This window comes from Neobacillus sp. BP17 (assembly GCF_059579525.1).
The window spans coordinates 1,099,728-1,157,398 of sequence record NZ_CM184198.1 but is presented as its reverse complement, the minus strand read 5'-3'; the positions used below and the strand labels follow the sequence as shown (position 1 = coordinate 1,157,398).

Sequence of the window (57,671 nt, the reverse complement as noted above, 5' to 3'; positions counted from 1 at the left end):
TGCTATTGATTACCTCACCAATATCCTCATAGGGATTACCGACAGGCCACTCTGTTACGTCGTAATAATTTTTACTAGCCATAAATAAATTCTCCTATCAATTTAGTTTAAGATTTTGTCCAGAGCCACGGGGACGGTTCTAGAGGATCTAAAGCTTTGGTTAGAGTGACCATCAGAACCGTCCCATGGACACATTACTTTAACCAATAGACATCCAGAGAGAGTAGCTTTACATTTCCGCCATTCGAAAACAACTCAATACCCTTACTAAATGAGTCAGGGAAGATCAGACTGGTCATGGCTATTTCTCCAATATTAGAAAAAACCTCAATCGTAGAACGGTCCACAAAGACATGAAATTTTATACGATGGTTTGGGGCTTTTACCGCTGCAAGATCGATAGATGAAAAGAATCTATTAAAAGAGGTTTCACCCGAGTTTCTTCGATATATACATTTCTTCTTTTTCAACATTATAACCTATCATCGTTTCTTTTTTAGTTGATTTAAACACTTTTATTCCAAATTCTTCCGATAATTTCACTATATCTGAATTCAGTAGTCCTTTTTTCATCATTTCCTTGACATGATAACTAGTATGGATTCCACAATCAATTAACACCTGCTCTAGGAAATGTCCAAAGGAATCGTTTCCTACCTTTCCGATAAACGCAGGCTTTCGATTAAATTTTGCCAATGCCGCCAGTACATTCGCTGGGGCTACGCCAGGATTCTGAACAAAAGAAACCGTCTCATCCTCAGGATTTCTAGTTTGAGTAAAATCAATTAATAACTCACCAATAGCTGTTACATCGAACATAAGTTTACTTCACTCCGCAAATTGCTTTTATTATCAAATTGTTATTCTTTCACTGCACCTAAAGTCATGCCACTTACAATATAGCGTTGTACGAAAAAGGAGAATATCATAACAGGCAGACTAAATGAGATGGCAGCAGCTGTCATTGGTCCTAAATCAAGATTATAAGCGGTTAAAAATTCTGAAATCCCTACTGTTGCCGTTTTGGCATTCGTACTGGTCATGAGTAGCGAGAACAAGAAATCATTCCATGCTAACATAAAAGTAAAGATAGCTGTCGTTGCCAGTCCAGGGAGTGACACCGGAAGAATAATTCTGATAAAGGCTCCAATCCAGCTGCATCCATCCACCCTGGCCGCTTCATCAAATTCTTTTGGAACTGAGTCAAAAAAACCAATCATTAACCAAATAGCAAACGGAACATTTAAGCTGGTATACACCAATATTAAGGCAAAATGGGTATCAATTAAGCCCATACTTTTTACAATCATATACATAGGAATTGCAATACTAATCATAGGTACCATTCTGATCACTAAGGTGAATAACAAAAAGTAGCTTCCTGTTATGGAAGAAAATCTAGAAATTCCATATGCAGCCATGGCCCCAAAAAACACACTTAAAATGGTGCTGGCACCCGCTGTAATTAAGCTATTTAGAAAATATTTTCCTATAGGCAAGTAATCAAACATTTTTATATAATTTTCCAGTGAAAATTGCGAGGGCCATAAAGTCGGCGGCACCGAAACTGCCTCTGCGGATGGTTTCAATGATGTTAATAATAGATAGATATACGGACCTAAGAATAATAAAGCCAGCAAGCAAGTGGTAAACAAAACAATCAGCGTCCATATTTTATGTTTAACATGTAAAGTTGCAAACCAAACTGGTTTTTCTGCAATCGTTTCTTTTAATGGTATATGGGCCATTTCTATTTCACCTCTCCTATCATCATGAATGTCTTCTCCTAGGTGACCACATTTTTGTAATAAAGAAAGAACTTAGGAATAATAAAATGATGATAAAGATGACTGCCATTGCGCTTGACTGCCCAACCTCTCCATAACGGGTCAATGTCTTATACATATATGTACTTAGCAATTCGGAAGAAAAACCTGGTCCCCCTTGCGTAAGCACCCAGACAATATCGAATGTTCTGGCAGCATCAATAATGCGAATTAATAATGCTACTGTTGCTACTGGGATAAGAGAAGGGAAAGTAATGTAACGGAACTTATGCCATTTATTGGCCCCATCCATTTCAGCAGATTCATATAAACTAATCGGGATTCCTTTAATACCTGCTAATAGAACGAGCATAATGAAAGGCGTTGTTAACCAAATGTCTGCAATAATCGTAGAATAGAGTGCAAAACGGGAGTCTGATAACCAGAGTATTTGATGCGGGTCAGAAAGTATTCCAAGTTTATAAAGCCCCCAGTTGATAATGCCGAATTGGTCATTAAGCATAAATTTCCAAATGATTCCTGTAACTAACGGTGCCAGCATAAGCGGGCTTAACAATAGTGTCCGAATAAATTGGCTTCCTTTAAAAGCATTGCTTAGAAGCAAAGCAAGGATAAGCCCGATGATAAACTCGAAACCCACCGCTACTCCTATATAAACGACTGTATTCCAAAGCGCTTTTAAAAATCGTTCGGAAGTCAACGAGTTTGTATAGTTTGCAAAACCAACAAATTCTCGCAATGAAGGATTAATGATATCAATCTTATAAAAACTGTCTCTAATTAAAAGAAAGATTGGATAGACCAGAAATACCAACATAAAGATCCCTGCAGGAAAGAAAAAGATCGTCGATAATGCCCCATTTTTCAGTCTCAAGAAAACCGCTCCTTTCTATCAATATATTTTTTAGAACCCCTTCATTGATTAGATATCTGTATGAAGAGGTTCTATTAAGTACGTTTCAGTTTATTGTGGCGGCAATAAATCTTTGATTACATCTGCTGCCCAATCTAGTGCTTCTTGAGGTGTTTTTTCTCCAGAAAGTGCATATTGCACGGCTGGGATGAGTGCTTCACTTTCGATTTCTTGCCATTCCTTAATAGCAGGTCGATTTTGCGTTTGTGGTCCGCTTAATGTCGTCATAAGCGGTTTCAAATGTTCATAGCCCTGCTGTGTACTATAACTTTCAAAAACGGATTTTCTCGCTGCTACCCCCAATGATTTCATAAATAGTTCATTCTTTTCATAGATGAAGTTGAGATACTCTTTGGCAATCTCTTGTTTTTTGGAGGAACTAGGGATAACCTGGTACCAAGGACCTGGGACAGCACCAATTCCTGCTCCGCCGCCAATCATTGGGGCACTTCCAACTTTTCCTGCTACCTTTGATTGTTTAGGGTCATTTGAAGGGACATAGAAGTGACCCCAAGCAAGCATCATGGCAGATTTTCCATTCCAAAATAGCTCAGAAGTTTCTGCAGATGCCATTTCTAGTGCACCTGATGGAACCGATTGATCTTTTTTCAAAAGGTCAACTAAAAATTGCAAGGAATCAACATACGGTTTTGTATTAACAAGAACTTTGCCATTATCACCAACAACCAATGGTTTCGCACCTGCTTGGGCTGCATGATCCAGCCAGCTGGCTACCGCATCCCCATTGTTCGCACCAAATACCGTAGTTCCGTACAAATCTACTTTTCTATCATTATCTGTATCTCTAGTAAAAAACTTGGCTACATCCCGATATTCATCCCATGTTGTTGGCGGATGTAAATCATATCCATACTTTGCTTTAAAATCGGCTTTATTCTTTTCATCTTCGAAAAGGTCTTTACGGTAGATTAAATTTTTGGCGTTCGTCCATACCGGCATTCCATAAACCTTATTCTGATAACTTCCGCCTTCTACTAATCCTGGGAATAAATCATTTTTAAGGTCATCTGTCATGAGATCTTCTAATGGCAGAAGTCCGCCAGCTAGAGCAGGAAACCAAAGTATATCGATGGTTGCAACATCGAAAGCCCCTGCCCGTGAAGCTACCTCTGCCTTAAGTTTGTCATAGACTCCTGTATATGGAACGGATTCAATTTTAACTTCGTAGCCTGTTTTCTGTTTAAATTCTGCGGCTGTTTCTTTTGCAACCTTAAAGGCCGGGCTTCCCCCTTCAACGAGGACCGTAATGGTTTTATTATCACCTTTTGTTTCTGAACTTCCTGTTTTTTCTCCCGAACAACCCGATAAAAAGATAGATAATACTAAAAGTAATGAAACTACCGTTAGGATTCCCTTTTTCTTCACCTTAACCAGCCTCCTTTATTTTTGACTGCATTCTTAATAAATGGTAATCCCCCTAATGGGCTATTAGGCTACCATACATTCATTGATAATTTCCCTCTAATGTTTCTATTCTTTTTCAAAAACTTGATAGCGGTTTCATTTCTTGAAGTAAAAATGATTATCTTTTATTTCCTTTTGCCCCCTCTAACGTTTTTGTAAACTCTCTTTACACTTTTATTGTAATAATTAAGGGGTTTTAATAAAATTCTAACTTTTTTAGAAAAGGTTATATATATTTAGAACTTTTTCAATAACAAACTTCCCAGGATAATTAGTAGTAGATTGTTCCACTTTTTTATGAGGTGACAGGCACAGGGCATAAGAGATAAAGGAAACACGAAGAGCAAAAGCAACCGAATGGCTGCCTGAGAGAAATATTGAAAAAAGCCCGGATTCGTATTGGAACAAACCCGGGTTGGTATGGAGTCAGGAAAATGTTTATTTTAGTTCGGAAGAGTTAATTTTTGGGTTACCTTTTTAAAACCAGCAGTGAACAGCACTCCACATGTGTGGACTGTAATTGGCAATACAAATAGACGTTGGTGGGTTTACCAGCTCTTTCAAAACAGTTACTAATTTTGATTATCCATTAGTTTCTTAATTTCTTCCATACAAGGCATGCTTAATATTGCACCTTTCCTTGTTGTGACAATTGCTCCAACTGCATTTCCAAATATAATAATTTCTTCCATATCATCCATGTTTAAATTAGCAATAGGTTTATTTTTTTCTAAATATTTATATAAAACGCCACTATAAAAGCCATCTCCCGCACCTGTTGTATCAACTGGATTCACTTTGAAGGATTTAAATTTCCCTACGTTCTCCCCTTTTCGATAAAAACAGCCTTCTGCTCCTAAAGTGACAAATATAAGTTCTGTGTTATACTGTTCAACGAGTTGTCTTGTTCCTTTTTCTAAATCTGCCTTTCCAGTAATGAATTCCAACTCTTCCTCCGAAAGCTTTACGATGTTTGCATATTTCAATCCCTCTTTAATCATTTTCTTTGCATGCTCTAGATTCTTCCAAAGCAAAGCCCTTAAATTAGGATCATAGGAAACAACTTTCCCTAGTTCTTTTGCTAATTGGACTGTCTTTAGAGTGGTAGTGGCAGCTGGTTCATTAGTGAGGGAAAGAGATCCAAAATGAAAAATTTTGGTTTGAGCTACGATATTTTCATTAATGTCATCCTCTGTTAACTTGGTATCCGCACCGGGATTTCTATAAAAGCTGAATGAGCGGTCACCAAATTCATCTAAATGAACAAATGCCAGTGTAGTATTTGCTTTTTGGGTAAAGGATAATCCTTCACAGCATATGTTTGTATCCATTAAAACTTGCTTTAAATAATGTCCAAATTGATCATCTCCTACCTTACCAATGAAACAAGTCTTCTTGCCTAATTTGGTTAAGCCCGCTAATACATTGGCAGGGGCACCACCAGGATTTCTTTCAAAGACAACTTTGCCAGGCTGAGAAGAGTTATAAGGAGTTAAATCAATTAATAACTCTCCAAGAGCTGTTACATCATACATTTGAACCTCTCCTAAATTCTATTAAGCCAGAAGACTACTCTTCTGGCTTTTTATTTGAAATGGAACTATTTAAGTTCTGCTTCGTAATCTATCAAGAAGCACGGCAATAACAATAACGATCCCTTTTACAACTTGTTGCCAGTAATAATCCACGTTAAGCAAAGTCATTCCATTCGTTAACACAGCCACAATCAAAACCCCAATGATAGTTCCTTGTATACGGCCACGTCCCCCTACAAAACTAGTACCACCTAGTACGACAGCTGCTATCGCATCTAGCTCAAATGCTATTCCTACCATGGGCTGCCCTGAGAACAAACGTCCTGCCATCACAACGCCACTAACACCGGCTAATAAGCCACTGATCGAATATACGTTAATCAGGGTGCGATTAACTTTAATCCCTGTAAGATGTGCGGCTTCTTCATTACCGCCAATAGCATAAACATGGCGCCCGAACATCGTATACTTTAAAACGATTAACATGATGATATAAACAATTGCCATCACATAAATAGGAGTAGGAATCCCTAGCATTTCACCTGCCCCAATAAACTTGAACTGCTTTGATGCCAAAACTACAGGATATCCTCCGGTTATAACATAAGCCAGCCCCCTCAGGTAGGTCATACTTCCAAGTGTCACGATAAAGGCCGGCAACTTAGGTACAGCTGTTAAAAATCCATTAATAGCCCCAGCAACATATCCTACAGCAACTCCTACTAACATAGCGATAACTGGTGGAGTTCCGGCATTTGATAGTAATACAGATATAACACCGCTCAATGCAAGGGTTGAGCCTACCGATAAATCAATTCCTCCTGTTAATATAACTACAGTCATCCCAGCTGCCAGAATGGCAGTGATTGAACTTTGCTTTAGTACGTTTAAGATATTACTTGATTCTGTGAAATTCGGTGCAAAAATAATCATTACTATGATTAATAAGGCAAGAATTATTACCATGCCCAGCTGATTAAAAATCTGTTTTGAGCGTTCCTTAAACGAAACTACGGATGAACTTGACATTTGTAAGTTTGTATTCATTGTTTAACCTCTCCTGTAGCATAGTACATAATTTTTTCTTGTGTAGCTTCATCACGAGATAGTTCAGCCCTTAGTTTCCCCTCATGAATCACTAAAATCCGATCACTAACTCCTAAGACTTCTGGTAATTCAGAAGAAATCATCAACACAGCAAGCCCTTGCTCTGCTAATTTACTTATGATTTTATGAATCTCAGTCTTTGCACCTATGTCTACACCACGGGTCGGTTCGTCAAGCAGCAGTATTTTAGGACCAATAGATAACCATTTAGCAATAACAACCTTTTGTTGATTTCCTCCGCTAAGGCCCATAACATTTTGTTCTTTTGATGCCGTTCTTACTCCAAGTTCTTTAATGTATCGATCCGCATCACGATTCATTTGCTTATACTGCAATAGTTTAAATTTACGATAGGTTGGTAATTGTGCCATCAGTATATTTTCTTTTACAGATAGATTTGGTAATAACCCCTGTTCCTTCCTGCTTTCAGGAACATGGGCAATGCCAAGTTTTATTGCATCAATAGGACTTTTTATATGAACCTGCTGGCCATCCAAAATTATTTGACCCTCTGACAGTTCGGATAGTCCAAAGATTGTTCTTACCAGCTCAGTCCGTCCCGCACCGACAAGGCCTGCTAATCCCACAATTTCACCAGGGTAGATTTTTAGTGATATTCCCTTTACAAACTTCTTGTCAGAGACATTTATTAACTCAAGGACTGGTTTTTGTTCAGACCTAACAATACTTTTAATTCTTTCTCTTACAAATAGCTCATTTAACTCTCTTCCTACCATAAGTTTTACTAGATTATCGGGATTGGTATCCGAAATTGGTCCACTTGTAACCCATTGGCCGTCTCTAAGAACTGTAAAGCGATTTGAAATTTTAAAAATCTCATCCATTCGATGAGAGATATAAACAATAGCTACGCCTTTTCTTCTTAATTCTTCAATGATGCCAAAAAGCTTTTCTATTTCTTTATCTGTCAGAGATGCCGTCGGTTCATCCATAATTAAAATCTCAGAATTAAGTGATAAAGCTCGAGCAATTTCTACCATTTGTTGTTGGGCCACACTTAAGGTGGAAACATCCGCTCGAGGATCCAAGGAAGATCCTATGGATTTTAAAACTTGGGCAGCATTTTCATAAATATCATTCCAATTTATTAAGCCCAGCCTATTTTTCTTAAAAGTTGTCCCCATCATAATATTCTCACCAATGGACAAATTCGGTGAAAGGCTTATTTCTTGGTGAATAACACTGATCCCTTTATTTCTTGCCTCCATTGGATTATTCCAATGTACTTCTTGACTTTTATATTCAATCGTTCCTTCATCAGGCTGATACACTCCAGCCATGATCTTCATTAAAGTAGATTTTCCTGCACCATTCTCCCCCATCAAGGCATGAACTTCCCCTTTATAGAGTTCGATATTAACGTTTTGCAACACCTTGACACCGGAAAATTTCTTCGTAACCGCCTTCATCCTAAGGATGGGTAACTGACTTTCTGGTAGACGACGATTTATTTGTTCTTGAACCTGAAATACTGCCATTAGTGCCACTCCCTAAGTCTCTTTTTAAGCCCTATTTTACTAGGATATAAATATAGTGCTCCTGATAGAGCACCATATTTTACCTCCACTAGAGGGAAATCAATTACCAGCCACTATAGGAATCAACATTATCTTTAGTGATAAATTTAGTTGGAATAAGAACTTTTGAGTCAACTTTTTTTCCATCAATGACTTTTAATGCTAAGGCAACACCATCAAGAACCATTTGATTCGGGAATTGTGCTGAAGTACCAGCAAAGCTTCCGCCTTTTTTCAGCGCATCAACCGCAGAAGGCGCACCGTCAACACTTACGACAAAGAATTCATTTTGTCTACTAGCTTGTTCTTGTGCAATTTGTACTCCAACAGCCTCTTCATCATTTATGGTAAATACTGCATCGATTTTTTTGTTTGCTGTTAGTGCACCTTCCATTACGGTAAGAGCCTTTTCACGATTACCCTCACCATTTTGTTTAGCAACAACCTTGATATCTGGATATTTTTTAATTACTTCGTTAAAACCTTTAATTCGATCTGTCACTGCTGAAACAGGAGGTCCATCAATAATAACAATATTACCTTTTCCATTAAGTTGTTTTACAAGATACTCCGCAGCTAATTTACCTGCTTGAACGTTATCAGACATAACCACAGTGTCAATGCCACCTTCTGCAAATCCATCAAGAGCAACAACCGGAATACCTGCTGCTTTTGCCTCACTAACTGCACCAGCAATACCAGCAGAATCAAATGGGCTTAATAATATTAAATCAACTTTTTTTGTGATAAAGTCTTCAATTTGTGCAGTTTGTTTAGCAAGATCTTGATCCGCACTTACAGTCGTTACTTCAGCATTATACTTAGAAGCAACTTCTTTAGCCCCTTTAGACATCGCTACAAAGAATGGATTACTTAAATTTGGAACTGTTAAACCAATCTTTAGCTTTTTTTCAGTATTAGACTTGTCATCTGTTTTACCTGTATTAGAAGCGCTTTCATTATTGCTGCATGCACCTAAAAAGCATAATGTTAAAATTAATAATACTATGTTAAAAATTTTAAAGTTTTTCATGGTTTGTAATTCCTCCTAAATATAGTTTTGTAAAGTAATAGATACTTCTAGCAAAACACATCCTTGTAAAAAAATCTGTAATACCGTAATATAAAAATGAGTGCTAAAATTAATATTAATTTTAGATATACTCAAGCAGGGTTATGATTTTGGGCTTTTTTCCATTTGGTCGTGGTTGCCCTTAATCGTAACCTTTTTTGTGATTCTTTCATTTTCTCACCCAAAGAACAAGTTAATTAAAACGATTAAAATCTCTTTTATTATTTTCATAACTCTATAAGCATCACCCCCTAAAAATGGTGTGGATATTTCTTAAAACGTTTTCATTTAAACGCCTTCATTTTTTGCTTTTTATCTGATAGTAGATCCTTACCTATGGGGGAAAAGTCAGACTACACGAACAGAAATTCCTGATTCCTCAATGCGGTTAAGTAAGGTCTTTTCTGCAGCACTATCGGTTATTAAATAATTTATCTCATGAATCTCCGCAAACTTCGCAAAACTTACTTGACCTATTTTGGTATGATCAGTGATGAGAATAACCTTTTCCGCGCAATCAATCATCTTCTTTTTTGTTGATGCCTCAATTAAATTTGGAGTAGTTAAGCCATTTTCTACATCAACGCCATTCGTAGCAATAAACGATTTGTCTACACAAATTTGATTAAAGCTGTTTTCAGCCAATGGACCTACCAACGCTAGTGTTTCTGAACGCAGAGAACCACCACATAATAAGACTTCAATTCCAGATGCATCCTTTAATTCGTTTGCACATAATATCGAATTGGTAACCACCTGTAAACTCGAAAAGTTTCTTAGTTCTTGAGCAAGATAATAAGTTGTCGTACCCGAATCGAGCAAGATACTTTCACCGTTCTCTATAAGCTTAGCCGCTTCCTTTGCAATAGCCCTTTTCTCTTTTTGAAACTGCACTTCTTTCTCAATGTAAGTCGGTTCGAAGGTCACACTATTGAACAAGACAGCCCCACCATGCGTTCTTTTTAACAATTGTGCTTCCTCTAGTTCCTTTAAGTCCCTACGAATTGTTGATTCAGACAAGTCGAAGTGTTGACTTAATTCTTGTACATCTACTCTAGCATTCTTGTTTAGTAACTCTAATATTGCCGACTTTCTTTCTATACCATACACAGAATCGTTTCCCTCCCATTCATTTGAAATACGCCACTTGACTGTTTTAGCTCAATTTTGAATGAATTTGATGTTTTATGCTCACTTTTGATTATATGTTCTATTTTACCAATTTACAATATGAATTTATGAATAATTGTGAAAATTTTAATATTAATAAATTAAAATAAAAAAACTATTGTTTTTCGAAGATCAGAATACGTTAGACTATCTTATTAGGGGAACACTCTGACTAAGTAAACCTTAGAAGTAAACACAAGTAAGGGCTTCGAATGGCATTGATTTGAAAGAAATGAAAGTAGTTTTGAAAAAGAAAAATTGAAGTATAAATTCTAAAATAAAACTAAATAGGAAAAAGGAGTTTCTCCATTTAGGGAGTAACTCCTAGTTTTCGGTCCCAAATTGAATAGAAGCAGGAAATCCCTTACTTGGTTCCTGCTTCTTCTTTTAAAATCATAGCCGAGACGCATTTGACGTGGGCGGTTTGTTAGAACTAAAGAATTTTTTATCATTATACAGCATTTTTTATAACCTACAGAAACGCACAAAAACTTGTGCAAGGTGGACACCAAGTGGACATTGCCCACCAAAAAAGGCAGCGGATTTTTCCACTGCCTTTTTCTTTATGTCATATGTTCTATTGAATGTGTTGATACTTCATAGGCAACGATATATTTGAAAAGGCTGTGAATAGTGATGTTGTCCACCAATGAATTTTTGTGTCCACCAAAATCAACGTGATTCAAAAATGGTGGACAAATGGTGGACAAAACCACTTTTTTCTTTGTCAAAAAACCTTGCAAACCCTTATTTTACAAGGCTTAATAGACATACAGTTTCAATATGGCTCGTATGCGGGAACATGTCCACTGGCTGGATATATTTTACTTCATATTTAGCACTTAACGTTTGAATGTCCTTCGCCAATGTTGAAGGATTACATGAGATGTAAATGAGCTTTTTTGGTTCTGCCTGAAGGATGGTTTGGATTAACTGCCCCTCAAGACCTGTTCTAGGTGGATCGACGACAATGACATCGGGCTTCCATCCCTTTTTGACCCATTTAGGAAGGACTTCTTCTGCCTTTCCAGGTACATATTTTGTATTAGTCAATCCATGCCGCTTTGCGTTTTTCTTTGCGTCCTCAATCGATTCTTGGATGACATCCATTCCACGAACTTCTCCTGCCTGATCGGCGAGCCATAACCCGATGGTTCCCACTCCACAATAGGCATCTACTACTTTTTCTTGACCAGTCAGCGCAGCTGCTTTTTTCACTTCATTATAAAGCTTAACCGTCTGAACAGGGTTTAATTGGAAGAAAGTCCTTGCAGAAAGCTCAAATTGAAGGTCTCCTAGTGTTTCTTGGATAAACTCTTCACCCGCTAACGGAAGTGTTTCCTCACCAAAAATAAGGGAGGTTTTTTGTCCATTGATGTTCTGAACAATTGATTTCACATTCGGGAGACGCTTTTGGATTTCCTGAATGATGATGTCCACTTTTGGTAATTCTTTTTGAGTTGTGATTAGGACTATTTGTAGTTCGCCTGTTTGAATGCCAACCCGAGTAACAATGGTTCGAACAATTCCTTTTCTGGACTTTTCATTATAAATAGGAATTTTTAATTCCTCTAAAATCCGTTTAACCGCAGATGTTGCTTCATTTGTTTGTGAGTGCTGCACAGCACATTCCTCAATATTAATCAATTGATGGGAATTAAGGCCATAAAGCCCCGCAAGGACCTTGCCATCCATTGCCTTCACTTGAAAACTGCTCTTGTTTCGATATCTCCATGGGTCTTCCATTCCAATCGTTTCTCGGATATCCAGTTTGCTAATGTCTACTTTGGTATGGCGCTCTAGTGATTGAATGACGATATCACGTTTTTCCTTTAACTGTTGATCATATTTCAAGTGCTGCAATTGACATCCTCCACATTGATCATAAACCGGACACAGCGGCAGAACACGATGCGGGGATTTAATACGAATTTTTTTGATTTTTGCTTCAGCAAATTTCGGGCTAATCTTCGTCGCCTCTACGACCACTTCTTCACCGGGAAGTGCACCGGGCACAAAAACAACCTGTTTTTTATAATAACCGACACCTTCCCCATTAATACCGAGCCGTTTAATCGTAAGCGGAAAGGTTTGCTTCAGTTCAATTTTAATATTTTGATCAGTTTTCATCTATTTCACTCCATAATATTCCATAAATTCATATAGATCGTTTCATTTTAATTTCCCCGTATTATAGCATGATTCACACAGAAAAACCGAATTCCAAAAAGAAATTCGGTTTCTGTGGGTGATATATCTATTTTTTCTTCGGAAAATCATCAAGGCTTTTGAATTTGTAGCCTTTTTTCTTTAGATCCTGAATTGCCTTTTCAAGAGCATCGGCGTTATCTTTTGAAACAGTGTGTAATAGTAAGATACAGCCCGGATGGACCTGCCTCATGATATTGTCGTAGGAATATTGCCAGCCTCTTTGCGAATTCACATTCCAATCGACGAAAGCGAGTGACCAGAATACATGTGTATAGCCCTCTTCATTAGCAATCTGCATTGTTCTTTCACTAAATACCCCCCGCGGCGGACGAAGGTATTTCATTTCTTTTTGCCCTGTTAATTCTTTGGTTTTGACCCTGACCTTTTCGAGCTCTTCACGAATCCTTTGATCACTTACGGTTGTCAGGTCCGGGTGATGCCACGAATGGTTCCCGACAATATGCCCTTCTTTGACCATCCTTTTCACTATATCCCCTGCCGAAAGCAAATAATGCCCTGTCACAAAAAAAGTCGCAGGTACCTTTTCCTTCTTTAAAATATCAAGAATCTGAGGGGTATATCCTTGTTCATAACCGTTATCGAAAGTTAAGTATAACGTCTTTGAGTCTGGGTTACTTTTATAAAAAGCACCGTATTTTTCAATTAACTGATCAAGCTCAGCTCCTGCTTCTGCCGGCTGTTCATTTACCCCTTTTTTAAAGCCCCAATGGATCGGCTGATTGGATACAGCCGCATATGTACTCTGCGGTATAAATAAGAGCAGCATACTAAGGATGCACAATAATCTTTTCATCCATGTTCCCCCTATTTTATTTTTTTTAGTGTTTGTTATTAGGTGGAAAAACATGATTGGTTAAAATAGGAATTGTTGGTTGGTGGTAGATTCGTCCTCTTTTTATACCTGTATAGGAAAGAGTTCTTTTAGGTATATTGGATGCGGTCGTTCTAGAGGAAGGCATGTTAAGAAATTTCCGTAATTCATGATTGGTAAATGAGGGTTTGATCAGAAGAAAGTAATCGTTAATACCATTAATGAAGGCATCTTTTGAAAATAATAAACATTTAGGACATATCCATTTCGACCTTATATAATCCATAGGAATGTTTAAACACCTTGGGCATTGGACTCCCGAGATAAGTTCGTCCTCTGAAACCTGAAAATAATTAAGGATATCAATTTTTTGAGGTGTGTGTTGCGATAATAAAAGATTAATGATTTGATAAACGGTCTTTTTATTTAGCTTTTTTCCTGTGTGGGCCTCTTCTAATTCATCTACTTTCCTTAATAAATCATAGGCCCTTATGACTTTTTGCTCTGCTTCTTCGTATTCTTGATTGATAATTATTTCTGTAGAGGGTTTACAAATAGTAACAAGGTTTGCAATAGGAATCTGAGGTACTTTATCATACTCAAATGAATGTCTTAATAATATTTCATGGCGGTTTACTTGCGCTACTGGATTCTCATAGATGTCCCTGTTGTCTGCATATTCATGAATCATTTGTTTTTTTTCAAATCGTAGCATTCCTGAGTGGTTTTTTGCATCAATTATTATTATTAATTTTTGGGAAAGGAGTAGAGCATCAATCTGGAAATAGGTATTTCCTATAGGAAGACGAAGACCGTAAAAAATATGGTACTTGTGTACCGGAATTTGATCCAGATAGTATTTTAATGTTTTTTCTCCATTATATCCGGACCTTAAAGTTCGTATTTTAGATTTTATTTCTGGCATTTTTCTATGATTTTCTGCTAGCCTTCTTTCTAAAGCCTCCACTTGAAGCAAGAAATTAGGGGGTGCGAGTTCCATTTCAATCAAGATAAATTCCTCCTTTGTATTTTTAGTATAACTTCAACAAGATATTTGATAATCCTAGTCTTTTTTTATACTTGTTATGAAACTTTTGTGTCTGGTGATTAAGCCCATATAATTGTGTAAAAAGAAAATGAGTCAAATTAATTCCTCATGGTTACAATGTTAACGGCTAATTAAACAATGTGGAGGAAGTAATTATGACTCAAGTACAGTTTAACCTAAATATCGATGATTTAAAAGATTCTGTTATGAACTCTAATATAGACGCTGTCATCAAAGCGTCCATCGTTTTGGTATTAAATTCTTTTATGGAAAAAGAACGTGATGAGTTCTTGCAAGCAGAATCCTATGAACGTTCTAACTTACGACGTGACTACCGCAATGGATATTATGAACGTGATCTAATTATTGGCATTGGAAAAATTACTCTTCGAGTACCACGTACTCGCAGTGGAGAATTTTCGACTACCGTGTTTGAACAATATGCTCGTTGTGACCAAGCTCTCGTATTAGCCATGCTTGAAATGGTTGTGAATGGAGTCTCTACAAGAAAAGTTTCAAAGATCGTGGAACAACTCTGTGGGCAAAAGGTGTCTAAATCATTTGTATCTACACTCACAGAAAAACTAGATCCTTTAGTGAATCAATGGGCAAGTCGACCTCTGAATACGATGTACTATCCCTATATCTTTGCCGATGCCATGTATATCAAAGTAAGAGAACATAATCGTGTTGTATCTAAAGCTGTATATATCGCAACGGCCGTTGACCAGAACAATAGACGTGAAATTCTAGGTTTAAGAGTAGATCATGGGGAGAGCACTGAAGCCTGGCAACGATTTTTCCAATACCTAAAGTCAAGAGGACTACAATCACCTAAGCTAGTTATATCTGACGCACATCAGGGGTTAAAGTCTGCCATTGGTACAGAGTTTGTTGGATCCTCTTGGCAAAGATGCACAGTGCATTTCAAAAAGAATATCATTACGCATATGCCCAAAAAAGGCATGGACGAAGTGAAAATGGGTTTAAAAAGAATATTTGAGGTAACGACCGTTGAAGAGGCAAGAAAATATAAAAATGAGTTCATTGGGCAAATGGGAGATAATCCAAAACTAGAAAAAGCGATAGAGATATTAGAAGAAGGCTTCGAAGATGCCATTCAATATTTAAATGAAAAACCAAAATACCATACGCATATTCGAAGTACGAACTCGTTAGAAAGAATCAATGAGGAAGTCCGGAGAAGAGAGAAGGTAATTAGAATATTTCCTAATACACAATCCGCATTCCGATTAATTGGTGCGGTTTTAATGGACTATGCTGAGGAAGTAAGAAGAAGAATAATTCGGGACCAAGAAGAGAAGAAATAGCAACCGCGAAGCGCGAATTTTTGGTGTACTGGAAGGGGGGTACCCCCCTTCCAGTACACCAAAAATAAATCAGCTGCTTAACATTGTTTTTCATCAGGAATGAATTTACACATAATAATGGGCTTGACTTGTCTGGTCGTCGCTTATGACATATTATCGGACTATTTTTATCTATTTTTCGAAACTTATGACATTTGCTGGATATTATTTGGAAATCAATTCAATATCCAGGTACTTATGACGTATTTTTCAGCACTTATGACATCTTATCGGACTCTTATCGCCCATTTTTCGAAACTTACGACATTTGCTGGATATTATTTGGAAATCAATTCAATATCCAGGTACTTATGACGTATTTTTCAGCACTTATGACATCTTATCGGACTCTTATCGCCCATTTTTCGAAACTTACGACATATGCTGGATATTATTTGGAAATCAATTCAATATCCAGGTACTTATGACGTATTTTTCAGCACTTATGACATCTTATCGGACTCTTATTGCCCATTTTTCGAAACTTACGACATTTGCTGGATATTATTTGAAAATCATCTCGTTTTTTTAGTTCATAAAAAAAATAAGCGCCCGCAACCCGAGCGCCTATCCCACAACTCTCTATTTAAAAACCGGCTCCTTAAACGCCGCTAACTTTTCTAATGAAGATTTATCTACGTCGGCGTGCAGGCTGTTTCCGTGTGAGTCCATTGTCACTACTGCTGTGAAGCCCTCTACACGAAGGTGCCACATTGCTTCTGGAATACCAAATTGCATTAAATCGACACCTTCAACTGATTTGATGCAATCTGCATAATATTGTGCAGCTCCGCCAATTGCATTTAGGTATACCCCGCCATGTTCTTCTAATGCAGCTAACGTCTTCGGTCCCATACCGCCTTTACCGATAACAGCTCGGATGCCGAATTTTTTCATGATATCACCTTGATAAGGTTCCTCACGAATGCTTGTTGTTGGACCTGCTGCCTTTACATGCCAAGCACCGGCTTCATCCTTCAACATAACCGGACCGCAATGATAAATCACTTGTCCATTTAAATCCACTGGTGCGTCATGATCGCTTAAATACTTATGAATTGCATCACGGCCAGTGTACATCATCCCATTAATCTGAACGACATCGCCTACTTTTAAAGAACGGATTTGTTCTTCAGATATTGGCGCCTCCAAGGAGATAACCCCTTCAGATGTAGCGGCTGTTTCCTGCACAGCTGCTTCTTTTTCAGCAAAATCAATGAATTCCCCGTCTTGATACATCCATTCGTTGATTTCACCAGTCTCCGCGTTTACACTCACACCTAAACGACGGAATGCCCAGCAATTGTAGGCAACAGATACATAGAAACTTGCAGGAATGCGGTTCATGACGCCCACTTTACAGCCTAAAAGGGTGGCTTCACCACCGAAGCCCATTGTGCCGATTCCTAATTTATTTGCATTCTCCATTACATACTCTTCTAACTTACGAAGGTCTTCATTTGGGTTCACATCTTCCACAGAACGGAATAACTGTTCTTTCGCTAAATCGTATCCAGAAGAACGGTCGCCGCCAATACCAACACCGATAAAGCCAGCGCTGCAGCCTTGACCTTGAGCCTGGTAGACGGAATGCATAACGCACTTACGGATTCCATCAAGGTCACGCCCTGCACGGCCTAATCCGTCTAATTCACATGGAAGGCTGTATTGAATGTTTTTATTTTCACAACCGCCGCCTTTTAAAATCAGACGAACGTCGATATAATCTTTTTCCCATTGGTCAAATTTGATAACAGGCACGCCTGCACCAAGATTGTCCCCACTGTTTTCACCAGTTAGGGAATCGACTGAGTTCGGGCGAAGCTTCCCTTCTTTCGTTGCCAACACAATGGCATTACGAATTGCTTCTTTAATTTCTAATTGATTCACACCTACTGGCGTTTTAATTTTAAAGGTTGGTAAACCTGTGTCCTGACAGATGGGTGACACTTGATCGTCTGCCATCTTGATATTATTTGTGATTGTTGCTAGGCTCATTGCAGCACTTGTTCCCGCATTTTCATTTTCCTTAGCCCGTTTAACAGCTCTGCGGACATCCTTAGGAAGTTTTGTTGATGTTTCAACGACTAGCTTATACATGCTTTCTTGAAATTTAGAAATATTCAATTCGAGTACCCCTCTCCCCATGTTCCCCATTAATATTTTTCAATTTTTGCACGTTTATATTATACTCCTATAACCTATAGAATTAAAGGATTAGCTTGCAACCGCTGCCAGGTTATTCGTGGAAATCCCCCATGTAAATATTGGATTCACTATTTAACCCATTAAAAAGAGCCTGTTGATTAAACAGACTCACTCACTTCACGATTATTAAATTCTCTGCATTTTGATTCCATATCATCTAACATTGAAATTAAGCGGTCAATATCTTCAAGATCTGTATCTTCCGGATCGATCGCATCAAGGACATCAATGAACATGTTTAAGCGTTGTTTTAAAAAATTCACTTGTGTATTTTTATCTTCAATCGGGCTTCCCAAGTTGTTTCACTCCTTTCGCTAACGTTCTCATCCTATCGAAAAATGGCTGCTTTGACAATCGATTAATAATATTTTGCCCAATTTTTCAAAAAAGAAAAGACTCCTGCAACCAGGAGTCTGCTTTTATCGTGGTCGTTCTGACGCTGCAAATCCAAAGGATACATAATCTTGAACTGGAATCCATGCGCCGATTCCTTGAGAGGTTACGTTTTTAATCACGATAAACTTTTTGCTGCCTTTTAGCATTAAATAGACTTCACCGTAGGTTACCTTACCTTTTTCATTCACACCTGGTGCATAGGCATATAAGTAGCCCAACCGGTTTGGAGGAATGTTATAAATATGATCGTTCTTCGTGCCGGCGCCAATAATCGTATCGAATGCCAGTGGAAGATGCGTTTTTTCCATTGCCTTTAAAAGCATCATTTTTTTCACGGCCTCAGCACTCGCGATTTTAGCGGTGAGCCCGCCTCTAATAATCTTCTGGGACTCCTGAACATATTTGATTTGATAGGGCACCTTGCCGCCGCGATTATCAAAATAATTGGTGTTAATCTTTTGGAACTCCCAGTTTGGGGAAGTTTCCGATGATTCGTAATTTAAGGGCCACTGACCTAAATAGACGATAGCACGATAGCCAATCGCAAAAGGTGTACTATTAATACTCGATTCATTTAGCATTCGAATTAGATCAGGGTTTTCGATTTTCACCTTTGATGAATTAATCAACTTTTTAGTTAATTCACTTGGTTGTAATAATGGCAGATCCTGTGTCGAATTTGGATAAGTATTCTCCTTGGTAATATTTCGGACCGAAGGTGGAACTTGATATTTAACCGAAACTTTTTGCGCTGGACCCTTATGTGCGAAGGCTGAGGGAATAAAAGTTAACATTAATAGCAGTGTCATCAAGATAGTGACATTTTTCTTCACGAGTTAAACTCCTTTCACTAATAGCATAATCAGTCTGCTAGTAGTTTTTTCGGAGTTGATTATTTTTATCCATCCTGTAAGTAATTTCAATATTTCGTCTGTAGACGCAACATTACTTTTTCAAAGTATGGAAAGAACAATTGGATCGCAGGTCCAACTGTGAATGTAATGATAATGGTACCGTATGAAATAGGTCCATGTAGTAAAAAGGCAGGAATCAATGCTGTAATCTCTCCAATGGTTTTCGCAGCCATTATATTTACTCGAAAGCGTTCTTTAATGGCTAACATAAAATTATCAATGGGACTTTGAGGGAATTTTGCTTGAATGTAGATAGCTGCACCAAATCCGATAATTAAGACTCCTACTAATAGCATGGCTATTTTAGTGATGAGATGATTGACTTGAAATAAATCAAATACAGTTCCCAGCCAAAAATCGACTAATGAACCGATGATTATAATCGTTAGAAGTGAAAGAAGATCAGGTCTTTTCTTTAATAAAAGTGAGACCACTATAATTAAAACAGCCCCATCAATCATTACCCATTTACCTACAGATAAACCTACCTTTTCTGTTAGGGCTACATTAAGAGCATCCCATGCACCCACACCAATATCTGCTACTTCAATGGTCATACAAACACCAAAAGTCATAATAATAAGTCCAAAAATAAAAAATAAAAACCGAATGAATAATCTCATTAGTCGCTCCTTAAAAAGTAACATAAATGTAATATTCAGAACATTTACAAAATTAAAATTTAATAATATAATATACTTAACTTATCAACAAAGGAGGGCTGTAATCAATCTGCTTCCATTACTTATTATCCATAAGGAGGTTGGGATTCCCGTCTTATATGAGATTCAACACTTGTGTTCATGTATCTAAATAAACATGAAGGTTGGTGATTGATGTCCCAAAGAAAAGCGATTGATTTTTACCCTACTAAATGGTTATTTTATCATAATAGCCCAAGCTTGACGATTTACCCAGTACATTGAAGAATGGAAATGAAACTTAAATTTAATAATAAAGACTCTATGCCATCGGGCTTAGAGTCTTTATTTTTTACATTACTAGAGTAAATAAAAGCCAATTCCCATAATTAAATAGGCAGCGAGCAGTGTTAACCCCTCAAACCAATTGGATTCCCCATCGTTGGAGATTACAACCATAAGGAGCACCGATGACACCATCGCAATTAACTCTTGCCAGCTAAATAGCAATGGCATGGTGGTATCAAAGAAAAGTGAGGCAAGTACTAGAACAGGTAATACGAACATGGCCACCTGCAATGTAGATCCAATCGCAATTTCAACGGCAATGTCCATTTTGTTTTTAAATGCCATGACAACGGCAGATGCATGTTCTGCTGCATTCCCTACTATAGCTACGATAATGATACCGATAAACAATTCAGACCAACCAAGTGTTTCTCCTACATATTCAAACGTATGGACTAGGTGCTCGGAGATGTATGCGACTGCAATTGTAGCAATGAAAAGAACAGCTATGGCTCTCCCTTTCCCCCATTCTGGTTCTTCTTCCTCATGAGCGATATTTTTTTCTGTACTTGGATGGTATACGCCTCGATGGGTAACCAATTTAAAAAATAAGGCAGCCAGATAAAGGATGATCAAAATAACTGAAATCCCAATACTTAAGGAAAGAGTTTTTGTCTCATTCATATTAATCGAAAAAACTTCAGGGATAACAAAAGCAATGATAACCGCAAACATCAACAGTCCTGAATTATGCCTAGCATCGTAGACGTTAAATGATTGACGCTTAAATTTTAAGCCCCCTATAAAGAACGAAAGTCCCGCCACAAGTAGTAAGTTTCCTAATACGGAACCTGTTAGTGAGGCGAGAACAATTCCAACAAGCCCGGCCTTCAACGAAAAGATTGAAATAATAAGTTCGACTGCATTTCCGAAGGTTGCATTTAACAGTCCGCCAATCCGCGGGCCTGCAACAATTGCTAGACTTTCAGTTGCCCTTCCCATATAACTGGCAAGTGCCACGATTGTTAAGCAGTAGATAATAAATAAAACAATATTTGACCAATGCATTAGTGAGCCAATAACGGACAGCGGCACTCCAATGAATGTCATAAGCATAAAAATCCTGTTCACCGTATTCCCTCCATATTCTTAATATCTAACGAGGATATTTTCTTTTAAACTTTTCCTTTTGTTCCTTAATTTACCTAAATTCACCTCGAATGTCTAGGTTCGTAACTTTCTCTTGCATATAGGCGGTTTTCTCGTTACCATCATTTAGGAACTATATAATTTATATTGAATCAAACTTGTAGAATTGAGGAAGTTCTATGAAAAAAACGAATCTGCGATTTTGGATCCTTGTGAGTATCGTTGCGATTTCTGGATTTTCGCAAGGAATGTTATTGCCTTTAATTGCTGTAATTTTTGAAAAAAATGGGGTTTCACCTTCATTAAATGGATTAAATGCGACAGCACTTTATATTGGAATTCTTCTTGTGTCTCCTTTTATGGAAATGCCTCTCAGGAAATATGGTTATAAACCAGTGATTATTTATGGTGGAGGTCTCGTAATTATTTCGCTTGCACTCTTTCCTCTTTGGGAGACATTTTGGTTTTGGTTTACCCTCCGGTTGCTGATTGGAATAGGCGATCATTCACTTCATTTTGCCACACAGACATGGATTACATCATCCTCCCCGGCAGATAAGCGGGGACGAAATATTTCTTTATATGGATTATTTTTTGGAATTGGCTTTGCCAGTGGGCCATTAATGACACCATTAGTAAACGTATATCAATCTCTGCCTTTTATTGTCTCCTCAATCCTTTGTTTTATTGGCTGGATTTTTGTATTTATGCTTAAAAACGAAAGACCTGAACAAGAAGTTGGTATCAATTCCTTCCTATCAACCATCAAACAGTTTAAAAAGGCTTTAAAATATGGATGGGTTGCTTTCCTTCCGCCATTTTCTTATGGATTTTTAGAATCCTCCTTAAACGGCAGTTTTCCTGTCTATGCATTAAGAATGGATATAAACGTCACCAATGTTTCCATGTTGTTGACTGCATTTGCCTCCGGCAGTATTATTACCTCACTACCTCTAGGAATTTTGAGTGATAAGTATGGTCGGCGTAATATTTTAATAACGATCCTTTTTCTTGGATTTTTTAGCTTTACTGCTGCAATCTTCCTTGAACACTCTTTTATTGGACTGTTTGTCGTTTTTCTTATTTCTGGAATGGTTGTTGGTTCAACTTTCTCTCTAGGTATCAGATACATGACAGATTTGCTTCCAAAAACTCTACTTCCGACTGGAAATTTGTTATGCGGAATATTTTTCAGTCTCGGCAGTTTAAGCGGACCCATCATTGGAGGCTTGTTTATTAAGTTCATTGAAAATGTAAGTTTCTTCTATATCATTAGTACGATGCTCTTAACCTTATCTATTATCATCTTCACATTTGGTAAGAAGACTAATTTTGTATTTGAGCAACCAAGTTCATAACAGGATAATTATGGAGCAAAATCATATCTTATGCATAAAATATGTGGTAAGATAAAATAAATAGAAACATTATAAAGACCGTGCTGTCATCACTTTGATGACAGCTTTCGTATTTTTTAAGGGTATTGACTTTGATTATTCTTATCAATTAGCAATTGGAAGGGGGAAGAACATTGAGTTCCGAAGCAAAGGCGCTAACAAAAAGTGTAAACAAATTAGGATTCTTCGAAAAAATTAAACCACATGCAGAATTAATTGCAGCAGGCCTAAGCGGTGGCTTTATTGCAGCTGGCTGGTTATTTGACAAGTATGGAAATGGTGCTGATTCCATTATTGCTTACCTGCTGGCGTTTGTAATTGGTGGTTTCGCCAAGGCAAAAGAAGGCATTGAGGCTACCTACGAAAATAAGGAATTAAACGTAGAAATGTTAATGATTTTTGCAGCAATTGGATCGGCCATAATTGGGTACTGGACAGAGGGTGCCATGTTAATTTTTATTTTTGCCGTAAGTGGTGCACTCGAAACGTATACAATGAATAAAAGCCATAAAGAAATCTCCTCTTTAATGAAACTGCAGCCAGAAGAGGCTTTGCTCATCTCAGACGGCAGTGAAAAGAGAGTTCCTGTTTCAATGCTCCATATCGGAGATCTGATTTTAATAAAGCCCGGTGAGCGGATTCCATCTGACGGGATGATTATTAAAGGACAAACCAATATTGACGAGGCTGCTATTACAGGTGAGTCTATGCCAGTATCCAAAGGTGATAAGGAAGAGGTTTTTGCAGGAACTGTAAACATGACAGGATCCATTACTGTTCAAGTGACAAAAGCGAGCCATGACACTCTTTTTCAAAAGATTATTCAGCTCGTACAATCGGCTCAAAGCGAAAAATCTCCTTCACAACTTTTTATTGAACGCTTCGAAGGAACCTATGTTAAACTGGTCCTTTCTGTTGTGTTTTTGATGTTTTTTCTCCCTCACTTTATTTTAGGTTGGAGTTGGCAAGAAGCCTTTTATCGAGCGATGATCTTATTGGTGGTTGCTTCACCATGTGCACTTGTTGCTTCCATCATGCCCGCAACATTATCGGCCATTTCCAATGGAGCGCGACGTGGAATCCTGGTAAAAGGCGGGGTTCACCTAGAGAATTTAAGCCATTTAGGTGCCATTGCATTTGATAAAACCGGTACATTGACAAAAGGCAACCCAGAAGTGACGGAAGTGATTGTAAAGGATGGACTTGATAAGGATGCCCTGATTTGGAAGGCAGCTTCGATTGAAAGCCATTCTAACCATCCACTGGCAACGGCAATTGTGAAATATGTAAAATCAAACCTTAACAAAGAACTCCTTCATCCGGACAGTCTTGAAGATATACCAGGATGGGGTGTTAAGGCTACCATAAACGGGGAGAATTGGAAGATTGGTAAAGCAGCCTTTGTAAACCAAGAACTAATTGAAAAGTTTGCGGATGGAAAGATTAAAGAACTTGCTGCTCATGGAAATACACTTGTATTTATTGAAATCGACGGCGAGTTATGTGCAGTAATTGCCATGAAAGACGTTGTTCGTGAGGAGACTAAACTTGCGATTGATCACCTGAAAAAGCAAGGGATCCGTACGGTTATGCTGACAGGTGATAGTGAAAAAACGGCACGCGCAATTGCCTCAGAAAGTCATGTGGATGAATTTTTTGCGGAATGCTTACCAGAGGTAAAAGTCGAAAAATTGAAGAAGTTAAGAACAAAATATGAAACCGTAGCAATGGTGGGTGACGGAATCAATGATGCACCTGCACTTGCTATTGCCAATGTTGGTATTGCCATGGGTGGTGGAACTGACGTTGCTCTTGAAACCGCGGATATTGTCCTAATGAAAAATGATTTGCCTCGAATTGCTGAGGCCATTGATCTTTCTAAACGAATGAATAAAATCATTAAACAGAATGTTATTTTCTCGATAACTGTTATCATGGTTTTGATTTCGTCAAACTTCTTCCAGATCCTTGATTTGCCATTTGGAGTCATTGGTCATGAAGGAAGTACAATCTTAGTTATTCTAAACAGCCTGCGATTACTTAAATAATACACAGCTGCTAGGCACTGGAGCAGGATTAAAAAACCGGATGAACATTCATCCGGTCTTTTTGTTTATATGAAGAAAAGCCCATTAGTGATAACCATTTGAACCGTTTGCTGAACCGGAAGTTTTATTTCCTTTGCTTCCTTTACCCTTTTGCTTTGTACCGCCATCTTTTTTTGTTTTCTTTGTCATAATAAGAACCTCCTTGGTGAAAGTAGCCTGCCTCTTTAGTTTGAACAGATAGGCAAGTTTCATGAAGGTAACTATTAGCAATTCTTACGATTTTTTTCACTATAAAAGGCATTGATTTCTCCACCTAAAATAATAATAAATGCCGAAATATACAACCAAATCATTAAAACAATGATTGCCCCAATACTGCCGTATGTCAGGGAATAATTACTGATATTTCCTACGTAAAATGTTAATCCGATTGAGGAAACAATCCAGCCGACTGTTGCAAACGCGGCACCTGGAAAGGCGCTTCGGCATTTTAATTTTACATTTGGCGCAATCCAATACAACCCTGTAAAAATAAGGAACAAAATAATCGCACTAACAAGCCAACTTAATGCATTCCAGAGCTTAATAAATTCTGTGGTGTAGCCCAATTGAGAGAATAAAAAAATACCTATTTCTCTGCCAAATACTGGGAGAACAATTGCAAGAATTAATACCAAGATCATCCCAAATGTTAATAAAATAGCCATTCCCCTTGAAACAATAAATGAACGGCTTTCCTTGACATTATATGCCTTATTAAATGCCTTAACGATCGCATTTATTCCGTTCGATGCCGACCAAATGGTGCCAATGATCCCGAACGAAAGCAAACTCCCATTCCGATGGTTCATGATATCATGAACATTTTTCTCAATTAAATCCATGGCCTCGCTTGGTGCAAAATCTCTTACTATTCCGAGCATATCCTGATGTGGAATTGGAAAATAAGGAAGAAGTGTAAATAAAACAATCAGGAGCGGAAATAAGGATAATAGAAAATAATAGGCCAACTGCGCACTTAAGCCTGGCAGGTCATCTTCATCGATCCTATGCCAAAGTAATCGTAGTAGAGACGAGCGGACATTTCCTCCCTTTTCCATCTACATCCTCCTTTTAATCAATTTTATCTTCCTCGACTGCCACTTCCTCTAACAAAAGCGCCTCGTCATCCTTCGAGAAAGTATCCTTCGTTTCTTTTATCATGTCAGATACCTGAGGTGTTAATTCGCGTAATTCTTCTACCTTATCTGTGATAAAGGAGATATCTTCATTAACCTGCTTTACGGTTGTCTTGACTTTTTCAGCTGTTTCCTTAACTTTCTCCGCAATTTCACCAGGATTTCTAAAAACATAGGTAAGTCTTGATGTATTTTTTTGTAAGTTTGCTTTCATCACTTCACGTGTTTGTTTATCTAAAAGGCTAATGGCCCCGCCAGCAATGGCCCCGATTATCATTCCGCGCCAAAATTGATTTTTCTGTGTCATGTTAACGTCTCCTTTAATCCTTATTAATATCAATAGTACCCCATGTAAAAAATACCAAAACCTGCATATTTTTATTTTCCTAGATAGACGGAGTGCATGCAAGTCCATATTCTCTTTTAATGATTTTTTTATTGACATATAATTTCTTACATGAAAAGATGAACATAATAATTATTCGGAAAGGATGACCGAAATGAATTTATCTGAAAAGTCGATTGAAAATGTTGAATTTATGATTGAACAAATAAAGGAAAAGTTAAAAGTCTTGAACCTTGGTGCGATTAAACCTTCACACTTTGATGAAGAAATGTACGAGGAACTGAAAGAGATTTATGATATGGTCCAAAGAAAAAATTCGTTTAGTCCTAATGAAATGCAAGCATTAGTAGAAGAGCTTGGTAGCCTTCGAAAGAAATAAAGTGAAAACCCGTTATGCACATAACGGGTTTGTTTGTTGTTAATCTTGTTCAGTTAAGATGACGGTCCCTTCTTTGGTAATGGCAAGGGTATGTTCGTATTGGGCTGAATACTTTCCATCAATAGTTCTTGCCGTCCAGCCATTGAGATCCATTTTTGTTTGATATCGTCCTACATTAACCATGGGCTCGATTGTAAAGACCATCCCTTCTTTGATTCTTGCCCCTTTGCCTGGCAGTCCATAATGAGGTACATCCGGTTTCTCATGAATTACTGCGCCAATTCCGTGGCCAATAAAATCTCTTACAACTGAAAACCCTTCGCTTTCAACATATTTTTGAATTGCGTGCCCAATGTCTCCGATTCGATTACCGACAACAGCCTGTTCAATCCCTTTATACAGTGCTTCCTTTGTTACTTTTAATAAACGCTCCGTTTCCTCTGACACGTCCCCAACTGCATAGGACCAGGCAGAATCAGCTAGCGCACCGTTGTAATTAACAACCATGTCTACCGTCACAATATCCCCTTCGCTTAAAGGTTCTTTCCGTGGAAAGCCGTGGCATATTTCGTCATTTATACTTGCACATGTCGCATATTCATAGCCCTTATAGCCTTTTTGTTCTGGAGTCGCACCTTTTTTCTTAAGAAATTCTTCCACAAAGGCATCAATTTCCCAAGTGGTAATACCTGGTTTAATCAATTTAGCTATTTCTTTATGACAGGCAGCTAGAATTTCCCCTGCCTTTTTCATTGCTTCTATTTCACGTTGTGATTTAAGGACAATCATTATTGTAGGGTCCCCTTCCTTTTTATTTATTTTTATGTATGCAAATCAAAATTGTTATTCGACTAAAAACATACCACTAATAAATTATAAAACATGCCGCAATAGGCAACACTTTTAATATAACTCTATCCTGATATTTTTTCAAAAATACTTTATCTATATTATTTCATAAAGTACATATTTTCCTTATTAATTTGTTCTTAATATGGTGCTTTCTTATTCTTTTTGATAGAATTAATGTAGAGTGAATAATAATTGGGTGTGAGACTAATGATTGGTGATCGCGTAAAAAAATTTCGCTTAGATAGAAAGATGTCACTTTCCGAACTTGCTGCTCAAGCAGGTGTGGCTAAATCTTATTTAAGTAACCTTGAAAATAACAAACAAGAGAATCCTTCTATAAAGTTTCTAGAAAAAATCGCTGTTGTTTTAAATATTCCTGTAGATCACTTGATACATGAAGAGATTAATAAAGAGGAACTAGATATTGATTGGATGAATCTAGTCAAGGACGCAATGAATTCGGGCGTTTCTAAGGAACAATTTCGAGATTTCCTTGAATTTAACAAATGGCGAATTAATCAAAATGATAAGTAGAAATAAAACAATCTTATTGAAAAAAAAAGCATTCTACAAAAAAGTTATTTTTGTGTAGAATGCTTTTTTTGTACTGCCATGTGTGTCTTATCATCTCTCTGTGACCAAGAAATCACGAACTGCTTCTATGGATAACCCTAAGTCCTTTGCTTCCAATATGAGTGCAATCCATTCCTGATCGATTACTTCAAATTCATTTTTCGTAATAACCACTTTACTCACTCCTAAAATACAGAATGTATTCCAGGTAGCCCGGCCATCCTAGCAAAAAACCTGCCTTAGACCCTCGGCTTTGCGTCCCTGCTTTTCAACAGGTTTGCCTTTTTCTGACATTTAATAAACCTTAAGTCACTGAATTCGATAGGACAATTTACTTAATCTTTATTGATATTATATCTAGTCCTATTTTAGTTGGTTGTTGTAATTTGTCGTATTGATTAAATTTTCACACAATTATTTATAACAAATTATACCATATTTCTACAAAAATATCCCAATTAAGACTTTTAATCTAAACACCATCTGTCAAAATAGTTAATTTTTGGAAAAAAGCTTGTTGTTTATTCCCTTCGTTAACCAAAACCAAAATACTTTTCCAACATATAACTTAAATATTTGTCTAAACCGTGAAAATTGGCATATAATGTAAACAATAAAATAATTTTCCGAATATTATTAATATTCTAGAGTAGGTGGTGATTTCATACAATGACCTTTATCCATGTGTTGAATTTTTCAATTCCGATTGCATTTATTGTGTTTGCAGGGTATTTTTTGGATCGCATATGCAAGCCAGACTCCACCAAACAAAAAGCTGGTGAAGATTGAATCTATTAAAAAGATTCCACTGTCATTCAGCTTTTTCTTTTTTGTGGAAGGAATTAAAAAAGTAATTATTTCACTCTGTTTCGGGAATGATACTTGCGTAGACGAAAGGAGTGTTGTAATTGGCACGTGGAGAACATTTTGAACATAAAAAGAAAAACCATCCAGGAAACTTCCCGGAAGGCAGTTTAACAGAAAAACATGCGAAAGAAGCAGTTGGTGACGAAGAATTCCTAGTTGTACGTGAAGCGTTTAAAAATCGTGTAGAAAACGAGGATGAGTATCGAGGAGATACTGCCCGCTTACTAAATGATCAGACAGAATAAAAGGCGTGAGCATCTCACGCCTTCTTTTTATGAAGAAATCATTTTTAGAATTGTCCCTTTTCAATCCTTAAGTTTCTAATAAATGGTGAAAAATCGATTGACTTAAGCCAATAAGCAGCTTTTTCAATATCCTTTGAGAATACCCTATCTTGTTTAATGGATGCTACCTGTTCGCGTGCCTTGTCGTAAAACAATCTAGTATTTGCAGCCATTTTATCAATCCCGCGAATCTCCACCGCCTGCATCGCACAAATCAGTTCAATTGCCACAACTCTTCGTGCATTCTGGATAATTTGATAGGCATGCCTTGATGCTATTGTACCCATACTTACATGGTCCTCCTGATTAGCAGAGGATGGGATGGAATCGACACTAGCTGGATGAGCAAGTGTTTTATTCTCTGATACCAGTGCTGCTGCCGCATATTGCATGATCATTGCCCCAGATTGCAAACCAGGTTGCGGACTAAGGAATGCTGGTAAATCATTCAACTGCGGATTAACCAATCTTTCAATCCGTCTTTCTGAAATATTCGCCAGTTCAGCCACGGCAATTTTCATAAAATCCATTGCAAAAGCAATCGGCTGTCCATGGAAATTTCCTCCAGAAATCACCTTTTCCCCATTATCAAAGATTAATGGATTATCCGTTGCCGCGTTCATTTCAATTTCTAATTTTTCTTTCACATAATCCAGAGCTTGCCACGATGCACCATGAACCTGTGGAATGCAGCGGAGAGAATAAGCATCTTGAACTCGTAACTCGCCCTGCTGTGTAGTTAATAAACTATCACTTAAATAAGCACGGATTCTTGCGGCTGTATCAATTTGTTGTTTATAACCCCTAGCAACATGAACTTCTTCCGCAAATGCATCAATAATTCCATTTAACCCTTCCATTGTCATAGCTGCAATTAGCTCACTTTCATGTGCTAGTTGTTCTGCCTCCAAATACCCGATCACACCCATAGCTGTCATCGCCTGTGTCCCGTTAATAAGGGCTAGACCTTCTTTGGCCTCCAAGGTTAAAGGCAAAATTCCCTCTTGTTGGAGTGCGTCAAAAGCCGCCATTTGCTTCCCTTTGTAAAATACCTCTCCCTCGCCAATTAAAACCAGTGCAAGATGAGAAAGCGGGGCTAAATCACCGCTTGCCCCCAGAGAGCCCTGCTGTGGGATAACAGGAATGATATCCAGATTTACTAACTCTAATAATTTTTCAATGACAACAGGTCTGACTCCTGAAAAACCCTTGAGGAGAGCGTTAGCTCGTAGAAGTACCATTGCTTTGGAAACTAATTCTGGAAAAGGTTCACCAACCCCGCATGCATGGGAGCGAATTAAATTAAGTTGGAGGTCCTGAACATCGTTTTTATCAATAAGGACGTCGCTGAACTTTCCAAATCCCGTCGTAATTCCATAAACTACTTTAGATTCAGAAACAATTCTTTCAACTGCTTCACGACTCTTCTTAACTGCTTCCATGCTCTCACTTGAAGCCATGATCTTTTGTTTTCGATATAAAACATCTTTCATCTGCTCTAATGTTAAACTTCCACCTGTCAGTGTTATCATATTGTCTCTCTCCTCTACCACTGTAGTATAATAAAGAAAGAGGCTGGATTCCGAATCTAATAGATTGGGAGTCCAGCCTCTTTTATGATGAATTGATTGAATTTTTTCAGATGCCTCATGGGTATCATTCCATTCTTTATTTAACTTAGTGATAATATTGTATGGGGTGCTAAGCATATTTGTCAATTTAATTTCCAGAATTTTACGACGATAATACTTTAGCGAGATAATAAATGAAAGGAAAAATGCTTAGGTTACAAAATATCTTGAGATTCCGTTATACTATATAAAGGTTAAAATGGATGTACCTGAAAGGAGTAACTATGAAATCTCTTGTACTTGCTGAAAAGCCAAGTGTGGCTAGGGAACTTGCCCGTGTACTTGGCTGCAATCAAAAACATAAAAGTTATATGGAAGGAAATCAATATATTGTCACATGGGCACTCGGCCATTTAATTGAATTAAAAATGCCAGAACACTATGACACAAAATATAAAACCTGGAATTTAGAGGATTTGCCGATTATTCCACAAAAAATGGGCTTAATGGTCATGAAGCAAACCAACCATCAATTCCGTGCGATTGAAGCCTTAGCAAAACGGAAAGACATTAACGATTGTATCATTGCCACAGATGCTGGTCGTGAAGGTGAACTAGTTGCGCGCTGGATTCTTGAAAAGATTCGCTGGAACAAACCCTTAAAAAGATTATGGATTTCTTCGCAAACAGATAAAGCCATTAAAGATGGGTTCAAGCAATTAAAGCCTGGTAAACAATTTGAAGACCTTTACCATTCGGCCGTTTGCCGGGCGGAAGCTGATTGGTTAATCGGATTGAATGTAACAAGAGCACTAACAACAAAATATAAAGACCCCCTATCGGCAGGACGGGTTCAGACCCCCACTCTTGCTCTAGTTTTGGAACGAGAACAGCAGATTCAATCCTTTGTTCCAAAAGAATATTGGACAATTCGAGCCGCTATTGGCCCACTTTCTACGGATTGGGAACGGGACAATGAAAAGCGCATCTTCGATAAAGCAAAAGCTGAAGCGATCCAATCAAAAGTAAACGGTAAGAAAGCTGTACTTGATAAAATTGATCGCAAGAAAAAAGCAGAGCCCCAGCCCCTGCCTTACGATTTAACTGAATTACAGCGGGATGCAAACAAGCGATTTGGTTTCTCTGCGAAAAAAACATCTTCTGTTTTACAACGTCTTTATGAGCAATACAAATTGGTCACATATCCTAGAACTGATTCACGCTATTTAACCACTGATATGATGAACACAATGATAGACCGCTTGCATGGTATGGCTTCTGGGTATAAAGAAGAAGTTCGTCCACTGCTAGCAAACAAGGGGATTGTGCTCGCCAAACGCGTCTTTAACAATGAAAAGGTAACAGACCATCATGCGATCATCCCAACGGAACAAAGACTTAATCTTAGTGAACTTGATTCAGATGAAAAAAAACTTTATGACATCATTGCAAGACGTTTCTTAGCACTGTTTTTACCTGCTTATGAATTTGAAACCATACAGGCAACATTTAAAGTGGAAGGCGAAACCTTTATCGCCAAAGAAACAAATGTAATTGAATTGGGCTTTAAAAAGGTGTTAGGAAGAGAAGGTGCGGAACAATTAACTGGGCTGCAAAAATTAGCTCAAGGTCACTCCTTTGCGGTAAAAGATTGTTCAATCAGCCAAAAATGGACGGAGCCGCCGCAACGCTATTCCGAAGCTGATGTTCTCTCACAAATGGAGAAATTCGGACTAGGGACACCAGCAACCAGAGCAGAAATTATTGAAAGACTTGTAGAAACGGAAGTCGTTGAGCGACAGAATGGACGCTTCCACTCAACTAAAAAAGGCAAGCAGCTCATTGATCTTGTTAATGATGAATTAAAGTCACCGGAACTAACGGCAAAATGGGAACAGGAACTTGAGAAAATCTCCCAGGGAAAGGCGGACCCGAAAGCCTTTTTACAAAAGATTCGCCGTCAAACGGAGCAGTTGGTTTCTGAAATTAAAAAAAGTGAGAAATCCTATCGTGCCCACAATTTAACCGGTTCAAGATGTCCTGAATGTAACGAATTCCTAAAGGAGCGGAATACAAAGGAAGGCAAAATTCTCGTTTGCTCGAGTCCAGAGTGTTCCTTCCGAAAACGTAAGGATCCAAAGCTCTCCAACCGACGGTGCCCGCAATGCCATAAAAAAATGGAAATTCATAATGGAAAAGCAGGTGCGTACTTCCAATGCCGCCGATGTAATGTCGTTGAAAAAGCAGAGGACAAGAAGAAAGCCGTCAATAAAAAAGAAGCACAAAAGCTCGTCCAGAAATATACCCAAAAAGAAGATTTCGGAACCAGCTTAGGTGATTTACTTAAACAAGCCTTAAACAATCAGGAATAATCATAAATGGTAAGCACTTAGGATGTGCTTACCATTTATGTTGTAAGTTTTTCGATTCGGCTAGTAGTATTATGGTTGGTCATAATTTTAGAAACGAGGACAATCTATGAGGATTAGAGATTGGGATCCTAATTTAAAAGTTCGCTTATTTAGCGAAGCAATGATGAATATCACATTTTGGATGTTTTTTCCGTTCTTAACGATTTACTTCGCAGAAGAGTTCGGTAAAAGTAAAGCAGGATTATTATTAGTTTTTTCACAGGTTTTTTCTGTACTTGCTAACCTTATGGGCGGATACTGCGCTGACCGTTTCGGGCGCAAACGAATGATGGTTCTATCAGCAATCGGTCAAGGCCTTTCGTTTATCGCATTTGGCTTCGCTAGCTCACCCTGGTTTGAATCCCCGTGGATGGGCTTTATCGCTTTCGCAGTAGCCGGTGTGTTCGGTTCCTTTTATTGGCCGGCAAGCCAAGCGATGGTTGCAGATGTAGTAGATGAAAAGGACAGAAGTAATGTGTTTGCCATTTTTTATACATCTATTAATATTGCGGTTGTGATTGGCCCGATTTTAGGAGCGATTTTTTATGTTCATTACCGTTTCCAACTATTACTTGTGGCTGGGTTAATTTGTATTTCCTTAGGACTTATTCTGGCCAAATGGACCCGTGAGACAGTCCCAGTTACACATAATTCTCTTTCGTCTGAAGGGAAATGGTATGACTTTTTAAAAAATCAACTAAAGGATTATTCTCTCATTGTTAAGGATAGAACTTTCCTGCTTTTTATTCTTGCAGGTGTATTAGCTGGACAAACATTTATGCAATTAGACTTGTTGATTCCAGTTTATATAAAGGATGTCTACCAAGCTCAAAGTCTATTTTCAATAGGAAATTGGTCATTTTCTGTCAATGGTGAGCAGGCTTTTGGTTTGGTGCTCGCAGAAAATGGCTTCCTTGTTGCTCTTCTGACAGTAATGGTCACAAAGTGGATGAGTAGTTATTATGAAAGAAATGTATTTGTTCTCTCGTCAGTCGTATACGCCATTTCAATGATTCTATTTAGCCAAACCACGTGGATATGGGGGTTAATAATCGCGATGTCGATTTTCACGTTTGCTGAGTTAATGGGAGCTGGACTCCAGCAAAGCTTTGTATCGCGACTTGCTCCTGAGAATATGCGCGGTCAATACTTCGCCGCTGCAAGCCTGCGATTTACCATAAGCCGAACCATTGCCCCACTTGCCATTCCAATGACAGTATTACTTGGCTATAGCTGGACGTTTTTCGTGTTGGTTTTCCTTGCCTTGTTAAGTGCTGGGATGTATTGGGTCATGTTCCATTCATTTGAAAAACAAAATATTAAATCACATATATAAATACTGGTCAATAATCTCTTAATATTTGTACTAAATTGTTCACATTTGCCCAATTTGTATTATAATTAACTTATAAAGATAATTAATATAAGGGCGGTGGAAACAATGGAATTATCCCAGTTCATGGCTCCAACATCATTATCAGGTATTATTACATTCTTAGTACTATTTTCCGCAGGTGTTTATTTTAATATAAAAGTATACGGCAGCAAAATGCAGTAAGGATGAAAATCTTTACTGTTTTTTTAGGTGCCCATTTGCTTAATTGGTAATAGTTTCTTTTTCAAATTAAAAACGCTACAATATAGGAAGATTCAGAAAAAAAGGAGACGTACATATGAGTGAATTTCAAAAAACACTTGAAAAATATGCTGAACTAGCTGTTAAGGTTGGGGTAAATGTTCAGAAAGGTCAAACTCTAGTCGTTAATGCTACATTAGATGCAGCGAATTTTGTTCGTCTAATTGTTAAAAAGGCCTACGAAACAGGTGCACAAAATGTCATCGTCAACTGGAACGACGATACTGTGACGAGAACAAAATATGACTTGGCTCCAGATGATGCATTCCTTGAGTATCCTGTTTGGCGTGCCAAAGAAATGGAAGACCTAGCAGCTAAGGGTGCAGCCTTTATGTCAGTTATTTCTACTAGCCCAGATTTGTTAAAAGGTGTGAATCCAGAACGAATTTCTAACTTTAATAAAGCTGCCGGAACAGCCTTGGCAAATTATCGGAAAGCCGTACAATCCGATAAGGTGAGTTGGACGGTTATCGCCGCTGCGTCCCCTGAATGGGCTGCAAAAGTATTCCCTGATGAGCCTGTTGAAAACCAAGTCAATAAGCTTTGGGATGCGATTTTTAAAGCAGTACGTGCAGATGTTGAAAATCCAGTAGAAGCTTGGAAGAAACATGATGAAACTCTTCATGAAAAAGTTCATTATTTAAATGAAAAACGATATCAAAAGCTTCATTACACAGCGCCTGGTACAGACTTAACGATTGAACTTCCTGAAAAACACATCTGGGTGGGCGCAGGCAGTGTTAACGAAAATGGCTTCGAGTTTATGGCAAACATGCCGACCGAGGAAGTGTTCACTGTACCTTATCGAACAGGTGTGAATGGTACAGTTGCCAGTACAAAACCTTTAAGCTATGGTGGCAATATTATTGACCGTTTTTCAATTACGTTTGAAAATGGAAAAATTGTTGGCGTAAAAGCAGAAGAAGGTGAAGAGATTCTTAAGCGCCTTGTTGATACCGATGAGGGCTCCCATTACCTTGGTGAGGTTGCACTTGTACCATATAATTCACCAATTTCCCTATCAAATGTCCTTTTCTTTAATACATTATTTGATGAGAATGCCTCAAACCATTTAGCAATCGGCAGTGCCTATGCCTTCTGTATCGAGGGCGGTAAGAAAATGTCTTCTGAAGAATTGAAAGAGCACGGTCTGAATGAAAGTATCACCCACGTCGATTTCATGATTGGCTCCACTGAGATGGACATCGATGGAATCACCGCAGATGGCAAAACAGAACCTGTGTTTAGAGGCGGAAATTGGGCTTTCTAATAAAAGCGTAAGCGCCCTGTTCAGCGGCGTATGGCCTGGAGCGCTCCAACTGAGATAAAGGAAACACGAAGAGCCGGAGGCGATTCGATGTTGACTTATCGTAGGGCGGAGAGCGAAGGACACTAGTCGCTAGGGCGCTGGAGCTAGACAGTAATCTAAGTTCAGAAAATTTAAGAGCAGGATCACCTGCTCTTTTTTTATATTATCCAATTGATTTAATTATTCGGACATATCGAGCTCGAAATTGCCATTATAGATGATTAAGAGTTAGAATAAATAATTAACAAATAAACTGGTAGGAGGACGATCTTATGTGGAATGAATTTAAACAATTTGCCATGAAAGGCAATGTTATTGATTTAGCTGTGGGTGTTATTATCGGCGGGGCGTTTGGAAAAATTGTCTCATCTCTTGTCGCCGATATTATTATGCCCTTAGTTGGATTAATCATCGGAGTAGTCGATTTTTCTAAGCTTGCCTATGGCACGTTAGCGTATGGAAAATTTATTCAAACAGTAGTCGATTTCTTAATTATCTCGTTTTCAATTTTCCTATTTGTGAAATTTATCAACCGCTTTAAAAAGAAAGAAGAACCAGCTGAAGTTGTTGTAAAAGCGGACCCAACTGTAGAATTATTAGCAGAGATTCGCGATCTTCTAAAAGAAGATAAAGATTTTTTCAGAAAAAATGAAACATCTTGACCCATTAATCGTATATCTTTAATAGGAAAGCGAAAGCGCCTTGGTCAGCCCCGACAAGCGCTGGAGGGCATGACGGTGAAGTCGTTCTTTGACTTCATCGGCAGGACCGAAGCGACCTCGAGGGGCTAGGCGCTGTAGCTATAGTAGTAACAAATAATTTTCGAGGTGAAAAAATTGTATTCACAAACATCTACTGAATTTTTACCTTCTGTTATACGAACTTTTGCCCTTTCCCTTGCGATTGCTTTCTTGGGCACAATGGCAGGTGTATTTGTACCAGATAGTTTATTTATGCCGCTAGCGATACTAGAATTTGTCATGCTCATGATTGCATTCTTTTTCAGACGTAAGAAGGCTATTTCTTATTCCTTCCTATATCTCTTTACGTTTATATCTGGAATTACGCTTTTCCCTATCGTAGCCTATTACACAGCTGCAGCAGGAGCAAATATTGTTGTCATGGCATTTGCTAGTACAACCGTAGTTTTTACTGGTGTTGCTATTTATGCAACAAAATCAAAACAGAACTTTTCCTTCTTAGGCGGATTCCTTCTTGCTGCTTTACTCGCCTTAGTGGTTATTTCCATTTATAATATTTTCTTCCCATTAGGCTCAACCGCAATGCTTGCATTCTCCATCATCGGAGTAATCGTATTTAGCGGGTATGTTCTGTTTGACTTCAATCGCATGAAGCATTATGGGGTCAGACCGGAAGAAGTACCATTGATGGCATTAAACTTATACTTGAACTTTATTAACCTATTTATAAGCATCCTGCGCATTTTTGGAATTCTTTCCAGCAAGGACTAAATAGAAAAGCGCAAGAGAGCTGGAGCTAGACAGCATAAGAAAGGAGCTTGGATTCCCAAGCTCCTTTTCCTTTAACTATTATTGATTAAAGTGAACCCGCGTTGAATCACCTGATTAACTGATTTTCCCCAATTTTTGTTTCCTAATAGTTCCGAAATAATTTTAACGTTAGGATGGCTGCTATTTTGCAACTTATAGATTTCGAGTATTTCGAGTCTCAATAACCACTCATTTGGATATTTTTGATCTAGGGTCTCTATTACTTTTTCCAATCTGGTCCAACACTGTTCATTCCATTCCGTTCCCTCACGGAGACTGCGGATTTCTGCATAAAGGCTTTCAAGTTCATTCAGTCGTTGAACTTCTGCATCTACCAGACTATCAGTATCATTTATTGGCCATTCAAAGAATTTATCTGGATCTGCTGCACCTGCATACACAGACGTTATTGCTGCGCCAACCGCCATATCATATGTCCCCCATGATGGCTCAAAAAGAATTTGCCCCTGATAAGTTACTTGACAATCCTGAAAAGAGATTAAGATAGGATTTCCTGCTGACATCAAAATTGACTTCACAATCCCCTTCACATTGACACCGCTTTCAAATTTCAACACGGCTTCGCTGCCCTCAATTATACCTAAATCCTTTAATTGAGACAGCGAACAATTCTCTAATGCTATCTTTCCTTCAAGACTGCCTATTGGTGTTCCAAAGCCTTTATGATGTGTATCTTTGCCATGACCATTTAATTCGTAATGGTCAAAAGATAGCGCAGTCGGCCCTTTGGTTCTGATATAAACAGCCTCTCCCTTGTCATCCTTCCATATTGTTGCCAAGGTACCAGTCACTTGCAAGCCAGAAGAGAAAACAAATGTTGCAAGATTATCAGATTGCAAGGCTTTATCAAGGCTTTCCGTCCCGCCTTTCTTAAAGGCCATCGTCGAAGCAAAATGATCAATTGCCGCTGCTAATTCATCAAAATCTTTACAGACAAATAATTGCGGCTGCGGCTTCGTGACATCATATGGTGTCTTAATGCATTCTTCAACTGAAAATGGAATCTTCTTCACGTCATCGGCTAGACAGCTTTGACTCTCACCAACAGATGAAAGCAAACCAGCTCCGTAGATCTTCGGATCGTTCAGGTCACCTACCAAGCCATATTCCACCGTCCACCAGAAAAGCCTTGAAACCATATCTGATTCAGATAGTCCCTTCACCTTTTTCCTTGCTTCTGCCACAAGCCTTTCTGCCTCTTTCACATTTTCAGGGGTTGAATGAGGATCTTCTGCAACAATCGTTAAATGGCGGACGGCTTTAAATACCTCCAGTTTTTCTTTACTAGCGAGTGCTTTTGCCCCCATCTCACCAATTTTCCTTACAAATTCCCGATAAGATTTATCCAATAAAATTGGCGCATGTCCGGCCGCCTCATGAATCATATCCGGTGCAGGGGTATAAGCAATGTTTTGGATATTTCTTATTTCTGTTGCAATCGGTAAAAGGCCACTTGCAAGAAAGCCATAAAAGACAGAACCAGGAATTAGTCCATCAATCGTTACAGCCCCCCATCCAACTTTGGCTAGGCTCCTATTCATATCATCGACCTTTGGAATAGATTCGGTTTTAATACCTGAATCTCTCAGGCCATTTACATAAGCGGGATGGGCAATATCCTTTAAAAAGTAATGATTTTGCTTCATGACAAACCGCCACACCGCATGATCAATGGGTGTATAGCGATGGTAATACTGTTTTGAAATATATGGCTGCAAGTGCGCCTGGCCTCTTTTTGCCCCTTTTCCAGTCATGATGAACATTCTCCTTCTCAAAGAATATTTTACTGGTATCATGCCAGTGACTGTATTTTTGGCCGGAGTCTTTCCTTCGCCCTTCTCATCCTTGTTTTAACCGTAGACATGGGAAGGTTACTTTTCTTCGCAATTTCGACGAGAGAAAAATCTTTATAGTAATATAAATAAATAGGATATCTATAGATTTCTGGTAAGAGGTTAACCTTTTCAGCCATTTGTGCTGCAGAGAATTTATGTAACACTTCCTCTTCCGGGATAACGGTTTGTTCGAGTGAGGCTGAATAGGAATAAACTTCTTCCCTCCAAAATTGCTTTGATTTATTTTCTTTCCGCCAATAGTCACGGCATTTATTGATGGCAATCGTAAATAACCATCCTTTAAATTTGGATTGTTCCTTTATTGAAGGATATGCTAAATATGCAGAGAGTAATACCTCCTGATAGATGTCCTCAGCAAGTTCTTTATGCTTCACCAATGATAAAATATATTTATAAATGGCTCTACCGTATTCCATGACCACTTTTTCAAATGATGGGGTACATTCATTTTTCATTTTCCTAAACCTCCATGTTGAAAAATAACTTTTCATATTAATAGACGGAGTGGAAAGTGGAACCCCCTACAGTTCTGAAGTAATTTTCTCTAAATTTATCTTTCAGTAGGATTTTGAATGAGCCTCTGCATAAATAAACTGATCCCGATTTTTTTACAAATGGTTATATAATGCATAAGCGCTAACAAAACAGCACCTGTATTCATGCCAATAATACCCCCGTTCATTCTCCATTCCGGCATGGCTGCAAGCAGGATAATGAGTGCAAAGGAGATGATGGTCGACCAAATGATATGAATAAAGGTCTCTTTAAGTAGATTAAGTCCAAATAAAAAGGCCTGCATTGGCATGATAAAGAAGTGAAATAAGAAAAATGGCCAGAGTAATTGTAAAAATACAGCTGGTGTTTCTGATTTAAAAAATAGCGAAGTTAACTCGGGGGCAAAAAAGTAGAAAATAGCTACAGCTGCGACCCCGTATACAAATGTGAGCTTCATCACCTGTCGAAGCATTTTTTGGAGCTTTTGATAATCACCCTGAGAGTAAGTCTTGGATACAGCCGGAATTAGAACAACCATAAGAGAATGGGCAATAAATGCAGGGAAAAAGCCAATTGACATGGCTACCCCCATCAGCAGCCCAAATTGCTCGGTCGCTACTGTTTCGCTCATGCCAGAACGAACCAACGCTGACTTAATGATAAAGGGCTGTATGGCACCAGTGAATGCTGAAAACAACCGAAGACCCGTGGTTGGAATCGATACTGCCATTAAATTCTTTTGGACTACCTTGCGCTTCATATTAGAAAACGGTTGTCGTTTCAATTGTTGGAATTGGATAATAAACATGTAAAATAAATATAGGAACACAACAATCTCGCTGCCAATAAATGTACCAATTGCGATTAACAATGACTCAGACGTATCAAAGGCAAACAAACGAAAGAGGAGAAACAACCCCGCGAGTTGAATAGTTTTCCTTAAAAAATTAGAGACTGCTATTTTCCCCATTTGTTGCTTGCCCATAAAATATCCCCTCGCGACAGACGTGAAGGAAATGATTGGAATTAAGATCAAAACGAGCCATCTAACATATGGGTGGTATTTATCAAACACAGGAATAAACGGAATGATCACTGTAGCTGCTAAAAAAAGGACAGCAGAGAATACAATCGTAATCGAAATAGCATGATGAAGGATATTACGGTGATAACGGTCTTCCCTTTCTGCAATAAATTTTGAAATTGATACAGGCAACTCAAAGCTTGCTAGTAATACAATGAAGAATATCGATGGCAAAATGGACATATACAGTCCTAGCCCGTGTGGTCCTAATTCTCGAGCAAGAATCATATTTACTAAAACTTCAATACCTTCCCCTAAAAAAGCAGCGGCAGCTAAAAAGAATATACCCTTATAATAAATCCTCAATTTTTTCTCCTCCATACTAATCTCACTTCTATAAACTTATGAGACAAGTTCTTTGATTAGTAGGAGAAAATTTTTAGAGTAACGAAAAAAGGACCTAAGGCCCTTTTAAATGTTAGTAATGACTGTTCTTTTTTTGATCATCCAAGTTAACCCCACAATGACGATGACTAATAATAACTGGGTAATTGTTGTTTCCAAAGTTGGATATAAACCAATCCAATCAATAAACGGAAGCTGTTGCACGGTGCTTGTTGACAACACATCCGAAATCTGCAGCGCATGGATACTAATACCGAGAATTTTAAAGGCTAAAATATAAATAAGAATAGTTGCTGCTTTAAAGAAAAAGCGAATCGGTATTTTTACACTGTAGTAAATAATGGCGAACCCAACAATGGCCAGGATTCCCACTGCCAGGATCACACCCAATAACAATTGCTGCATACTAATGTATGGGGTAATTCCTGTATAGAAAATGATGGTTTCTGCTCCTTCACGGAACACAGATAGAAAACTAATGAAAGCAAAAGAAACTAAACTCCCTTTGGCAATGGCTTGTTCCATTTGTTGATTGATGTATTTGTTCCAGTTCCCAATACTGGATTTATTATGGAGCCATGCTCCAACTGTTAACATCATGATCACAGCAACAACTCCAGTAATTCCCTCTATATATTCTCGGCTGGAAGCTGCAACGATACTTGAAAATACAATATTAATAATAATGGCTAATACTGCACTTGCTAGGATACCTGCGCCAACACCCGCCCAGATCCATTTCTGTTTTGCACCCTGACCCATTTTCTTTAAAAAGGCAAGCAATGTAGCGACGATTAATAGCCCTTCTAACCCTTCGCGCAGCAAAATTAATGCCGCATCCCATAAAGAATAATCAGTTTTACTAATTAACGGTGCAAGACGTGAATTTATTTCTTTTACAATCTCCTCTGCTTTTAGACCATCGACTTTAGCAGAACTTAAGAGACTAATAGCTGTAGGTATTTTGGTTTCAAGATCACTATACAGTTTACTATCCCTCGTCTGAACATCTCCTTCAACCATTGGCCATACGTTTAGGACTTCATTTAACTGGTCAGCAGCACTATTATAGTTTTTTTGTGAAATCTGTGATTCTGCCTTACTTAATAATGTAGAGAGATCCGATAGTGTATAATCACTTTGAACCTGTTTAGAAACCTTCCCTGCTAAGAAATTTTCCACTTCACTTGATAGCTTCTCGATATTTGTTTTCGCCTTGTCTAAATCGACCGGACTCTGGGTTATCGCGATTCGAATTAAAGCCATGTATTTCTCGATATTGCCGTAGGTAGCAATGCTCTCATCATGGACAATTTTTTCCGAACTATTCCATTTATTTAGCAAGGTTTGATATTGAGTTTTCAATACTGCTTGATTCCCGTCCTCAATCGATTTCTTTAATGCGGCGATGAGCGGTGTCATCTGTTTTACTTGTTCTTTTCCCTTTTCTTTATCTTGTGGATTTTGTTCTTGGTCATAGAGAACTACCGCACTTGAGAGAGACGAAAGACTTTTTGACAGAACGTCCTTTTCTAGATTCCCTTCGGTTAGTAAGCTTTGAACCTCTTGAAGTGCTTGATCAACCTTTTTAGCCTGTTCACTATCCGTGTTCTTAATCGCATTCCATTCGTTTGCAAACTGTTCCATATTGGTCGAAACGGTTGATTGGTCTCCATCCTTGGCTTTCATTAAACTATCACCAATAAGAACGAAAAGTTCATCATGATTTACTTCCGCTTTCGCTGGATGAACGGTTTGAAAAAAAACGAAGAGCAACATCAGAATTAATATAGATATACTTTTAGTTTTAAATCGTAACATGTGTCTCTCTCCTCTATAATAGGAAAAACTCTAGTTAAAAAGTGTTTCACCTATAAAGCCACCTGACTTCGTTCCTGGTAAACAAGCAAAGATGGCACTTCCTCTATGGGAAATATATTCATTTAATTTATCCATCATGGCCAACCTATTTTGTATCGGAATAAATTGTTTACTAGGAGCACGTTGGAAACATAAGAACAACAAGCCTGCATCAAAGCTGCCGGTCTTCAGGTCCATTCCATCTGAATAGGAATAGGCCCTGCGCAGAATTTGTTGTGAACCGTCCCCATGGGATACACGTGTATGCGAGTCCGCTGGGATACTATATTCGCCTTTTTCATTTTTTTGCTTCAAATCAAGTTTTTCAAATTCACTTTTTTGCCCAATTGGTGCACCATTTTCACGGTAGCGTCCAAAGGTATTCTCTTGATCTTTTAATGTGGTACGATCCCACACTTCAATAAACATTTGAATTCTTCGGACGACAAGATAACTTCCATTCGTCAACCAATTTGGGCCATCCCCAGGCTGAACCCAAACCTGTTGGTTCATCTGTTCTTCATTGTTTACATCAGGATTGGCTGTGCCATCTTTAAAGCCAAACAAGTTCCTTGGTGTTTCATTTTTTGGATCTGCTTGTTTCGTGCGTTGAAACCCTGTTTGCGCCCAGCGTAAGATCGCCTTTCCTCTTGCAATTCGAATCAAATTCCTCACTGCGTGAAAGGCAACTTGCAAATCATCCGCACAGGCTTGAATACACAGGTCCCCACCAGTCCATTCGTCTTCCAACGCATCAAGCGGAAATTTAGGCAGATCCACTAATTCTTTTGGCTGCTTATGTTTAAGGCCGAATCTGTCTTGATTGTCCTTTACAAACAAACTAGGACCAACTCCAAATGTAACCGTTAAATTAGAAGCAGATAACCCAGCAGCCTCCCCTGTATCTTTTGGCGGGAGAAACTCATTACTCGAAAGATCTCCGACTGCTTTTCCTTCAGTTAATAGGGCAGCAGCCTTTGTCCAATCCTTGAATAATTGAACCAGCTCTTCTTTTTTCGAGGTGGTTACATCCAAGGAAACAAAATACACATGGTTTTGCGTTTTAGTAGTGATTCCACTTTGATGTTTTCCATAAAAGGGAACGATATCGTGGGCTTCTTTAGTGGTAGCTTTGCTTTCCGAAATAGAAAGCAATCCTCCTAATCCAGATGCACCCAGTATCACTCCGACACCACCAACACCGGCAGTTTTAAGGATATCTCTTCGCGAAATCTTTTTTCCGATTACTGAAGATTCATCGATGATGTTTGTATTCTTTGCCAATTAAGACGCCTCCGTAACAAGTCCTATTTGTGAGAGTGGTTCTGCTAGTGCATCAATCGCCTGACTTAGTTCTTTTACTTGGTCCTTTGATAATTCTGTGTAGAGTTTGTAGCCATCTCCCTTTTTGTGCTGGTTCAATAAACTGTACACATCATCAAACCGGGCTTGAATTTCTTTTGAAACGTCCGCATCTTTTTTCGTTAATTCTGGATTAAGCAATTGATAAATCTTTTCTGCTCCCTCCACATTGGCAGCAAAATCATATAAATCAGTATGGGAATAACGATCCTCTTCGCCTGTAACTTTTGAAGTGGATACCTCATTTAATAGGTCAACAGCGCCAGTTATCAATAATTCTGGTGTCACTTCAACGGTATCTACCTTGGCACGCAGGAGATTAACATCTTTCATTAACTGCTCCGCGTACTGCTCATATCCTTTAGTGGTTTTATCGATCCAAAGACCTTTTTCAATCCGGTGGTATCCGCCCCATTCCCCTTCAGGAACATCGCCTTCTCGTGCGTCAATTTTCGGGTCAAGGTCACCGAACACTTCCGCAATTGGTTCAGCGCGCTCATAGTGCATCCGCGCTGGTCCATACAGAGCTTTCGCTTGTTCGATTTCTCCTTTTTTAACAGCGGCTGTAAAGGCATCTGTTGCCTTAACAAATTCTTCAATTTCCCCTATGGCATATGCCCTGTAATCATCAGTGACCCCAGAAAGCAAAGCCTCACTTGTAACAGCTTTTTCCTTTACCTTTTCTTTTGTTGAAGTTTCCTCTGTATTGTTTGAACATCCAAATAGTAGACTGCTAGATAAAATTAGGGTGCCTGACACTTTTAATAGTTTCATTTTTATATTATCCTCCGTTATCTATAATGATAATCATTTTCATTTGTATTTATATCATAACAATACATGAGAAAGATTTTCAATTATATTTTTGAATTTTTATAAAAAAAAAAGACCTCCCATTTCGGAAAGCCTTCGGGATTTATTTAATTAATGAATGCTTAAATGCATAGATGACTGCTTGCGTTCGATCCTGTACGTTGAGCTTGCTCAAAATATTGCTGACATGGGTTTTGACGGTTTTGAGGGCAATAAACAATTCATCCGCAATATCTTGGTTGGTTTTGCCTTCGGCCATTAATAATAATATTTCAATTTCACGAGAGGTAAGGTCTTCGTGTGGCAGATGGGTATTCTTTTGACGCATTTTCACCATCATTTTACCTGTAACTTCCGGTTCAAGGACCGATTGCCCGTGGTATGTAGCGCGGACTGCATTGGCTATTTCACCAGCTTTTGATGTCTTAAGCATATAGCTTGTGGCTCCAGCCTCTAGTGCAGGATATACTTTTTCATCATCCAAGAAACTGGTTACGATGATGATTTTTGCTTCAGGCCATTTTTCAATGATTCGCCTCGTTGCTTCAATCCCGTCCATTTCCTTCATAACTAAATCCATTAAGATAATATCAGGGCGAAGTTCTAGGGCAAGTTCTACACCTTTTGTTCCATCGTCCGCTTCTCCTACTACCTCAATATCTGGCTGTGCAGATAAATAAGAAGAAACCCCGATTCTTACCATCTCATGATCATCAACAAATACTACTCTAATCATTGGCACCATCTCCATTAATCATCACCGGAATCTTTACTTCCAGCCTTGTTCCTTGATTTTTTACACTAACTACCTTTAACGTACCGCCTACTTCAACAGCACGCTCATGCATATTTTGCATTCCATAGGAGCCTGCCTTCATCTCATTAACATCAAAACCAATTCCATCATCTACAATTCGTAGGATGACTAAATCATCCCTTTTAACCATTAGAACTTCGAGCGAGCTTGCTTTCGAATGTCTTAACGTATTTGATATAGATTCTTGCAGAATTCGGAAAAGATGATCTTCCACACCTTTATCTAAGGGAAAGGCCTCCGTTTTCCATTTAATATCCATTTCAACCTTTTGAGATAATTCGATTAACAGCTCTTCAATTCCTTCTTGGAGTGTTTTATTCTTTAAGGCAACAGGACGCAAATGTAAAAGAAGGGCACGCATTTCTAACTGTGATTGGTGAATCATTTCCTCTACAATTTTCAATTGCTTTGCTTCACGGTCATTTTCTAGTGGTGATTGCTGCTTGGTTTCGTTGATGGCTGACATCATCATCGAAGCAGCAAATAATTGCTGACTGACAGAATCGTGAAGCTCACGGGCTAGACGGTTCCGTTCTTGTTCAATTATTTCTTGTATTCTTCCTTCTAAGTCCTCTACCTTCTCGGTGGCTAAGCGCTGAGAAAGTTTAGCCTGCTCTGACATCTGTTTACCGATTTTGTCTATTCGGTTGGCAATCAGTTGCATTTCCGAGATCACTGGCTTCTCCTTCACTTCTATCTGTTTCCCTTCCTCCAATAAATGCAAGGAATGTTCAACCGAGAGAAACTGTTTTCTCCAATACATCCCAGAGAACGCACCTAAAAGTATTCCGACCGCAATACTAAAAGCAGGGATAAAGATAACAAAGGGAATATTCATGAACTGTTTACTCCACAATTCTGCCCAACTGCCCAATGGAAAAACAAAGATAAAAATGGCACCGATTATGATCGCAATAAAAAAGGAAAAGCCGACACTCCAGAAAATTTGGCGCTGGGTTGTGCTCATATCCGGCTCACCTCTAAATTTCCGGCAACGAGCGAGGTAAATATTTTTACTTTGTGCTCGGCTGCCTCATATCCAGGTGTCTTTACGTATAAGACCCGATTGAAAAGTTTCGAGTCATGGTGCTCGAAAACACTTGTTGAACCTACTATGCAAGAGTGGTGGATACTTACTTCAATATCATAAGGAACAAGGATTTGAATATTCCCGACGAGATTTCGTATAAAGATAACGGTTTCCCCTTTTGGAAGCATCGTAAAACTAAGATCAATGATGGTATCGCCAATTCCTGCCTGGATGTTTACATCATTCCATTTATAAGCACCAGAAGGGGTCTTCTGTTGACCAAGAACAATATTTTCAAATAATGGCTCTGTTTTAATCAGAGTTTCTTGTTCCGTGGTTTCTTCCTCCTGGATGATTTCCGGTGTAATCTTTTTAGGATGTTTTTTTGAATTAATAAACTGAATTAAAAAATGCAGTAATATGGCAAGCAAAAAGAACCTAAACGTTATCATGTGAAAGATACTAATTACAAAGAAGATAATTCCACCGATAAAAAGAAACTTTCCTCTTTTTTTCCCAGCACGCTTGCGGCCGAGAAAAACCATGCCGCCAGATATGATAAGGGAAAAAATAAGCCCGCTGTTGAAAAATAATATTTCCATGACTAGAATGATTGCACCAATGATGAACATCCAGCCTAAATAATCATTTTTGGTATTTTTAAACATGGCTCACCCTCCCTTATAAATATTTGGCTCATCATTTAATTTAATGTATGGACAAAAGGCGCAGAAAGCCTACGCCTTTTATCCTTGCGCCCATGTGCAGCGCACCTCCGCTTTTCTTTTAGCATACCATATTTGTAATTAAATGGACTTGCTTTCTTCTAATTTCATTTCTTTTTCTAACTGAGCGATCCGAGCATCAATGGTATTACGATAAAACGAACTATTCACTTGATGTTCCAAACGGTCAAGATAGTTCTCAATCTCTTTAAACTTTGAGTAGGATTTATCTGAATAAGTATTTGCATCAAGCACTTGGTTGATTTGGTGGTTCGCACGTGTCACATTTTCACGGCCCATTAATTCCATCCTTCTTAGGTGCATATCCTTGATTTTGTGCTTCATTTCTTCATATTTTCTTTCTAAGTCTGCTAGTTGCCCTTTTACTTGTTCAAGCGATACACTTAATCGCGTTGCACGGTCCGCATATTGCTCAAACTCTGAAGAGGCTAACTGATAAAGCTCTGTTTCCCCAGCCTTAGAAGCTACATCCGCCTGGTATTTTCTTTTTTCAGCTAACTGGACTGCCTGCTGGTATTCTCTCGTAAATTCATCCTTCAATGTATATTGACGTTCTAATAACTTTCTAACTTTCTCCGTTTCTTGTTCACATTGTCGCAGGTATTGATTCAATAATGCAATCGGATTTTTTTTATCTTTTTGATCAAGTGCCTCGTGTAAATCTGCTGTAATCGTATTTTTAATTCTTGTAAATAAGTTTGTCATTTGTATTCTCTCCTTTTAATCTTAATAATTTTTCAGTTCATTCCATTGTTTTTCAAAATTAACAAATGGGTCAGACTCTTCCTTCACGGCAGTGTCCTTATTTTGGTTCCATTTTTTATAAACAAGGTATAATACATAAGCTGCAGCCACTCCTATGAGGGCTGGGGCATTATGAAAAGAGGCCATTAGGACGATGAGGCCGATCATTCCAAGCCCGATTTTTCCACCTGTAGATTTTGCTTTTAAGAACTGTTTGAATATGAAGTAGAGGAGTACCAAGCTTACGAGTAACCCCAGCATTGGACCAATGGTTGAAAGCAAGATCACTGCTGAAATTCCACCTGCTAACAATAAACCAAATTTTTTCATTTTATTTTTCTCCTTTCTTTATCTTGATATCATCTTACCTCTTTTCTTTGTTTGTCATAATTGCGCCTTAGCTTGATTTTTATCTCGGTCCTAAGACGTAGAAAGGGTCAGTCCTTAAGCGAAATACTTAAGATACTGACCCTTTTAAGCTTATTTAGAGATAAACATCTGAACCCAATAGTGTCTTGATGAGCCGCCTTGAGCGTAGCCAACTCCAATATAGGTTGATTTCGTACTTAATATATTGGCTCTATGACCAGAGCTGTTCATCCATGCTTGGACAACTGATGCAGGTGTTGTTTGCCCTGCTGCAATGTTTTCAGCAGCTGAACGATAAGAAATCCCAAAGTTTTTCATCATATCAAATGGACTGCCATACGTTGGACTTGTATGACTGAAATAGTTCTTATCTCTCATATCATTGGCTTTGTAACGAGCCACCCTTGACAGTTCCCAATCTGGTGTTAACGCTTTTAAACCATTTTTCGAACGTTCCTGATTGGTTAACTGAATGACCTGATTTTCAATGCTCTTGACAGAATCGAAGCTAGGAATGGTTACCTTTTGACCTGGATAGATCAGATTCGGATTCGGAAATTGCCGATTGGCAGAAATAATCTCAGAAATCCCAACTTGATACCTGACTGCGATTTTCCAAAGTGTGTCACCCGGCTGAACAGTGTAGATTTGCTGGGCAAAAGACACACTTGGAATACAAAATAGCGATAATAAAAACAGTAAACTAAACCAAAAAGATTTTTTCATTTTTTCGCCTCCTCCGAATATATAATCTTGATTTGATGCTCAAAATATACAATGGATTAAAAAATTTTATTAACTTTGATTCATTTAAAATTTGGTCTACATTATGGAGGATTAAAAGTGAAGGAAATTTCATGGATGACATATATAATGTTAATTTTAGCGAGTTATCGTTTAACCCATTTAATTGTCTTTGATAAGATTACCGAATTTATCCGTAAACCTTTTGTTAAAAAAGTCAGGGTGGAAACAGATGCTGGTGTAGAAACAAAGGAAGTTCCGACATCGATGTTCGGTTATTTATTGAAATGTTATTGGTGTGCAGGTGTTTGGAGTGCCATTTTACTTGGGGGAGCCTATTTACTCTTTCCCCGGATTACCTTTGTGGTCATCTTAATTTTATCGATTGCCGGCGGCCAGTCGATTATTGAAACCTTTGTCGGTGTAAATATCAAAAAAGTGGACTATTATGCTTCACTTAAGAAAAAAGACTAAGTGAAATTCGTTGGAAAAATCCTCCCCCCTTTTGCATATATTTTTAGAAAAGCTTAAGACAATCATCTCTTTCGCTTTTCAAAGGGGGAATACAATGGCAGCAATTTGGTGGGTCACAACGATTGGTTTATTTATATTACTTGGTTGTATAGGAGGTACATTCTTCTACTTCCTTAGAAGTTCATTAAATACCGAAGACTCTACCCGAATTGATCCATTGGAATTTGACAAAGAGGAGTAGGAACCCTGCATACGCTGGGTTCTTTTTATGTAAAGAAAATCCTTCCTTGATTACATGTATTTTAACTCCTTTGGGAAAATTAATATTGATGTCATTTTTTAGGCTGGAGGAGTATATATATGAGTTCATCTGAAAAAATTCCACAATTCCCAAAAACGTATTGGCGTGAAATAGAATTACCAACTTTTAAGAATTTAACTGAAGATATATCTGTCGATGTGGCCATTGTTGGAGCGGGGATTACAGGGATTACAGCTGCTTATTTACTTGCAAAGGAAGGCGTCAAGGTCGCATTATTAGAGGCCGGCAGTGTTTTGAATGGTACAACTGGTCATACAACTGCAAAGATTACCGCCCAACATGATTTAATTTATGACGAATTTATTAACCATTTCGGAGAAGAAAAGGCCAGGCTATATTTCGAATCACATATGAACGCTATAAAATTTGTTGAAAATAACGTAAATGAAAAAGGAATTGATTGTGATTTTAGCAAACAAGATGCTTATATTTATGCGGTCACGGATGAATATAAAGAAAAGCTGGTCACGGAGTCGGAAGCATATAAACGTCTTGGTATTGATGGAGCATTAAAAGATACGATTCCATTCAATATCGAAGTGAAAGCAGCCTTGATGATGCAAAATCAGGCCCAGTTTCATCCACTAAAATATTTAAAAGTCCTCTTGGATGAAGCCGTGAAGGCCGGCTGTATGGTGTTTGAAAATACAACCGCTACTGACATTGAAGATGATGAACAACAGTCAAGGGTTGTTACCAAATCTGGTTTCAAGGTAAATTGCATTAAAGTGATTATTGCCTCTCATTTCCCATTTTACGATTTGCCAGGTCTTTATTTTGCACGAATGTATGCGGACCGGTCTTATGCGATTGGAATTAAAACCGACAAAGAATATCCTGGAGGCATGTATATTAGTGCGGACAGTCCATCCCGTTCGATTCGGTATACACCAGTTAATGGGGAAAACCTCATTATAATTGGCGGTGAAAACCATAAAACCGGCCAAGGTATTGACACGATTGCGCATTTTGAAAATCTTGAAGCATTTGCAGAAGAGGTTTTTGGGATTAAGGAATATGATTACCGCTGGTCTGCACAGGATTTAGTTACATTGGACAAGCTGCCATATATTGGTCCAATTACTTCTGAGCGGGAGCATATTTTAGTGGCTACGGGATTTAAAAAATGGGGGATGACAACAGGAACCATGGCTGGCCGTTTATTAGCCGATTATGTGTTAAACAACGAAAATCCGTACAAAGAGCTTTATTCACCGTCCCGATTCCATGCTGACCCGGATTTAAAAAGTATTGCCACCACTAATATCGACGTTGCCAAACATCTAATTAAGGGCAAGCTTGAAATTGTTCCAGGAGATCCGGACGATCTGTCGGATGGCGAAGGTTCTGTTGTGATGTATAACGGAAAAAGAGCGGGTGCCTATAAGGACGAAAAAGGTAAACTTTATATTGTTGATACTACCTGCACCCATCTTGGCTGTGAATGTGAATGGAACCATGCGGAAAAAACATGGGATTGTCCTTGTCACGGTTCACGGTATGCATATTCAGGCGACGTGATCGAGGGACCTGCGAAAAAAGCACTAAAATTACTTGCTGAAGAGTGAGTTTATCTAAGAAAGCACAAGCGCCCTGTACAGTGGCGTATGACCTGGAGCTAGATCTTAATCTAAGTTCAAAAACTTACACTTTCTTATCAAACAAAAAAGCGCCTCTCTTCTCATGTGAAGGAGGCGCCGTTTATTACTTACTATTTGGACGATTGTGTTTTACTTCTTCACCAGTTGTGAATTCAACCAGCTCTTCACTATCTCTCATTTGCTTTTTGCGATTATTATTTCGTTGTGCATTTTGATTACCTAGCTTCTGTCTTCCCATACTACCAGCTCCTTTTTGAGAAATACATTGATAGTATGAGTGAAACTAAATAGTCTTATTCTTTTTCAAGGATCGGCGCTTTTCTAAATTTAGTCATTTGTTCAAATGCATAAGCGACTTCGATTAAAAGAGGCTCACTGTAGGCCGTTCCTGCAAATGTAATCCCGACTGGCTCCCCTTCTGCTGTATAACCAGCTGGAACAGCAATGGATGGGTAACCCGCTTTTGCACTAATATGAGAGCCTTCTTCACTTGGGAAAACAATCACATCAAGGTTGGATGTTTCTAAGGCAAAATCAATTCCCTGGTTTTTCGAATGATAAAGGTCAAACTCCAATGCGTTAACATAAGCAGCTTCTGTTAACGAGCCGCTTGTTTCTTCAGACTCGATCAGGACTGCCTGACCGTATTTGAGCATTTTCTCCTCATTGTTCTTATTAAAATCAATAAGGTCTGTTATATTTCTAATAGGTATCAATGGATGGAGGCTGTTTAAATACGCATTAAGATCTGGTTTAAATTCATAGGTTAAAACATCATACTTCCAAGCGGCTTTGGCAGATGGAATTTCAATGTTATCAATCACGATAGCACCAGTGGTTTTTAATTTATCAACCGCTGCAAGAATCACCTTTTGTTTTTCTTCACTTAATAACTCGATAAAGCCTTCTAGGGCTATGCCTATTCTTTTCCCGCTTAGTCCATGCGTCAATAGATGATTGGAAAAGTCTTTTTGAGCAAATGGATTTGTTGTGGTAATGGGATCTTTCTTATCGCTTCCACATAGTGCCGTTAGAAGAATTGCAGCATCTTCCACTGTTCTAGCCATTGGACCAGCTGTGTCCTGGGAGTGTGCAATTGGAATAATCCCTCGTCTGCTGATAAGACCCACTGTAGGCTTGATTCCCACCAGGGAATTTTGACAAGCAGGATTTAAGATGGATCCAGATGTTTCCGTTCCAACCGCTACTGTGGCAAAGTTAGCGGCAACGGCTGCTCCTGAACCTGAGCTAGAACCACCCACATCAAACTTGCTTGGTCCATATGGATTTAAAACCTGTCCGCCTCGTGAACTATACCCGCTTTTCATCCCGATTGCCATGAAATTTGCCCATTCAGTCATATTTGTCTTACCAAGAATGACTGCTCCAGCTCTGCGTAATTGTTCTGTCACAAATGAATCATGGAGGGCAATTGAATCTTTTAAGGCAAGAGACCCCGCGCTTGTATGCATTTTATCGTGAGTATCAATGTTATCTTTTAGTAAGATCGGAAGTCCATGCAATCGACTGCGAGGTCCTTTTTCGTTTCGTTCGTTATCGAGCGCTTCGGCTATCTGCAAAGCATCAGGATTCACTTCAAGGATGGAATGCAAATGTTTGTCATACTTAGCGATTCTATCTAGATACATCAAGACAAGCTCTTTCGCTGTAAGCTCCCCTTGCGCAAATTTTTCTTGGATCTGTGTTATAGTTGCTTCTTCAAGCCACTCTTCAGCCATTTTTTTTAATTTCGAATTTTCCATGGTTGTTCTCCTCCGTTTCTTCTTCTTAACTATTCAAGCAATAGAATTGAAAGTCCTTTCTTATAAAAAAATGACAGTGGATTTTACTCCACTGTCATTGCCGTCTATCATCTTCTTAGTTTGTGTTCCCTTTGTCCCTCTTCAGCGATAAGTCCTTTGTAAAAAACTCTCTTATTAACCGGGACCTTTAATTCACGGCAATACTGTTTCAATTCTCGTTCTTCCCTCTCCGTAACAAGCGAGATAACAATTCCATTCGCACCCATTCTGCCTGTTCGTCCCGCTCGGTGCACATACTGTGAGATATCCTTTGGAGAATCGATATTAACCACGTGAGTAACTCCTTGGATATCAAGTCCTCTTGCCGCTACATCCGTTGCAATCAACATGCTCATTTTTCCATCACGGAAAGACTTTAATGCAGCTTGTCGTTCGAGCTTCTTCATGTCGCTATGCAAGATTCCAATTGATAGCTCTTTAAAATGTAATTTTTCTTTAAATACTTCAATTTCGCCAATATCATTAATAAAAGCAAGCGATTTACTATTTTCTAAACGTGTGATTTTTTCAAGAAGCTTGATCTTGTCTCTTGGCTCACAGGAAAAATAAATATGCTCCACTTCCCCGGAAGACGCAAGTTCATCCTTTTCAATGCGAAGAACTTCTGGGTCCTTCGTCATTTCTTTGGCTAATTTCTCTGTCGCCGGTTTCATTGTTGCTGAAAACAAGACCACTTGGCGGTCGCTCATAGTTGATTTCACAATATTTTGAACAGTATTAAGATGTTCGTGAATGAGTAATTGATCTCCCTCATCGAGAACGACTATTTTTACTTCATGCATTTTCACTTTTTTCTGTTTGATTAGTTCTAGTAAACGGCCAGGTGTAGCAAATATGACATGAGGGCGTTTCTTTAATTTCTCAAGCTGCCGTTTCATATTGGCTCCGCCAATGATGGAAGTGCCTCTGATTCCACTGCCTTCAGACCACTTTTGAAATTCTTGATAAACCTGCATCACCAACTCTTGTGAAGAAGCTAATACAATAGCTTGGAGGGATTGTAAACTAGGATCCATTTTATGTAATAATGGCAGAAGATAAGCAAGCGTCTTACCAGTACCTGTCGGTGACTCGGCAATTAAATCCTTGCCTTCGAGAATCATCGGAATGGCCGCTTCTTGAATGGAAGTCGGCTGTTGAAATCCTGACTTTTCCCATGCTGCCTGCAAGTATGGTTTTAAAGTATTTAACATAGTGTACTCCTTTATATAAAATCATTTTTCTTATTATTTGTCTTTACATATCGTATTGATACTAACGTAATAATCTCGGAGTGTCTAGTTAGGAATAGTGTAAAGTCATGATGCAGAATTAAAATAGAGGGCAATCCAAACCATATGATAAATCAGTACTGAGAAGTAAAGAACGCAAGTAGAAACCAAGAGCGTCCGAATCCAGCCTTTTAATGGGCGCAGGTAAAACAACCCAAGCAAGATTAGGGGCAAAAAGATTTTAATAATGTAGAAATAAGACCAGCTTTTTTCAATGACCAGTTTCATCATCGGGTTCCCTTCAGAAACGATACCTGAAGCAATCCCAACATGCGTCAGAACAGCATCCAATAGTCCCGCAATTAGCAGGAATATACAGAGTTTCATTATTACCACCTCATAAATTGTTCGATTAGTTTCCATTATTTTTGTAGTATCTATCCTGAAATCTATGAATTCTTTCATTTGTTCTCAAAAAAGAACATTTTACTCATATAAAAGAGCTGCATGCGTCGGCAGCTCAAGTTTTTTTTAGGATATTTAATTCACATATCTTCCACTCTTAGGACGGCCAATCTCATCAAAATGCTCCACTAAATACCAAAGGCTTTCTGCTAGTTCTTCACCGCCCATTGGAAGCCCATGACCGGTCACCACTACTTGAGGCTTGAGTGCCTCTAGCTTCTTCACGGATTCAAATGCCGCTTCCCAGTCAGTTGTGTAATATTTAGGCGGCCCGCTAATCTCCTGTGTTTGCGTCATTACTTTATAGAGTGATTCTTGTTTTACGGTCACAAACGCATCACCGGCAATGAGCACCCGATCATGTTCACGGAATAAACTGATATGTCCTGGTGTATGACCTGGTGTATGTACCCATTTCCAATTTGGCATATTTGGAATAGTCCCATCGGCAGGTAGGACATGAACATAGTCACTTATATTAATTCCATGGTTTGGGAACATCGGTGACAATTTTGCAACAAGTCCACTATCAACATTTGGGTCACCAGGTGGGTAGTCACATTGGCCAGTTAAAAAGGGAAGTTCTAGGTCATGAGCATAAACCGGAATCTTCCACTCTTCCAACAATTCAGCCACTGATCCGACATGATCAAAATGTCCATGTGTTAAAACGATCGCTTTTGGAATGGCCCGCTCACCAAAATGTTCTTGTATCATTTCCATTATTTTTTCTGCGGACTTAGGCATACCTGTATCAATGAGCACAAATTCCCCCGATTTATTCGGATCTCCAACAAGTACGAGGTTCACGATTTTGTCGGTATAACAATATACATCGGGTAAAACAGCCATCCCCACGCCATTGCCAACCGAGGTCATTGGAAGAAAAGTTTCTTCAAACTTACTATCCTGATTATGCTCCAAAAAAATCCCTCCCATTTTTGTTTATTATTTAACCTGGAAGAGAAAATTATTACCGTCGCTTATTCGAGTTCAGTCGTAACACATAAAACATTATAACGAACTTTATGTTCTTAATAAAGATGTAATATTCAAAAAAAAAACTGCCCACTATGAGCAGCCATTAATCAAATATTCGCAATGCCATTTTATAAAGATTCCGATTTATTTCCTCGGAGTGTATAAAGCTTTCATTAAAGTTTATTTGAATCTTCCCACTACCTGTTAGGATTTTAACTTTTTTAATTCCATATGTTCTTTGCATTTCTCTTTTAATTTTTCCGATACATCCTGAGCAGGCAACTTCATTTAATGCTAATTCCATGATACTCACTTAAATAGCACCCCTTCACTGCTTGTTTTACTTTGATTGTAATGCGAATCATTCTAGTTAACATTGATTTATATCAAGAAAAACAGAATTGATGTAAATCACTACAAAGAAGGTTCAAAGAAGATACTATAAAGTTATAAGAACTGCGGAGGAGTGACTTAAGAATGTGCTGTGACCATTGCTGCTCTCATGAATCATCATGCATTACATCCGTACCAGTTTTTAAAGG

At 38.4% G+C, this 57,671-nt stretch carries 57 protein-coding genes and 1 riboswitch (2 of these 58 cut by a window edge); of the genes, 15 read left to right on the top strand and 42 right to left on the bottom strand.

Going from position 1 to position 57,671, the window contains the following annotated elements; translation table 11 throughout:
- The 14 genes from AC4QJR_RS05475 to AC4QJR_RS05410 all read right to left on the bottom strand — a co-directional run.
- Positions 1 to 82: the start of a NosD domain-containing protein gene (locus AC4QJR_RS05475; RefSeq protein ID WP_496525566.1), read on the bottom strand. It extends 1,265 nt beyond the left edge of the window; only the first 82 of its 1,347 coding nucleotides appear in the window; it begins with the start codon at positions 80 to 82; its stop codon lies off the left edge, out of view.
- Between the two features lie 112 nt (positions 83 to 194).
- On the bottom strand, positions 195 to 473 hold the full coding sequence (locus tag AC4QJR_RS05470) for a glycoside hydrolase family 32 C-terminal domain-containing protein (protein ID WP_496525565.1): 279 nt from the start codon (positions 471 to 473) through the stop codon (positions 195 to 197).
- Complete coding sequence (locus AC4QJR_RS05465; RefSeq protein WP_496525564.1) at positions 430 to 819, bottom strand: PfkB family carbohydrate kinase; 390 nt, start codon at positions 817 to 819, stop codon at positions 430 to 432. Before AC4QJR_RS05465 ends, AC4QJR_RS05470 begins: the two co-directional genes overlap by 44 nt.
- A 41-nt stretch (positions 820 to 860) precedes the next feature.
- Positions 861 to 1,748: a carbohydrate ABC transporter permease gene (locus AC4QJR_RS05460; protein WP_496525563.1), complete on the bottom strand. Its 888-nt coding sequence runs from the start codon at positions 1,746 to 1,748 to the stop codon at positions 861 to 863.
- Positions 1,749 to 1,770: 22 nt separating this feature from the next.
- A complete protein-coding gene (locus tag AC4QJR_RS05455; RefSeq protein ID WP_251459207.1) occupies positions 1,771 to 2,661 on the bottom strand; it encodes a carbohydrate ABC transporter permease in 891 nt (296 codons plus the stop codon).
- 90 nt (positions 2,662 to 2,751) lie between these two features.
- Positions 2,752 to 4,086, bottom strand: coding sequence for an ABC transporter substrate-binding protein (locus tag AC4QJR_RS05450; protein WP_251459209.1), 1,335 nt, complete (start codon positions 4,084 to 4,086; stop codon positions 2,752 to 2,754).
- A 611-nt stretch (positions 4,087 to 4,697) separates the two neighbouring features.
- On the bottom strand, positions 4,698 to 5,660 hold the full coding sequence (locus AC4QJR_RS05445; protein ID WP_496525562.1) for a carbohydrate kinase family protein: 963 nt from the start codon (positions 5,658 to 5,660) through the stop codon (positions 4,698 to 4,700).
- 69 nt (positions 5,661 to 5,729) lie between these two features.
- Positions 5,730 to 6,707 carry an ABC transporter permease gene (locus AC4QJR_RS05440; RefSeq protein WP_496525561.1) on the bottom strand — a complete coding sequence of 326 codons (978 nt, stop codon included), beginning with the start codon at positions 6,705 to 6,707 and terminating at the stop codon, positions 5,730 to 5,732.
- On the bottom strand, positions 6,704 to 8,266 hold the full coding sequence (locus AC4QJR_RS05435) for a sugar ABC transporter ATP-binding protein (RefSeq protein WP_496525560.1): 1,563 nt from the start codon (positions 8,264 to 8,266) through the stop codon (positions 6,704 to 6,706). The genes AC4QJR_RS05440 and AC4QJR_RS05435 overlap by 4 nt, the downstream gene beginning before the upstream one ends.
- Before the next feature lie 103 nt (positions 8,267 to 8,369).
- Complete coding sequence (locus AC4QJR_RS05430) at positions 8,370 to 9,338, bottom strand: ABC transporter substrate-binding protein (protein WP_496525559.1); 969 nt, start codon at positions 9,336 to 9,338, stop codon at positions 8,370 to 8,372.
- A 387-nt stretch (positions 9,339 to 9,725) separates the two neighbouring features.
- Positions 9,726 to 10,487 carry a DeoR/GlpR family DNA-binding transcription regulator gene (locus tag AC4QJR_RS05425; RefSeq protein ID WP_496525558.1) on the bottom strand — a complete coding sequence of 254 codons (762 nt, stop codon included), beginning with the start codon at positions 10,485 to 10,487 and terminating at the stop codon, positions 9,726 to 9,728.
- An 807-nt stretch (positions 10,488 to 11,294) separates the two neighbouring features.
- On the bottom strand, positions 11,295 to 12,677 hold the full coding sequence (gene rlmD, locus AC4QJR_RS05420) for a 23S rRNA (uracil(1939)-C(5))-methyltransferase RlmD (protein WP_496525557.1): 1,383 nt from the start codon (positions 12,675 to 12,677) through the stop codon (positions 11,295 to 11,297).
- Between the two features lie 127 nt (positions 12,678 to 12,804).
- Positions 12,805 to 13,572, bottom strand: coding sequence for a delta-lactam-biosynthetic de-N-acetylase (gene pdaA, locus AC4QJR_RS05415; RefSeq protein WP_496525556.1), 768 nt, complete (start codon positions 13,570 to 13,572; stop codon positions 12,805 to 12,807).
- Between the two features lie 25 nt (positions 13,573 to 13,597).
- On the bottom strand, positions 13,598 to 14,590 hold the full coding sequence (locus AC4QJR_RS05410; protein ID WP_496526624.1) for a nuclease-related domain-containing protein: 993 nt from the start codon (positions 14,588 to 14,590) through the stop codon (positions 13,598 to 13,600).
- 203 nt (positions 14,591 to 14,793) lie between these two features.
- Between AC4QJR_RS05410 and AC4QJR_RS05405 the strand changes: the two genes are divergently transcribed.
- Positions 14,794 to 15,969 (top strand): IS256 family transposase, encoded by a 1,176-nt coding sequence (locus AC4QJR_RS05405; RefSeq protein WP_496525277.1) that lies wholly within the window; start codon positions 14,794 to 14,796, stop codon positions 15,967 to 15,969.
- A gap of 621 nt (positions 15,970 to 16,590) precedes the next feature.
- On the opposite strand, the gene AC4QJR_RS05400 is transcribed toward AC4QJR_RS05405, so the two are convergent.
- The 5 genes from AC4QJR_RS05400 to cax all read right to left on the bottom strand — a co-directional run bounded on the left by AC4QJR_RS05400 (position 16,591) and on the right by cax (position 21,571).
- Positions 16,591 to 18,135, bottom strand: coding sequence for a fumarate hydratase (locus AC4QJR_RS05400; RefSeq protein ID WP_496525555.1), 1,545 nt, complete (start codon positions 18,133 to 18,135; stop codon positions 16,591 to 16,593).
- A gap of 179 nt (positions 18,136 to 18,314) precedes the next feature.
- Positions 18,315 to 18,512: an SE1561 family protein gene (locus tag AC4QJR_RS05395; RefSeq protein ID WP_066251284.1), complete on the bottom strand. Its 198-nt coding sequence runs from the start codon at positions 18,510 to 18,512 to the stop codon at positions 18,315 to 18,317.
- A 123-nt stretch (positions 18,513 to 18,635) separates the two neighbouring features.
- Positions 18,636 to 19,406: a YfkD family protein gene (locus tag AC4QJR_RS05390; protein ID WP_496526623.1), complete on the bottom strand. Its 771-nt coding sequence runs from the start codon at positions 19,404 to 19,406 to the stop codon at positions 18,636 to 18,638.
- 125 nt (positions 19,407 to 19,531) lie between these two features.
- The gene (locus AC4QJR_RS05385) at positions 19,532 to 20,149 is read right to left on the bottom strand and encodes a YczE/YyaS/YitT family protein (RefSeq protein WP_251459223.1); all 618 of its coding nucleotides are present in this window, start codon (positions 20,147 to 20,149) and stop codon (positions 19,532 to 19,534) included.
- Positions 20,150 to 20,527: 378 nt separating this feature from the next.
- Positions 20,528 to 21,571, bottom strand: a complete 1,044-nt coding sequence (gene cax, locus AC4QJR_RS05380; protein WP_251459420.1) for a calcium/proton exchanger — start codon at positions 21,569 to 21,571, stop codon at positions 20,528 to 20,530.
- 212 nt (positions 21,572 to 21,783) lie between these two features.
- Here cax and AC4QJR_RS05375 point away from each other — a divergent pair, with 212 nt between their 5' ends.
- Together AC4QJR_RS05375 and AC4QJR_RS05370 are read left to right on the top strand one after the other, a co-directional pair.
- Complete coding sequence (locus AC4QJR_RS05375; RefSeq protein ID WP_496525554.1) at positions 21,784 to 22,962, top strand: MFS transporter; 1,179 nt, start codon at positions 21,784 to 21,786, stop codon at positions 22,960 to 22,962.
- A 173-nt stretch (positions 22,963 to 23,135) separates the two neighbouring features.
- On the top strand, positions 23,136 to 25,049 hold the full coding sequence (locus AC4QJR_RS05370; RefSeq protein WP_251459227.1) for a heavy metal translocating P-type ATPase: 1,914 nt from the start codon (positions 23,136 to 23,138) through the stop codon (positions 25,047 to 25,049).
- 263 nt (positions 25,050 to 25,312) lie between these two features.
- On the opposite strand, the gene AC4QJR_RS05365 is transcribed toward AC4QJR_RS05370, so the two are convergent.
- Entirely contained in the window at positions 25,313 to 26,149 is an 837-nt protein-coding gene (locus tag AC4QJR_RS05365) for a YihY/virulence factor BrkB family protein (RefSeq protein ID WP_375377520.1), read from the bottom strand.
- A 13-nt stretch (positions 26,150 to 26,162) separates the two neighbouring features.
- Complete coding sequence (locus tag AC4QJR_RS05360; protein ID WP_496525553.1) at positions 26,163 to 26,534, bottom strand: YtxH domain-containing protein; 372 nt, start codon at positions 26,532 to 26,534, stop codon at positions 26,163 to 26,165.
- A gap of 193 nt (positions 26,535 to 26,727) precedes the next feature.
- On the opposite strand from AC4QJR_RS05360, the gene AC4QJR_RS05355 reads away from it, so the two are divergent.
- Positions 26,728 to 26,952: a DUF1128 domain-containing protein gene (locus tag AC4QJR_RS05355; protein WP_098575695.1), complete on the top strand. Its 225-nt coding sequence runs from the start codon at positions 26,728 to 26,730 to the stop codon at positions 26,950 to 26,952.
- A gap of 39 nt (positions 26,953 to 26,991) precedes the next feature.
- Here AC4QJR_RS05355 and map read toward each other — a convergent pair whose 3' ends face one another.
- Positions 26,992 to 27,741 (bottom strand): type I methionyl aminopeptidase, encoded by a 750-nt coding sequence (gene map / locus AC4QJR_RS05350; protein WP_496525552.1) that lies wholly within the window; start codon positions 27,739 to 27,741, stop codon positions 26,992 to 26,994.
- Between the two features lie 270 nt (positions 27,742 to 28,011).
- On the opposite strand from map, the gene AC4QJR_RS05345 reads away from it, so the two are divergent.
- Complete coding sequence (locus AC4QJR_RS05345; RefSeq protein ID WP_026564443.1) at positions 28,012 to 28,338, top strand: helix-turn-helix domain-containing protein; 327 nt, start codon at positions 28,012 to 28,014, stop codon at positions 28,336 to 28,338.
- Between the two features lie 90 nt (positions 28,339 to 28,428).
- Here AC4QJR_RS05345 and AC4QJR_RS05340 read toward each other — a convergent pair whose 3' ends face one another.
- Positions 28,429 to 28,551 (bottom strand): anti-repressor SinI family protein, encoded by a 123-nt coding sequence (locus AC4QJR_RS05340; RefSeq protein ID WP_098575697.1) that lies wholly within the window; start codon positions 28,549 to 28,551, stop codon positions 28,429 to 28,431.
- 30 nt (positions 28,552 to 28,581) lie between these two features.
- A riboswitch (cyclic di-GMP riboswitch) is annotated at positions 28,582 to 28,669 on the bottom strand.
- A 616-nt stretch (positions 28,670 to 29,285) separates the two neighbouring features.
- Between AC4QJR_RS05340 and AC4QJR_RS05335 the strand changes: the two genes are divergently transcribed.
- Complete coding sequence (locus AC4QJR_RS05335) at positions 29,286 to 29,489, top strand: hypothetical protein (RefSeq protein ID WP_098575698.1); 204 nt, start codon at positions 29,286 to 29,288, stop codon at positions 29,487 to 29,489.
- A gap of 44 nt (positions 29,490 to 29,533) precedes the next feature.
- Here AC4QJR_RS05335 and hutH read toward each other — a convergent pair whose 3' ends face one another.
- Positions 29,534 to 31,060 (bottom strand): histidine ammonia-lyase, encoded by a 1,527-nt coding sequence (gene hutH, locus AC4QJR_RS05330; protein ID WP_496525551.1) that lies wholly within the window; start codon positions 31,058 to 31,060, stop codon positions 29,534 to 29,536.
- A gap of 323 nt (positions 31,061 to 31,383) precedes the next feature.
- Between hutH and AC4QJR_RS05325 the strand changes: the two genes are divergently transcribed.
- The 5 genes from AC4QJR_RS05325 (at position 31,384) to AC4QJR_RS05305 (ending at position 37,927) form a co-directional block, all read left to right on the top strand.
- On the top strand, positions 31,384 to 33,471 hold the full coding sequence (locus tag AC4QJR_RS05325) for a DNA topoisomerase III (RefSeq protein WP_496525550.1): 2,088 nt from the start codon (positions 31,384 to 31,386) through the stop codon (positions 33,469 to 33,471).
- A 106-nt stretch (positions 33,472 to 33,577) separates the two neighbouring features.
- Positions 33,578 to 34,846 (top strand): MDR family MFS transporter, encoded by a 1,269-nt coding sequence (locus AC4QJR_RS05320; RefSeq protein WP_496525549.1) that lies wholly within the window; start codon positions 33,578 to 33,580, stop codon positions 34,844 to 34,846.
- A 337-nt stretch (positions 34,847 to 35,183) separates the two neighbouring features.
- A complete protein-coding gene (locus tag AC4QJR_RS05315; RefSeq protein WP_098575702.1) occupies positions 35,184 to 36,416 on the top strand; it encodes an aminopeptidase in 1,233 nt (410 codons plus the stop codon).
- A 311-nt stretch (positions 36,417 to 36,727) separates the two neighbouring features.
- Positions 36,728 to 37,117, top strand: a complete 390-nt coding sequence (gene mscL, locus AC4QJR_RS05310; protein WP_098575703.1) for a large-conductance mechanosensitive channel protein MscL — start codon at positions 36,728 to 36,730, stop codon at positions 37,115 to 37,117.
- 174 nt (positions 37,118 to 37,291) lie between these two features.
- A complete protein-coding gene (locus AC4QJR_RS05305; RefSeq protein ID WP_251459233.1) occupies positions 37,292 to 37,927 on the top strand; it encodes a Bax inhibitor-1/YccA family protein in 636 nt (211 codons plus the stop codon).
- A 71-nt stretch (positions 37,928 to 37,998) separates the two neighbouring features.
- On the opposite strand, the gene AC4QJR_RS05300 is transcribed toward AC4QJR_RS05305, so the two are convergent.
- The 12 genes from AC4QJR_RS05300 to safA all read right to left on the bottom strand — a co-directional run bounded on the left by AC4QJR_RS05300 (position 37,999) and on the right by safA (position 50,234).
- On the bottom strand, positions 37,999 to 39,741 hold the full coding sequence (locus tag AC4QJR_RS05300) for an aromatic amino acid hydroxylase (protein WP_496525548.1): 1,743 nt from the start codon (positions 39,739 to 39,741) through the stop codon (positions 37,999 to 38,001).
- Positions 39,742 to 39,779: 38 nt separating this feature from the next.
- Entirely contained in the window at positions 39,780 to 40,298 is a 519-nt protein-coding gene (locus AC4QJR_RS05295; protein ID WP_496525547.1) for an RNA polymerase sigma factor, read from the bottom strand.
- A 95-nt stretch (positions 40,299 to 40,393) separates the two neighbouring features.
- A complete protein-coding gene (locus AC4QJR_RS05290; RefSeq protein ID WP_496525546.1) occupies positions 40,394 to 41,728 on the bottom strand; it encodes a polysaccharide biosynthesis protein in 1,335 nt (444 codons plus the stop codon).
- A 105-nt stretch (positions 41,729 to 41,833) separates the two neighbouring features.
- Positions 41,834 to 43,588, bottom strand: coding sequence for an FTR1 family iron permease (locus AC4QJR_RS05285; protein WP_496525545.1), 1,755 nt, complete (start codon positions 43,586 to 43,588; stop codon positions 41,834 to 41,836).
- Positions 43,589 to 43,618: 30 nt separating this feature from the next.
- Positions 43,619 to 44,911, bottom strand: coding sequence for an iron uptake transporter deferrochelatase/peroxidase subunit (gene efeB, locus AC4QJR_RS05280; RefSeq protein ID WP_496525544.1), 1,293 nt, complete (start codon positions 44,909 to 44,911; stop codon positions 43,619 to 43,621).
- Positions 44,912 to 45,763: an iron uptake system protein EfeO gene (efeO, locus tag AC4QJR_RS05275; protein WP_496525543.1), complete on the bottom strand. Its 852-nt coding sequence runs from the start codon at positions 45,761 to 45,763 to the stop codon at positions 44,912 to 44,914. It lies immediately after the preceding gene.
- Positions 45,764 to 45,905: 142 nt separating this feature from the next.
- Positions 45,906 to 46,538, bottom strand: a complete 633-nt coding sequence (locus AC4QJR_RS05270) for a response regulator transcription factor (protein WP_098575711.1) — start codon at positions 46,536 to 46,538, stop codon at positions 45,906 to 45,908.
- The gene (locus tag AC4QJR_RS05265; protein ID WP_496525542.1) at positions 46,531 to 47,586 is read right to left on the bottom strand and encodes a sensor histidine kinase; all 1,056 of its coding nucleotides are present in this window, start codon (positions 47,584 to 47,586) and stop codon (positions 46,531 to 46,533) included. The genes AC4QJR_RS05270 and AC4QJR_RS05265 overlap by 8 nt, the downstream gene beginning before the upstream one ends.
- Entirely contained in the window at positions 47,583 to 48,317 is a 735-nt protein-coding gene (liaF, locus tag AC4QJR_RS05260; protein WP_496525541.1) for a cell wall-active antibiotics response protein LiaF, read from the bottom strand. Before liaF ends, AC4QJR_RS05265 begins: the two co-directional genes overlap by 4 nt.
- 138 nt (positions 48,318 to 48,455) lie before the next feature.
- The gene (locus AC4QJR_RS05255; RefSeq protein ID WP_496525540.1) at positions 48,456 to 49,100 is read right to left on the bottom strand and encodes a PspA/IM30 family protein; all 645 of its coding nucleotides are present in this window, start codon (positions 49,098 to 49,100) and stop codon (positions 48,456 to 48,458) included.
- Positions 49,101 to 49,121: 21 nt separating this feature from the next.
- Positions 49,122 to 49,469: a lmo0954 family membrane protein gene (locus AC4QJR_RS05250; RefSeq protein WP_496525539.1), complete on the bottom strand. Its 348-nt coding sequence runs from the start codon at positions 49,467 to 49,469 to the stop codon at positions 49,122 to 49,124.
- Positions 49,470 to 49,619: 150 nt separating this feature from the next.
- Positions 49,620 to 50,234 carry a SafA/ExsA family spore coat assembly protein gene (safA, locus tag AC4QJR_RS05245; RefSeq protein WP_496525538.1) on the bottom strand — a complete coding sequence of 205 codons (615 nt, stop codon included), beginning with the start codon at positions 50,232 to 50,234 and terminating at the stop codon, positions 49,620 to 49,622.
- A gap of 117 nt (positions 50,235 to 50,351) precedes the next feature.
- Between safA and AC4QJR_RS05240 the strand changes: the two genes are divergently transcribed.
- The 3 genes from AC4QJR_RS05240 to AC4QJR_RS05230 all read left to right on the top strand — a co-directional run bounded on the left by AC4QJR_RS05240 (position 50,352) and on the right by AC4QJR_RS05230 (position 52,616).
- A complete protein-coding gene (locus AC4QJR_RS05240) occupies positions 50,352 to 50,726 on the top strand; it encodes a DUF1360 domain-containing protein (RefSeq protein ID WP_496525537.1) in 375 nt (124 codons plus the stop codon).
- Positions 50,727 to 50,820: 94 nt separating this feature from the next.
- Entirely contained in the window at positions 50,821 to 50,967 is a 147-nt protein-coding gene (locus tag AC4QJR_RS05235) for a hypothetical protein (protein WP_251459243.1), read from the top strand.
- 119 nt (positions 50,968 to 51,086) lie between these two features.
- Entirely contained in the window at positions 51,087 to 52,616 is a 1,530-nt protein-coding gene (locus tag AC4QJR_RS05230; protein ID WP_496525536.1) for an FAD-dependent oxidoreductase, read from the top strand.
- Positions 52,617 to 52,752: 136 nt separating this feature from the next.
- Here AC4QJR_RS05230 and ypzF read toward each other — a convergent pair whose 3' ends face one another.
- The 6 genes from ypzF to AC4QJR_RS05200 all read right to left on the bottom strand — a co-directional run bounded on the left by ypzF (position 52,753) and on the right by AC4QJR_RS05200 (position 57,442).
- A complete protein-coding gene (ypzF, locus tag AC4QJR_RS05225) occupies positions 52,753 to 52,887 on the bottom strand; it encodes a protein YpzF (RefSeq protein WP_257148580.1) in 135 nt (44 codons plus the stop codon).
- A gap of 55 nt (positions 52,888 to 52,942) precedes the next feature.
- Positions 52,943 to 54,412: an amidase family protein gene (locus tag AC4QJR_RS05220; protein WP_496525535.1), complete on the bottom strand. Its 1,470-nt coding sequence runs from the start codon at positions 54,410 to 54,412 to the stop codon at positions 52,943 to 52,945.
- A gap of 107 nt (positions 54,413 to 54,519) precedes the next feature.
- A complete protein-coding gene (locus AC4QJR_RS05215) occupies positions 54,520 to 55,665 on the bottom strand; it encodes a DEAD/DEAH box helicase (protein WP_496525534.1) in 1,146 nt (381 codons plus the stop codon).
- Between the two features lie 105 nt (positions 55,666 to 55,770).
- Complete coding sequence (locus AC4QJR_RS05210) at positions 55,771 to 56,070, bottom strand: DUF5658 family protein (protein WP_098575721.1); 300 nt, start codon at positions 56,068 to 56,070, stop codon at positions 55,771 to 55,773.
- Positions 56,071 to 56,223: 153 nt separating this feature from the next.
- Positions 56,224 to 57,072 (bottom strand): MBL fold metallo-hydrolase, encoded by an 849-nt coding sequence (locus tag AC4QJR_RS05205; protein WP_496525533.1) that lies wholly within the window; start codon positions 57,070 to 57,072, stop codon positions 56,224 to 56,226.
- A gap of 160 nt (positions 57,073 to 57,232) precedes the next feature.
- Positions 57,233 to 57,442, bottom strand: coding sequence for a hypothetical protein (locus AC4QJR_RS05200; RefSeq protein ID WP_496525532.1), 210 nt, complete (start codon positions 57,440 to 57,442; stop codon positions 57,233 to 57,235).
- Between the two features lie 164 nt (positions 57,443 to 57,606).
- Between AC4QJR_RS05200 and AC4QJR_RS05195 the strand changes: the two genes are divergently transcribed.
- A protein-coding gene (locus AC4QJR_RS05195) for a cyclic nucleotide-binding domain-containing protein (protein WP_496525531.1) crosses the window boundary here: on the top strand, positions 57,607 to 57,671 show its start. It continues 241 nt past the right edge of the window; 65 of the gene's 306 nt are visible here — the first part of the coding sequence; its start codon is at positions 57,607 to 57,609; its stop codon lies off the right edge, out of view.

Bases quoted from the DNA above. Each gene is read 5' to 3' on its own strand.
- AC4QJR_RS05470 (WP_496525565.1), bottom strand. From the start codon at position 473: ATGTTGAAAAAGAAGAAATGTATATATCGAAGAAACTCGGGTGAAACC.
- AC4QJR_RS05465 (WP_496525564.1), bottom strand. From the start codon at position 819: ATGTTCGATGTAACAGCTATTGGTGAGTTATTAATTGATTTTACTCAA.
- AC4QJR_RS05460 (WP_496525563.1), bottom strand. From the start codon at position 1,748: ATGGCCCATATACCATTAAAAGAAACGATTGCAGAAAAACCAGTTTGG.
- AC4QJR_RS05445 (WP_496525562.1), bottom strand. From the start codon at position 5,660: ATGTATGATGTAACAGCTCTTGGAGAGTTATTAATTGATTTAACTCCT.
- AC4QJR_RS05440 (WP_496525561.1), bottom strand. From the start codon at position 6,707: ATGAATACAAACTTACAAATGTCAAGTTCATCCGTAGTTTCGTTTAAG.
- AC4QJR_RS05435 (WP_496525560.1), bottom strand. From the start codon at position 8,266: ATGGCAGTATTTCAGGTTCAAGAACAAATAAATCGTCGTCTACCAGAA.
- AC4QJR_RS05430 (WP_496525559.1), bottom strand. From the start codon at position 9,338: ATGAAAAACTTTAAAATTTTTAACATAGTATTATTAATTTTAACATTA.
- rlmD (WP_496525557.1), bottom strand. From the start codon at position 12,677: ATGAAAACTGATCAAAATATTAAAATTGAACTGAAGCAAACCTTTCCG.
- pdaA (WP_496525556.1), bottom strand. From the start codon at position 13,572: ATGAAAAGATTATTGTGCATCCTTAGTATGCTGCTCTTATTTATACCG.
- AC4QJR_RS05410 (WP_496526624.1), bottom strand. From the start codon at position 14,590: ATGGAACTCGCACCCCCTAATTTCTTGCTTCAAGTGGAGGCTTTAGAA.
- AC4QJR_RS05405 (WP_496525277.1), top strand. From the start codon at position 14,794: ATGACTCAAGTACAGTTTAACCTAAATATCGATGATTTAAAAGATTCT.
- AC4QJR_RS05390 (WP_496526623.1), bottom strand. From the start codon at position 19,406: ATGTTAACTTTTATTCCCTCAGCCTTCGCACATAAGGGTCCAGCGCAA.
- AC4QJR_RS05385 (WP_251459223.1), bottom strand. From the start codon at position 20,149: ATGAGATTATTCATTCGGTTTTTATTTTTTATTTTTGGACTTATTATT.
- cax (WP_251459420.1), bottom strand. From the start codon at position 21,571: ATGCTTATGACATTCATTGGAGTGCCGCTGTCCGTTATTGGCTCACTA.
- AC4QJR_RS05375 (WP_496525554.1), top strand. From the start codon at position 21,784: ATGAAAAAAACGAATCTGCGATTTTGGATCCTTGTGAGTATCGTTGCG.
- AC4QJR_RS05365 (WP_375377520.1), bottom strand. From the start codon at position 26,149: ATGGAAAAGGGAGGAAATGTCCGCTCGTCTCTACTACGATTACTTTGG.
- AC4QJR_RS05360 (WP_496525553.1), bottom strand. From the start codon at position 26,534: ATGACACAGAAAAATCAATTTTGGCGCGGAATGATAATCGGGGCCATT.
- AC4QJR_RS05355 (WP_098575695.1), top strand. From the start codon at position 26,728: ATGAATTTATCTGAAAAGTCGATTGAAAATGTTGAATTTATGATTGAA.
- map (WP_496525552.1), bottom strand. From the start codon at position 27,741: ATGATTGTCCTTAAATCACAACGTGAAATAGAAGCAATGAAAAAGGCA.
- AC4QJR_RS05345 (WP_026564443.1), top strand. From the start codon at position 28,012: ATGATTGGTGATCGCGTAAAAAAATTTCGCTTAGATAGAAAGATGTCA.
- hutH (WP_496525551.1), bottom strand. From the start codon at position 31,060: ATGATAACACTGACAGGTGGAAGTTTAACATTAGAGCAGATGAAAGAT.
- AC4QJR_RS05325 (WP_496525550.1), top strand. From the start codon at position 31,384: ATGAAATCTCTTGTACTTGCTGAAAAGCCAAGTGTGGCTAGGGAACTT.
- AC4QJR_RS05320 (WP_496525549.1), top strand. From the start codon at position 33,578: ATGAGGATTAGAGATTGGGATCCTAATTTAAAAGTTCGCTTATTTAGC.
- AC4QJR_RS05315 (WP_098575702.1), top strand. From the start codon at position 35,184: ATGAGTGAATTTCAAAAAACACTTGAAAAATATGCTGAACTAGCTGTT.
- mscL (WP_098575703.1), top strand. From the start codon at position 36,728: ATGTGGAATGAATTTAAACAATTTGCCATGAAAGGCAATGTTATTGAT.
- AC4QJR_RS05300 (WP_496525548.1), bottom strand. From the start codon at position 39,741: ATGACTGGAAAAGGGGCAAAAAGAGGCCAGGCGCACTTGCAGCCATAT.
- AC4QJR_RS05295 (WP_496525547.1), bottom strand. From the start codon at position 40,298: ATGAAAAATGAATGTACCCCATCATTTGAAAAAGTGGTCATGGAATAC.
- AC4QJR_RS05285 (WP_496525545.1), bottom strand. From the start codon at position 43,588: ATGTTACGATTTAAAACTAAAAGTATATCTATATTAATTCTGATGTTG.
- efeO (WP_496525543.1), bottom strand. From the start codon at position 45,763: ATGAAACTATTAAAAGTGTCAGGCACCCTAATTTTATCTAGCAGTCTA.
- AC4QJR_RS05270 (WP_098575711.1), bottom strand. From the start codon at position 46,538: ATGATTAGAGTAGTATTTGTTGATGATCATGAGATGGTAAGAATCGGG.
- AC4QJR_RS05265 (WP_496525542.1), bottom strand. From the start codon at position 47,586: ATGAGCACAACCCAGCGCCAAATTTTCTGGAGTGTCGGCTTTTCCTTT.
- liaF (WP_496525541.1), bottom strand. From the start codon at position 48,317: ATGTTTAAAAATACCAAAAATGATTATTTAGGCTGGATGTTCATCATT.
- AC4QJR_RS05255 (WP_496525540.1), bottom strand. From the start codon at position 49,100: ATGACAAACTTATTTACAAGAATTAAAAATACGATTACAGCAGATTTA.
- AC4QJR_RS05250 (WP_496525539.1), bottom strand. From the start codon at position 49,469: ATGAAAAAATTTGGTTTATTGTTAGCAGGTGGAATTTCAGCAGTGATC.
- safA (WP_496525538.1), bottom strand. From the start codon at position 50,234: ATGAAAAAATCTTTTTGGTTTAGTTTACTGTTTTTATTATCGCTATTT.
- AC4QJR_RS05235 (WP_251459243.1), top strand. From the start codon at position 50,821: ATGGCAGCAATTTGGTGGGTCACAACGATTGGTTTATTTATATTACTT.
- AC4QJR_RS05230 (WP_496525536.1), top strand. From the start codon at position 51,087: ATGAGTTCATCTGAAAAAATTCCACAATTCCCAAAAACGTATTGGCGT.
- ypzF (WP_257148580.1), bottom strand. From the start codon at position 52,887: ATGGGAAGACAGAAGCTAGGTAATCAAAATGCACAACGAAATAATAAT.
- AC4QJR_RS05220 (WP_496525535.1), bottom strand. From the start codon at position 54,412: ATGGAAAATTCGAAATTAAAAAAAATGGCTGAAGAGTGGCTTGAAGAA.
- AC4QJR_RS05215 (WP_496525534.1), bottom strand. From the start codon at position 55,665: ATGTTAAATACTTTAAAACCATACTTGCAGGCAGCATGGGAAAAGTCA.
- AC4QJR_RS05210 (WP_098575721.1), bottom strand. From the start codon at position 56,070: ATGAAACTCTGTATATTCCTGCTAATTGCGGGACTATTGGATGCTGTT.